Source organism: Xanthomonas sp. NCPPB 1325 (assembly GCF_041477645.2).
In the GTDB taxonomy this organism is placed as follows: Bacteria; Pseudomonadota; Gammaproteobacteria; order Xanthomonadales; family Xanthomonadaceae; genus Xanthomonas; species Xanthomonas cannabis.
This window is the reverse complement of the sequence record NZ_CM192985.1, coordinates 2,178,389-2,234,476: the sequence shown is the minus strand read 5'-3', so window position 1 is coordinate 2,234,476 and position 56,088 is coordinate 2,178,389. Positions and strand designations below refer to the sequence as shown.

The 56,088-nt window shown below is 63.0% G+C and carries 53 protein-coding genes, 1 tRNA gene and 2 pseudogenes (2 of these 56 only partly in view); 9 read left to right on the top strand and 47 right to left on the bottom strand.

What is annotated here, in order from left to right; genetic code table 11:
• On the bottom strand, window positions 1-81 hold the beginning of the coding sequence (locus ACCQ10_RS09550) for a hypothetical protein (RefSeq protein WP_372362924.1). 111 nt of this gene lie to the left of the window's left edge; the window shows 81 of its 192 coding nt (coding positions 1-81); its start codon is at window positions 79-81; its stop codon lies off the left edge, out of view.
• Between the two features lie 552 nt (window positions 82-633).
• Window positions 634-1,167, bottom strand: a pseudogene (locus tag ACCQ10_RS09545) (hemagglutinin repeat-containing protein); the annotation flags it as partial.
• 270 nt (window positions 1,168-1,437) lie between these two features.
• Here ACCQ10_RS09545 and ACCQ10_RS09540 point away from each other — a divergent pair.
• Window positions 1,438-1,788 carry a SymE family type I addiction module toxin gene (locus ACCQ10_RS09540; protein WP_372362923.1) on the top strand — a complete coding sequence of 117 codons (351 nt, stop codon included), beginning with the start codon at window positions 1,438-1,440 and terminating at the stop codon, window positions 1,786-1,788.
• A 494-nt stretch (window positions 1,789-2,282) separates the two neighbouring features.
• On the opposite strand, the gene ACCQ10_RS09535 is transcribed toward ACCQ10_RS09540, so the two are convergent.
• Entirely contained in the window at window positions 2,283-17,264 is a 14,982-nt protein-coding gene (locus tag ACCQ10_RS09535; RefSeq protein ID WP_372363089.1) for a hemagglutinin repeat-containing protein, read from the bottom strand.
• 70 nt (window positions 17,265-17,334) lie between these two features.
• Entirely contained in the window at window positions 17,335-19,035 is a 1,701-nt protein-coding gene (locus ACCQ10_RS09530; protein ID WP_372362922.1) for a ShlB/FhaC/HecB family hemolysin secretion/activation protein, read from the bottom strand.
• A 734-nt stretch (window positions 19,036-19,769) separates the two neighbouring features.
• On the opposite strand from ACCQ10_RS09530, the gene pgaA reads away from it, so the two are divergent.
• From pgaA to pgaD, 4 genes are read left to right on the top strand one after another with little or no spacing between them, the layout of a single operon-like run.
• Window positions 19,770-21,728 (top strand): poly-beta-1,6 N-acetyl-D-glucosamine export porin PgaA, encoded by a 1,959-nt coding sequence (gene pgaA / locus ACCQ10_RS09525; RefSeq protein ID WP_372363088.1) that lies wholly within the window; start codon window positions 19,770-19,772, stop codon window positions 21,726-21,728.
• Window positions 21,710-23,608 (top strand): poly-beta-1,6-N-acetyl-D-glucosamine N-deacetylase PgaB, encoded by a 1,899-nt coding sequence (pgaB, locus tag ACCQ10_RS09520; RefSeq protein ID WP_372362921.1) that lies wholly within the window; start codon window positions 21,710-21,712, stop codon window positions 23,606-23,608. The genes pgaA and pgaB overlap by 19 nt, the downstream gene beginning before the upstream one ends.
• 3 nt (window positions 23,609-23,611) lie before the next feature.
• Entirely contained in the window at window positions 23,612-24,865 is a 1,254-nt protein-coding gene (gene pgaC / locus ACCQ10_RS09515; RefSeq protein ID WP_047697858.1) for a poly-beta-1,6-N-acetyl-D-glucosamine synthase, read from the top strand.
• The gene (gene pgaD / locus ACCQ10_RS09510) at window positions 24,862-25,308 is read left to right on the top strand and encodes a poly-beta-1,6-N-acetyl-D-glucosamine biosynthesis protein PgaD (RefSeq protein ID WP_372362920.1); all 447 of its coding nucleotides are present in this window, start codon (window positions 24,862-24,864) and stop codon (window positions 25,306-25,308) included. Before pgaC ends, pgaD begins: the two co-directional genes overlap by 4 nt.
• A 210-nt stretch (window positions 25,309-25,518) precedes the next feature.
• Here pgaD and ACCQ10_RS09505 read toward each other — a convergent pair.
• A pseudogene (locus ACCQ10_RS09505) lies at window positions 25,519-26,385 on the bottom strand (LysR family transcriptional regulator); the annotation flags it as partial.
• Between the two features lie 230 nt (window positions 26,386-26,615).
• Between ACCQ10_RS09505 and ACCQ10_RS09500 the strand changes: the two are divergent.
• Complete coding sequence (locus tag ACCQ10_RS09500) at window positions 26,616-27,509, top strand: oxidoreductase (protein WP_372362919.1); 894 nt, start codon at window positions 26,616-26,618, stop codon at window positions 27,507-27,509.
• Window positions 27,510-27,525: 16 nt separating this feature from the next.
• Here the strand turns inward: ACCQ10_RS09500 and ACCQ10_RS09495 are convergent.
• Window positions 27,526-27,608 (bottom strand) — tRNA-Ser (locus ACCQ10_RS09495).
• A 160-nt stretch (window positions 27,609-27,768) separates the two neighbouring features.
• Between ACCQ10_RS09495 and ACCQ10_RS09490 the strand changes: the two genes are divergently transcribed.
• Both ACCQ10_RS09490 and ACCQ10_RS09485 read left to right on the top strand, forming a co-directional pair.
• Complete coding sequence (locus tag ACCQ10_RS09490) at window positions 27,769-28,050, top strand: hypothetical protein (RefSeq protein ID WP_372362918.1); 282 nt, start codon at window positions 27,769-27,771, stop codon at window positions 28,048-28,050.
• On the top strand, window positions 28,047-28,256 hold the full coding sequence (locus ACCQ10_RS09485) for a helix-turn-helix domain-containing protein (RefSeq protein ID WP_372362917.1): 210 nt from the start codon (window positions 28,047-28,049) through the stop codon (window positions 28,254-28,256). Before ACCQ10_RS09490 ends, ACCQ10_RS09485 begins: the two co-directional genes overlap by 4 nt.
• Window positions 28,257-28,384: 128 nt before the next feature.
• On the opposite strand, the gene ACCQ10_RS09480 is transcribed toward ACCQ10_RS09485, so the two are convergent.
• The 6 genes from ACCQ10_RS09480 to ACCQ10_RS09455 are packed head-to-tail and all read right to left on the bottom strand — an operon-like array spanning window position 28,385 to window position 32,515.
• Window positions 28,385-29,161, bottom strand: a complete 777-nt coding sequence (locus ACCQ10_RS09480; RefSeq protein ID WP_372362916.1) for a hypothetical protein — start codon at window positions 29,159-29,161, stop codon at window positions 28,385-28,387.
• Window positions 29,161-29,409, bottom strand: a complete 249-nt coding sequence (locus tag ACCQ10_RS09475) for a hypothetical protein (protein WP_372362915.1) — start codon at window positions 29,407-29,409, stop codon at window positions 29,161-29,163. Before ACCQ10_RS09475 ends, ACCQ10_RS09480 begins: the two co-directional genes overlap by 1 nt.
• A gap of 23 nt (window positions 29,410-29,432) precedes the next feature.
• Window positions 29,433-29,861 carry a hypothetical protein gene (locus tag ACCQ10_RS09470; protein WP_372362914.1) on the bottom strand — a complete coding sequence of 143 codons (429 nt, stop codon included), beginning with the start codon at window positions 29,859-29,861 and terminating at the stop codon, window positions 29,433-29,435.
• A 1-nt stretch (window position 29,862) separates the two neighbouring features.
• On the bottom strand, window positions 29,863-30,627 hold the full coding sequence (locus tag ACCQ10_RS09465) for a hypothetical protein (RefSeq protein ID WP_372362913.1): 765 nt from the start codon (window positions 30,625-30,627) through the stop codon (window positions 29,863-29,865).
• A gap of 2 nt (window positions 30,628-30,629) precedes the next feature.
• On the bottom strand, window positions 30,630-31,736 hold the full coding sequence (locus ACCQ10_RS09460) for a hypothetical protein (protein ID WP_372362912.1): 1,107 nt from the start codon (window positions 31,734-31,736) through the stop codon (window positions 30,630-30,632).
• A complete protein-coding gene (locus ACCQ10_RS09455; RefSeq protein ID WP_372362911.1) occupies window positions 31,736-32,515 on the bottom strand; it encodes a gp53-like domain-containing protein in 780 nt (259 codons plus the stop codon). Before ACCQ10_RS09455 ends, ACCQ10_RS09460 begins: the two co-directional genes overlap by 1 nt.
• Between ACCQ10_RS09455 and ACCQ10_RS09450 the strand changes: the two genes are divergently transcribed.
• A complete protein-coding gene (locus ACCQ10_RS09450; RefSeq protein WP_372362910.1) occupies window positions 32,514-32,822 on the top strand; it encodes a hypothetical protein in 309 nt (102 codons plus the stop codon). The genes ACCQ10_RS09455 and ACCQ10_RS09450 overlap by 2 nt on opposite strands.
• Here ACCQ10_RS09450 and ACCQ10_RS09445 read toward each other — a convergent pair.
• The 35 genes from ACCQ10_RS09445 to ACCQ10_RS09275 all read right to left on the bottom strand — a co-directional run.
• Window positions 32,782-34,872 carry a hypothetical protein gene (locus ACCQ10_RS09445; protein WP_372362909.1) on the bottom strand — a complete coding sequence of 697 codons (2,091 nt, stop codon included), beginning with the start codon at window positions 34,870-34,872 and terminating at the stop codon, window positions 32,782-32,784. The two genes, ACCQ10_RS09450 and ACCQ10_RS09445, sit on opposite strands and share 41 nt — an antisense overlap.
• Window positions 34,873-34,875: 3 nt before the next feature.
• Window positions 34,876-36,309: a hypothetical protein gene (locus tag ACCQ10_RS09440; RefSeq protein ID WP_372362908.1), complete on the bottom strand. Its 1,434-nt coding sequence runs from the start codon at window positions 36,307-36,309 to the stop codon at window positions 34,876-34,878.
• Complete coding sequence (locus tag ACCQ10_RS09435; protein ID WP_372362907.1) at window positions 36,309-36,950, bottom strand: hypothetical protein; 642 nt, start codon at window positions 36,948-36,950, stop codon at window positions 36,309-36,311. The genes ACCQ10_RS09440 and ACCQ10_RS09435 overlap by 1 nt, the downstream gene beginning before the upstream one ends.
• Complete coding sequence (locus tag ACCQ10_RS09430) at window positions 36,947-37,408, bottom strand: hypothetical protein (protein WP_372362906.1); 462 nt, start codon at window positions 37,406-37,408, stop codon at window positions 36,947-36,949. The genes ACCQ10_RS09435 and ACCQ10_RS09430 overlap by 4 nt, the downstream gene beginning before the upstream one ends.
• A gap of 2 nt (window positions 37,409-37,410) precedes the next feature.
• On the bottom strand, window positions 37,411-39,795 hold the full coding sequence (locus ACCQ10_RS09425) for a packaged DNA stabilization protein (RefSeq protein WP_372362905.1): 2,385 nt from the start codon (window positions 39,793-39,795) through the stop codon (window positions 37,411-37,413).
• Window positions 39,795-40,199 carry a packaged DNA stabilization gp4 family protein gene (locus ACCQ10_RS09420; protein WP_372362904.1) on the bottom strand — a complete coding sequence of 135 codons (405 nt, stop codon included), beginning with the start codon at window positions 40,197-40,199 and terminating at the stop codon, window positions 39,795-39,797. Before ACCQ10_RS09420 ends, ACCQ10_RS09425 begins: the two co-directional genes overlap by 1 nt.
• A 61-nt stretch (window positions 40,200-40,260) precedes the next feature.
• Window positions 40,261-40,572 carry a hypothetical protein gene (locus tag ACCQ10_RS09415; protein ID WP_372362903.1) on the bottom strand — a complete coding sequence of 104 codons (312 nt, stop codon included), beginning with the start codon at window positions 40,570-40,572 and terminating at the stop codon, window positions 40,261-40,263.
• 9 nt (window positions 40,573-40,581) lie between these two features.
• Window positions 40,582-40,794 (bottom strand): hypothetical protein, encoded by a 213-nt coding sequence (locus ACCQ10_RS09410; RefSeq protein WP_372362902.1) that lies wholly within the window; start codon window positions 40,792-40,794, stop codon window positions 40,582-40,584.
• Window positions 40,795-40,805: 11 nt separating this feature from the next.
• Window positions 40,806-42,014 (bottom strand): P22 phage major capsid protein family protein, encoded by a 1,209-nt coding sequence (locus ACCQ10_RS09405; RefSeq protein ID WP_372362901.1) that lies wholly within the window; start codon window positions 42,012-42,014, stop codon window positions 40,806-40,808.
• Window positions 42,015-42,029: 15 nt separating this feature from the next.
• Window positions 42,030-42,935 (bottom strand): hypothetical protein, encoded by a 906-nt coding sequence (locus ACCQ10_RS09400; protein WP_372362900.1) that lies wholly within the window; start codon window positions 42,933-42,935, stop codon window positions 42,030-42,032.
• Window positions 42,936-42,942: 7 nt separating this feature from the next.
• The gene (locus ACCQ10_RS09395; protein WP_372362899.1) at window positions 42,943-45,006 is read right to left on the bottom strand and encodes a portal protein; all 2,064 of its coding nucleotides are present in this window, start codon (window positions 45,004-45,006) and stop codon (window positions 42,943-42,945) included.
• Entirely contained in the window at window positions 45,006-46,331 is a 1,326-nt protein-coding gene (locus ACCQ10_RS09390) for a PBSX family phage terminase large subunit (RefSeq protein WP_372362898.1), read from the bottom strand. Before ACCQ10_RS09390 ends, ACCQ10_RS09395 begins: the two co-directional genes overlap by 1 nt.
• A complete protein-coding gene (locus tag ACCQ10_RS09385) occupies window positions 46,303-46,692 on the bottom strand; it encodes a terminase small subunit (protein ID WP_372362897.1) in 390 nt (129 codons plus the stop codon). Before ACCQ10_RS09385 ends, ACCQ10_RS09390 begins: the two co-directional genes overlap by 29 nt.
• Window positions 46,689-47,078, bottom strand: a complete 390-nt coding sequence (locus ACCQ10_RS09380; RefSeq protein ID WP_372362896.1) for a hypothetical protein — start codon at window positions 47,076-47,078, stop codon at window positions 46,689-46,691. Before ACCQ10_RS09380 ends, ACCQ10_RS09385 begins: the two co-directional genes overlap by 4 nt.
• Window positions 47,071-47,535 (bottom strand): hypothetical protein, encoded by a 465-nt coding sequence (locus ACCQ10_RS09375; RefSeq protein WP_372362895.1) that lies wholly within the window; start codon window positions 47,533-47,535, stop codon window positions 47,071-47,073. The genes ACCQ10_RS09380 and ACCQ10_RS09375 overlap by 8 nt, the downstream gene beginning before the upstream one ends.
• Before the next feature lie 3 nt (window positions 47,536-47,538).
• The gene (locus ACCQ10_RS09370) at window positions 47,539-47,868 is read right to left on the bottom strand and encodes a Gp49 family protein (protein ID WP_372362894.1); all 330 of its coding nucleotides are present in this window, start codon (window positions 47,866-47,868) and stop codon (window positions 47,539-47,541) included.
• Between the two features lie 14 nt (window positions 47,869-47,882).
• Entirely contained in the window at window positions 47,883-48,098 is a 216-nt protein-coding gene (locus tag ACCQ10_RS09365; protein WP_372362893.1) for a hypothetical protein, read from the bottom strand.
• Complete coding sequence (locus ACCQ10_RS09360; protein WP_372362892.1) at window positions 48,095-48,421, bottom strand: hypothetical protein; 327 nt, start codon at window positions 48,419-48,421, stop codon at window positions 48,095-48,097. The genes ACCQ10_RS09365 and ACCQ10_RS09360 overlap by 4 nt, the downstream gene beginning before the upstream one ends.
• Window positions 48,421-48,903, bottom strand: coding sequence for a glycoside hydrolase family 108 protein (locus ACCQ10_RS09355; protein WP_372362891.1), 483 nt, complete (start codon window positions 48,901-48,903; stop codon window positions 48,421-48,423). Before ACCQ10_RS09355 ends, ACCQ10_RS09360 begins: the two co-directional genes overlap by 1 nt.
• A gap of 401 nt (window positions 48,904-49,304) precedes the next feature.
• On the bottom strand, window positions 49,305-49,754 hold the full coding sequence (locus ACCQ10_RS09350) for a hypothetical protein (protein ID WP_372362890.1): 450 nt from the start codon (window positions 49,752-49,754) through the stop codon (window positions 49,305-49,307).
• A complete protein-coding gene (locus ACCQ10_RS09345) occupies window positions 49,751-49,984 on the bottom strand; it encodes a DUF3310 domain-containing protein (protein WP_372362889.1) in 234 nt (77 codons plus the stop codon). The genes ACCQ10_RS09350 and ACCQ10_RS09345 overlap by 4 nt, the downstream gene beginning before the upstream one ends.
• On the bottom strand, window positions 49,981-50,346 hold the full coding sequence (locus tag ACCQ10_RS09340; RefSeq protein ID WP_372362888.1) for a RusA family crossover junction endodeoxyribonuclease: 366 nt from the start codon (window positions 50,344-50,346) through the stop codon (window positions 49,981-49,983). The genes ACCQ10_RS09345 and ACCQ10_RS09340 overlap by 4 nt, the downstream gene beginning before the upstream one ends.
• A complete protein-coding gene (locus ACCQ10_RS09335) occupies window positions 50,343-50,582 on the bottom strand; it encodes a hypothetical protein (RefSeq protein ID WP_372362887.1) in 240 nt (79 codons plus the stop codon). Before ACCQ10_RS09335 ends, ACCQ10_RS09340 begins: the two co-directional genes overlap by 4 nt.
• Entirely contained in the window at window positions 50,579-50,743 is a 165-nt protein-coding gene (locus ACCQ10_RS09330) for a hypothetical protein (RefSeq protein WP_372362886.1), read from the bottom strand. Before ACCQ10_RS09330 ends, ACCQ10_RS09335 begins: the two co-directional genes overlap by 4 nt.
• A gap of 289 nt (window positions 50,744-51,032) precedes the next feature.
• A complete protein-coding gene (locus tag ACCQ10_RS09325; protein WP_372362885.1) occupies window positions 51,033-51,626 on the bottom strand; it encodes a hypothetical protein in 594 nt (197 codons plus the stop codon).
• Window positions 51,623-51,820, bottom strand: a complete 198-nt coding sequence (locus ACCQ10_RS09320) for a hypothetical protein (protein WP_372362884.1) — start codon at window positions 51,818-51,820, stop codon at window positions 51,623-51,625. The genes ACCQ10_RS09325 and ACCQ10_RS09320 overlap by 4 nt, the downstream gene beginning before the upstream one ends.
• Window positions 51,817-52,086: a nuclease domain-containing protein gene (locus tag ACCQ10_RS09315; protein WP_372362883.1), complete on the bottom strand. Its 270-nt coding sequence runs from the start codon at window positions 52,084-52,086 to the stop codon at window positions 51,817-51,819. Before ACCQ10_RS09315 ends, ACCQ10_RS09320 begins: the two co-directional genes overlap by 4 nt.
• 50 nt (window positions 52,087-52,136) lie before the next feature.
• Window positions 52,137-52,553 (bottom strand): HNH endonuclease, encoded by a 417-nt coding sequence (locus ACCQ10_RS09310; RefSeq protein WP_372362882.1) that lies wholly within the window; start codon window positions 52,551-52,553, stop codon window positions 52,137-52,139.
• 381 nt (window positions 52,554-52,934) lie between these two features.
• Window positions 52,935-53,330 carry a recombination protein NinB gene (locus tag ACCQ10_RS09305; RefSeq protein WP_372362881.1) on the bottom strand — a complete coding sequence of 132 codons (396 nt, stop codon included), beginning with the start codon at window positions 53,328-53,330 and terminating at the stop codon, window positions 52,935-52,937.
• A 44-nt stretch (window positions 53,331-53,374) separates the two neighbouring features.
• A complete protein-coding gene (locus ACCQ10_RS09300) occupies window positions 53,375-53,539 on the bottom strand; it encodes a hypothetical protein (RefSeq protein ID WP_372362880.1) in 165 nt (54 codons plus the stop codon).
• Window positions 53,536-54,546, bottom strand: coding sequence for a hypothetical protein (locus ACCQ10_RS09295; RefSeq protein ID WP_372362879.1), 1,011 nt, complete (start codon window positions 54,544-54,546; stop codon window positions 53,536-53,538). The genes ACCQ10_RS09300 and ACCQ10_RS09295 overlap by 4 nt, the downstream gene beginning before the upstream one ends.
• A 2-nt stretch (window positions 54,547-54,548) precedes the next feature.
• Window positions 54,549-54,671, bottom strand: a complete 123-nt coding sequence (locus ACCQ10_RS09290; RefSeq protein WP_372362878.1) for a helix-turn-helix domain-containing protein — start codon at window positions 54,669-54,671, stop codon at window positions 54,549-54,551.
• Window positions 54,668-55,018: a hypothetical protein gene (locus tag ACCQ10_RS09285; protein ID WP_372362877.1), complete on the bottom strand. Its 351-nt coding sequence runs from the start codon at window positions 55,016-55,018 to the stop codon at window positions 54,668-54,670. The genes ACCQ10_RS09290 and ACCQ10_RS09285 overlap by 4 nt, the downstream gene beginning before the upstream one ends.
• Window positions 54,981-55,958: an LvrA C-terminal domain-related protein gene (locus ACCQ10_RS09280; protein ID WP_372362876.1), complete on the bottom strand. Its 978-nt coding sequence runs from the start codon at window positions 55,956-55,958 to the stop codon at window positions 54,981-54,983. The genes ACCQ10_RS09285 and ACCQ10_RS09280 overlap by 38 nt, the downstream gene beginning before the upstream one ends.
• Window positions 55,958-56,088 carry the end of a winged helix-turn-helix domain-containing protein gene (locus tag ACCQ10_RS09275; RefSeq protein WP_372362875.1) on the bottom strand. The gene runs 157 nt beyond the window's last position, so the window shows 131 of its 288 coding nt (coding positions 158-288); its start codon lies off the right edge, out of view; it ends in the stop codon at window positions 55,958-55,960. Before ACCQ10_RS09275 ends, ACCQ10_RS09280 begins: the two co-directional genes overlap by 1 nt.

Genomic DNA, 56,088 nt, shown 5'->3' with positions numbered 1-56,088 from the left:
TTCTGGCGGCCCAGTCAAAGACATGACAACTTTATCACCTACAACAGGAACACTTGCGTAGCCTGCCAAAGAAAAGTCCACTTCATTCCCATGAGATCTAACGCTTGATGAATCGCTTCCAGCTCCATTAAATTAACTGTCGGATTTCTAAATAATCAATTATCTACGTGGCTAATTTCACCAAGCACGCACTTCCTATCATTCGATAAGTCCTGACTTAGCAAGTAATACCTCACATCAATCTCCCGTCAACCACTTATTGACTTGATTTTTTAATCTGAGCCCCCACTAATTCTCAAACGAACACAGGGTCAGCTTGACTTATTAATTACAGCCGACCCGTTTTACGGAACTGATGCGCTATTCAACCTTGGGGGAGATCGCTAGCTGCGGTGGGCTGCACATGTGCCTGATCGACGGTGCTGCGCACCTACCCACTATCGTTGGACATCATCGGTGCGACCGACATCTTGACGCCGCGGACGTGGCGAGTGTGGCGTCCTGCGCATTAGCTCCGTCCTGAGCGCCTACATCACCGGCAGTGCCGGTTGCAACACGGGTGCTGTCCGCGCCGCCATTGAAACGACCTGCAAACTTCAGGGTCAGATTGACCTACTAATTACACCTTACCCCCGTTCTTGAGAGATTGTTGCCTGCCTGCAAGGCCGCGCTACCGCCCGCATTGATGCTGACACCATGCAGTTGCAGGTCGTTGCCGGCCGAGACGATCAAATCCTTGCCGGTGACGACAGACATGGCATCGCCGCCGCGCAGCAGGCCATTGTCGTTGCGCAAAGCGCTGGGCGTGAGGCTGAGATTGTTGCCCGCGATCAGCGCCGCACCGCCGCCCGCCTGCATGCGGGTGCCGGTCAGGGTCATATCGTTGCCGGCAAACAGTTGCAATGAGTTGCTGGCACTGATGCCTGACAGGATGTCGACGCAATTGATGGCCTTGGCCGCCTCGCTGACCAGATTGTTACCGGCCGCCAGCCCACCATCGCGGCCCTGGATCTGGCCCTGGTTGAGCAGGTCGTTGCGCGCTTCCAATGCCACGGTGCCGGTGCCGCTGATACGGCCCTGGTTGAGCAGGTTACCGGCGGTGCTGACATCGGCACCGGCGATGACGCCCTGGCTGCTCATGGCGTTGGTGGCGTTGAGCTCGACGTTAAGAAGCCATTGACATGGCTCGTGCGCGGTAGCACTCTCTTGCTCCAAGGAGCGTAGAAACTCCTCTCATAGCGGTACCCATCTCCGTCAAACTGATGGGTTTTTTGTGCCTGCACTTCGCAGGTGCAACCGACGCGATGCCTGCGTCGGGAGGGCGGCTAATAAAACACCCTTCGGGGAAATACGCCCGCCGGCTATGAGCGGTTTCTAACCTCCCGACATCCCGTCGCTGATCGACGACGGCGCCTGCTCGCCACGGAGGACTCTGCTATGCGTCAACCGCCATCGCGCACTCCCACACGCAAGCGCGTAAAGCGTCAACTACCCCGCGACGCGGTCTGGCGTATCAAAGAGTCACCGCTTATCCCGATGCTCACACCCGAAGAGATTGAAGCCGCCAATGCCGCAGACCTCGTCAAACAACATCGCGCAGAGCGTCGTCCGCGCCCGCCGCGGCAGCTGACCGTCGGGTACGGCTACTACCCCGCCAGCGATCAACGCGTTCCTACACTGCGCCTGCGCGGTCGCTGGCTGGAACAACTGGGCTTTGCCATCGGCATCAAACTGAATGTCCGCATGCGCAATGGCGAACTGGTTGTGAGCGTGGCTGACTTTCATTGACTTAGCACTGTGGGGTGTTGCACTTGAAGGTTGAGTCCCCCCCGAAAATGACCTACTTCCAAGGCTCAACGCAGCTTCAAGCGCCTCAAGGCACCCATACGAATCCGCGACAAGTTTTATACAAATTATTTATATTAAAACTTTATCTAAAATGCTGGAATTGAAAAAAAACAGTATAAGAAGAATAACCAAGATCCTATGCACAAGTTTCGCTCAACTCTCGACAGGACTTTTGTTTTCCGCCATCGCACAAAGAAAATAATGGTGACGAGGCATAGCAGTGCTAGTGCAGAGATAATGAAAATTGTATTAGTAATGTAATTTAAAAAACCAGCTGGAAATTGGCATGGCTTTCCGGAACATGCATCAAGGCGCATGCCCAGAGTCATCCTTAGTGCAGCAAGCATCCAGTAAAAGAAACAACTAGAATAAAGTGTTAACCAGAAATTTCTCATCTATAGTTCTCGCCTAATCCTTTATGTAGATTTGACAATTTATCTCATCGGAAATTGTAATTTAGACCAATCAATCACAGGCGGATAGGTCTCCACCCCATAAATTTCGCGTATGACTTTGTTTGCTTTATTTCCTGAGCAGCGTTCATAGTTTTCACAGCCTGGCACAGGTGAATTTACAAGGCCTTTGTCAATACTGCCTGCAATATTAGCAGCACCTGCTAGAGCCTTTTTCTGATTGCTATCGAAAAAGCTTCCTGTGACGTCTTTTATGATTCCCGAAATTTCCAAATCGTTTGAGCGCGTCTGTTGGGAAGCTGTGGAAGCGACAGAGTACAAAGATTTTACATACCCACTATACTGGCCTGAATTAAAATAGGGGTCGTCTGGCATGGTTCCATCCCGAAGATGGCCAACTATGCCGTCATAACGTGTTCCGTCACCGCTTACGTGCGCGAAAGAATCTCCAAAAGCATGTAATATTTTTTGATTCTCCGGGTCAGAAAGAATAGCTGCTTTTACGCTGCTATTATCGATATTTTTATTTATCTCTCTAAGTATTATACCAACCTTCGCAGTCAATACCTTTTGTTCCTCGATTACTTCCTCCGGAGATTTTTTACCGTTTAGAAGATGAATTGATTGCTGATCTCCAGATGGCAAATTACCGTTATTGACGTTGTTAACCGTGATCGCATTTCGCTCGTCAGTATCCGGGGCCCAAGCCGCCAGTGCTACTGCCTTAGCATCCTGGCTAGAGAACCCGGCAAGATAAAGTATTGTGGCCATGGTTGAATAATGGCCAATTTCCCCCCAATTATTTTCCACCGAATTTCTTGCTATTGATCCCCCTAAAATAATAGAGTTAATATCTCCACTAAAAGACCCTAAAGTTGCCCCGCCCAATCCAATGATCGAGTTTATGGTGGACTTCTCTTCTGCATTTAGATTTTCGCTTTCAGTTCCATAAAGAAACTTTGCCAAAGCCGGAGCTGCAGCTTCAGCGCCAGCGGCAGTTATCGCTCCGATCAGCTCACTCTCTCCGCCAGCAGAAGCTATAGCTGCACCAAGTACTGAGTGTGCTAGGAGGTGACTAGCCCCCCCTTCCTCGCCGCGGCTTCCACCGTCCACGTCATTGCGAACAGCATTCTCTTTGAAGTATTGGCCGATCTGGTATGAGGCAACTGGCGCCAAGGTACCAGCCAAGATTTGGCCTGTACTTCCCGATGCCGCGGACAGGCCACCTGTAATTGAGCTGACGAGCACTCCGACTTTCTGAAGGCGCGCAGTCTCTTTGTCTGCTTCAACAGCAATCATCGCTAGCTGAACCTTTTGCTCGGGAGTCAATGATGCGCTCAGTACTGGATCCTCAAGAACAGCTTTTGCTTCCTTCTTCTGTCTTTGGGCCTCGTCAATGGATGCGTTGATGTCATTACGAATGCTAACGCCGGTTTGCACTACCGTCCCAATCGCGGCCGCCATTGCCTGCTGCTCGCCCAGGATCTTGCCCACGTCTGGCAAGGTCGCCGCCGCTTCGTGCGCGGCACTGGCATCGGTATTGATGCCGGTCGCCGCAGCCGCGGTGGTCTTGCCACCGATCTTAATGGTGCCCTCGGTCAGCGTGGCGCGTGTATACCTGGTGTCGCTGCCGCTTTCGCTCATCGGCACGCCCGGCATGAAGCTACCGGTGTTGGCCTTGCCGTAGTTGCCGTTGGCGATGTTGTTGCCGATATCGCGGGACTGCTCGCCAGCGGTGCGCTCGATCGGGTTGCCGTTGGCATCGGTTTGGTTGCCGGTACTCCCGAACCCGCCGCTGATGCTGCCCGACGAGGCGCTGTAGTCCATCTGGTTTTTCAGATCGGTGAACTTCAGCGAATCGGCGGTCAGTTCGCTGGCAGCGGCATTAGTGCTGGCGATTGCGCCGCCGATCAGGTTCACGTTGCCGGCGGTGACGTGATAGCCACCATTACCCGCAAACAATCCTGACTGCTCTACGACACCTAGGTAATTGCCATCTGCCTTCGCAGCACTGGCATTGCCACTGATGTTCCAAGCGGTGCCGGCCGAGATCTGCACCCGGCCACCGACGCTGCTTTCCTTGGATTGGATGTCCAGCTTGTCTTGCAGCGATTCGATGGTGAGGTCGCCACCAACCTGTGTATCGATCCGGTCGCCCTTGACCACCGCACCACGTAGTGTGGCGTCGCCTTCGGACATGAGGACGATGTTCTGGCCGGCCAGTTGTGTGTTCTGCCAGGTGCTGCCATCCACGTTCGACTTGTGGCTACCCGCACTGGCTTGCACATAGGCATAGACACCGGTCTGTGCGCCCACCGAGGCACCCACACCCACTTCGAAGCCGGCATTACTGCCCTTGCTCTGCTCGGTGTTGCTGGAGTTGCCGGCTTCCAGCACCAGATCGCGTGCCGAATCCAGACTCAGCGTGTGGCCTGCCTTGAGGTTGCCCTGGACGATGTGCAGGTCGCCTGCGGTGGTTTTCAGGCTAACGTTGCCATCGCCTGTGATGGTGGAGCCCTGCGAGATCTGACTGCTGCTGTTGAAGCTGCTTTCGCTGGTGGCAAAGCCGACGCCGGCTTCCACGCTGAGCAGCGAGCCACTTTGAACAGCCTTCGCCGTTTGATAGGCATTTGCCGCTGCCGCCATGCCCTGCATCGCACCCAAGCGCCCATCGGACTTGCGCGCATCGTCCACGTTGTTGATCAGATCGATCAGCGGGGACTTGATGCGCGCGAACGCGCCGATCTTCAGATCATCGTCCTGCTGCGAGGCCGAGCTGCTGGTGTTGGAGGTCAGCAGCTGGATCGAGGCAGCGGTGATGTCCACATCCTTGGCAGCGACCACATTGCTGGCCGACTGCGTATACGTGCCGCCGGCCGTTAGGCTGACATTGCCACCCAGGCTGCCCACATTGCTGGCCACCTGCGCCACCTGTGCGTTGTCGTCGGTGTGGTTTTTCTTGTTGTAGCCGGCAAAGCGCTCGGTATCGGAGATGACCACCGTGCCGATGCCCTTGCTGGTGGACTGGTTGGCATTGCCGAGGATGTCCTGACCACTCTGGATGGTCAGATCTCCCGCCGCGCGCATGCTGACATTGCCTTGGGCCGCGATGTTGCTTGCAGTCAGGGAGATGTCGCCCTGCGTGGTGGTCAGGCTGGCGTTGCCGCCCACCGACAATTGAGTGCCGGTGATGGTATCGGTCTGCCCGCTGCCGGTGCCCTGCTGGTTGTAGTTGCCGTATGGCAAGCCGGCGGCATTGTTGAAGCCCCAGCCTTTGCCGTTGCTGGCATTGCCGCTGGACTGGGTGCTGTGCGCAACGTCGAACACGATGTCCTTGCTGGCCAGCAACAAGGCGTTGCCTTCAGCCGACATCTGGGTGCCTTGGCTGGTGATCGAGCCGTCGCTGGCGAGCAGCGTGAGATTGCCGCCGGCCGCCAGTTGGCTGACGCGCGTATCGCTGGTGCTTTCGTTCTGCGACGCGTTGGAGCGATGGCTGCTGGCCTGGATGACCACCGGGGTGATCGCGGCCATCGTACCGGCCGCGGCGCCTTCGGCATCGCGGCTGATCTTGCTCATGGTCGAGCCGGTATCGACCATGTTCTTGGTGGTCGAATCGCGCGCGCTGCGGTAAGAGGCGCCCGGGTCGTAGGTCACGCCCACCGAGAAGCCATTCGACTTGCTTGACTGACTCGCTTCGTTATCGACCGTGTCCTGTCGTGCCAACAACGTGATGTCCTTGGCGGCCAGGGTCAGGTCCTTGCCTGCACCGATATCCGAGGCGGCGATGGTCAGCTGGTTGCCTGCGCTGACGACCAGATTGCCATCGGTTGAGCCAACCGACGAGGCGACCTGGGTGACCGAGTCGCTTGCGTTCTGGCTGTTGCTACGGGCATGGCTGTAGCCAATGCTCGCCACGCCGCCACCGATGCTGCCAGTCAGGCCCGAGCGTTTCTGGCTAAAGCTATGCGCTTCGCTGCTGGTGTCCTGCGCGGACTCGATGGTGACGTTGTTGCCTGCTGCCAGGCGCACATCGCCATCAGCGAGGATGGTCGAGCCGACCACTGCCACGTCGTTGCCAGCCGAGATGTTGACCGACTCACCGCTCAGCGCGGTACCGACGGCAAGCGTGTCGTGCCACTCATCATGCGTCGTAGTGGTCTTGCTCGAGAACGTGCCCTTCTTCTTCTTGGTCATGTCCTGCACGGCATCGTGCTGCTCGCTCGCGGCGAGCAGGTTGACGTCGTTGCCGGCAGCCAGGGTGATGCCACCTTCCTTGGTGGCGGCCGATGCGGCGGTCAGAGTGATGTCGTTGCCCGCCTGCATGGCGAGGTTGCCGCCGGCACTGAACTCGGTGCCGTGGACGGTTTCGTCGCGGGTGCTGGTGGTTTGCTTGAAGCGCTTGCGCGTCTCCAGGACATCACTGGTATCCACCGTGGTCAGCGTGCTGGCGTTGATGTCGTTGCCGGCGCTGATGCCGAGGCCCTTGCCTGCATCGAGCTTGGCCGCGACCAGGTTGACGTCGTTGCCGGCGCTGAGGATCAAGTTGCCGCCGGCAGTGAGCGCCTGTTGGTCGATGGTTTGCGTAGTGGTCGTGGTAATGACGCGGGTCTTGCCGTTGCGCGAGTTGTAGCTGTTGGTCTCACTGTCGTTGAGTACGGACTCGACATTGAGGTTGTTGCCGGCTGCAGCGATCAGATCGCCGCCTGCCTTCACTTCGGTCTGGCGAATGGTCAGGTCGTTGCCGGCAGTCAATTGCAGACTGTCGCCGGTGCTGATGTTGGTACGCGTGGCGACCTTGCCGTCCAGGCCGGTGGTGGGAGTCAGCGAAAGATTGTTGCCTGCCTGCAAAGCGGCGCTGCCGCCCGCGTTGATGCTGACGCCGTGCAGTTGCAGGTCGTTGCCTGCGGACACGATCAGGTCCTTACCGGTGGTGATCGTGACAGCATCGCCGCCGCGCAGCAGGCCATTGTCGTTGCGTAAGGCGCTGGGCGTTAGGCTGAGGTTGTTGCCTGCAATCAGTGCTGCACTACCACCGGCCTGCACGCGGGTGCCGGTCAGGGTCATGTCGTTGCCGGCCATCAGTTGCAAGTTATTGCTGGCAGTGATGCCCGATAGGATGCCGACGCCGTTGATGGCCTTGGCCGCTTCGCTGACCAGGTTGTTGCCGGCGACCAATGCGACATCGCGGCCCTGGATCTGCCCCTGGTTGAGCAGGTCGTTACGTGCTTCCAGCGCCACGCTACCGGTGCCGCTGATGCGGCCCTGGTTGAGCAGATTGCCGGCGGTGATGCTGACGTCGGCGCCGGCGATGACGCCCTGGTTGCTCATGGAATTGCTGGCGTTGAGCTCGACGTTGCCGCCGGCAATCAAGGCACCATTGCCACGCAACTGCAGCGAGTTGGAGGCCAGGTAGACCACCGGCACCAGCACCTTCTGGCCCTGGTAGTCCTGCTCCACCATCCACACGATGTCTTTCGTGAGTGCAGCCGCCTGGGCGGCAGTTAGGCCAACGCCCATGCTCAGCTGCAGCTGGCCTGCAGCAGCCACACCGGACTCGAGCAAGGCGCGGTACTGCGCCACGCCGTCGGCGTAGTTGCCCAAATAACGACGACCCGTGAGCTGGGTGATCTGGTCCAGCACCAGGCGCTGCTCATAGAAGCCATCGCCCAGGCGGGTCTGGGTCCACTCCGGGTCCACACCCAGCTTGTCCAGCAGGAAATCGCTGCTGATGAAGTTGTCGTAGTTGACGAAGCGCGGATCGGTCTCGATCAGGTAACGACGGCCCGGGCCATTGCTGCGCCAGGCGTTGATGCCGCCCAAGCCGGTGGCTGCGCGGCCCATCGCCGTGCGATCGGTTGCCGTGCCGTTGGACAGGCGATACAGCCCACCGATGGGCAGATCGATCTGCGTCAACGAGGTCTGCCCGCTACCAACGATGTTGGTCACGGGAATGGTGGCGGGATCGATGCGCGTGCGGGTTTCGTTTCCACCCGCTGCGACACCGGTGCCGGCGGCGGTGGTCTGCACATTCGTCTGATCGACGGTGCTACGCACCAGGCCGCTGTCATTGGACATCACCGGTGCGACCGACATCTTGACGATGCCGCTCGACGTGGCCAACGTGGCGTCCTGTGTGTTGGCGCCGACCTGCGTGCCTGTGCTGCCGCTAGTGCTGGTCGCGACACGGATGCTGCTCGCGCCGCTATTTGCGCGACCGACCACTGCCTGGCCGCCTACTCCACCAGCGCTTTGCGTTGTGCGACCGCTCAAGCCGCCTTGCGCGCCTACGCCATTCAGCGCAGCACCACTGATGCTGCGGCCATCGCTGCCGACAGCGCCGTTGCTGATATTTGCGCCATTGATGCTGACGCCTTGGCTGCCCGTCATGCTGGCGCCTAGGGCGATGTAGCTGCTACTCACCGTTGAAGAGCTCAGCCTCTGGTCTTCTTCTTCGTAATAGCAAACGACCTTCTGCCCGACCGGTTGCATGCAATCATTGGTGATCGCAGTAACAATATGTTCCACGTCGCTTTGTCGAACCGTCTGACTCAACGCCAGCGCTTGGTTGAGTAGCTGCTCGCCGCCCACGATCATCCCATCCGAGAGCCCGCCAAGACCTCGCTGATTGGCAGCAAACAAGCCTGCTGCAGCGATGGTCGAGGCGTTATTCGTAACGCTCCCTGACAGCAAGATGTTTCCGCCCGCCGCAATTCTTCCTTCTGCGCTTGCGGAAGACAGCTGCTCCTGCTGGATCACCTGATAATTGCGATAAATCCCCGGCGCGAGTCCTTTGTAGGGATAAGGCGCCCGGGCTCCTTGAAGGTTACGGATCGACTTGCCTTCAATCAGCTCACCACCCGAATAGACATCGTCGCTGCCGGGATCGGTGGAGACGCTGGTTGTATTGACCACGCGCCGCCGATTATTAAGCTGACTCGCCGCAATCAAAATACTCCCATCAGCCTCAATACTGCCCGACAGGTTATTCACCACCCCAGTCCGCGCTACCAGCGTGCCACCACCATCCTGCGCACCACCAATCGCGATGTTGCCCAGACTGAAAATACGCGCATCGCGGTTAAGTAGCTGATCGCGCACGATCAGGTTCATGTTACCGGTGGAGCCCAGCAGGGCCGAACCATAGGCCGCATTGTCAGTCGCACCGCCGAAATCGGCGCCATTGACCAGCGTGCCGGTATTTACCGAGACATTGCCGCCGACGATGCTGCCGGTGTTGTAAACGCTGTTAGCGACGAGCGACAACGCGCTATTGCCGGAAATGCTGCCGGCGTTGTCGATGACGTTGCCGCCGTTGAGACGGGTGTCGCTGGACAGGATGTTGGCACCGGCGCGATTGGTGATGCTGCCGGCGGTGATATCCAGCGTGCGTGCGGCCTTGAGCGTGGACTCATTGACCAGGTTGCCGCCCACGCGCAGGTTGAAGTTTCCGTTGCTGACCAGGTCCGCGCCAGCGCGATGCGTGTAGTCGCTGCGCAGGGTCAGGTCGAGCAGGTTCTGCGCCAGGATGCTGCCGCCGCCGTCGAAGCCCACGGTATCGATCACCACATCGCCAGCACCTCCCGTCGTGCTGCCGGCACCGATCTGGCCGCCGGCATTGCTGAGGCTTTGCAGATTCAGGCGGACCGCCTGTTCGGCCTTGATAATGCCGTTGCGGTTATCCAGCGAGGCACCCGCACGCTGCAGCAGGAAGTTGGCACCGGCATAGACCCTGCCGGCCTGATTGTTCAGTGCATTGGTGCCCGCAATCAGGTCGCCGCCGGCAACCAGTTGGCCGCCGGTGTTGGCGATGCTGGCCGCATCGATCACCACGCTGCCACGGCCACCCAGATTGCCGCCGGTATTGGTCAACGCACCACCGGTAGTGATACGGGTCAGGCCACCGCCATTGCTGACGATACTGCCTTGGGTGTTGTCGATCAGCCCGCCGGAGGCGGTCAGCGTGTTGCCGGCATCGAGCTGGCCGCCGCTGTTGAGCAACGCGCCGGCGACGGCAACGTTGAGATCGCGGCCCGCGCTGAGCTTGCCGCCTTGATGATTGTCCAGTTGGCCGCGCGCGGTAATGCCGAGATCGCGCCCTGCCTGCAGGCTACCGGTACTGCTGATGTTTTCTGCAGTGATCACCGCGTCGGTGCTGGCACCGATGATGCCGCTGCCGTTGTCCAGGCCACGGTTGAGCTCGACGCGCACGCTGCCGCCCGTGCCGCCGCTGGTCACTGCCTGCGCCGTGCCGCCGCTGTTGCTGAGGCTGTCGGCACGCACTGTCAACGCGCCGCCGCTGGCCTGCAGCAGGCCGCTACGGTTGTCGACAGCCCCCCCGCTCTGCACGCTCAATCCGCGTGCGGCGACCGAGCCACCGACGTTATTGAGGCTGGCCACGGTCAACGTTGCATCGCCAGCAGCGGCAACCGTGCCGTTCTGATTGTTCAAGCCACCGCTGGCGCCGATGTTGAGCACGCCCTGGGTGACGATGCGCCCGCCGACATTTCCCAACGCGCCGCGGCTGGTCACCGCCGCGGTGCCGGTGCCGGCGTGCTCGATCCGCCCCTGCGCATTCTCCAGGCTGGCGGCCGTGACCGTGAGGTCCTGACCGTTGCTGGCCAGGGTTCCGCCGGTGTTGTCGAACGCGCCGCCGATGCTGACGCGGGTCGCAGCGCTGCCGCTCTGCACCATGCGGCCGCCCGCATTGTTCAAGCTGCCGCCATCGACACTGAGTTGCGTGGCCTGCAATTGGCCGCCGACACCATTGAGGCGGCCGTTATCGATGGTCCCCCCGGCCTGCACGGTCAAGGTACCGCCTGCAAGCAGATCGCCGCCGCGATGATCGAGGCTTCCGGCAGTGGTGAGGGCCACGTTGCCGGTTGCGCGCGTGCTGGCACCTGCCAGCTGCAGCCCAGCGCCCTGGGCAACCAGATTGCCACCTGCCAACAGCCGGCCGGAGGCGCTCAACTGACGATCGGCGATCAGGCTCAAGGTGCTCCCGGCACCCAGATTGCCATCGCTGGCGATGCCCGCACCCACGGTGCCGGCGATGCTGATCTCGCCTGCGCGCAGGCTCAAGTTGCCTGCTGCCGTGGTCTGGCCCGCGTTTTCGATACGTGCGCCCTGCAGGCCCACTATTGCGCCGGTGACGACGCCTTGCTGACGCAGCACCGTCTCGCTTGCCAGCGTGATCTGTTGACCCGATAGCTGGCCTGCAACGGTGAGGTCGTTCTTCGCGCGCAGATCCAGGACGCTGCCCGCACTGAGTGTGCCGCTCTGCGCCAACGTCCCATCGGTCTGTGCGGAGAATGCGCCAGCCGCGGCAAGACTGCCGCCGAGCTGCAGGTTACCGCGGCTGATCAAGGCGACATCACCACGCTCGCTCCCCAGCTGGCCACTACTGCTCAGCTGGCCGGCTTCCACCCGCAGGCCGTTGCCGCCGATCAGATCGCCGCGGTTGTCCACCGCACCCGATGCAGTCAACCCCAGACGCTGCAGGCCGTAGGCCTGGCCGGTCTGGCGCAGCGCGCCGACGCCGAGCGTCAGTTGATTGCCTGCACGTAGTGCGCCGGCATTGTCGAGCAACCCTGCAATGGTCAGCGTGGTATCGCCTTGCGCGAGCAACACGCCGGTAGCTGTATTGCTTGCACTGGCAGCGGTGACGCTCAGGCTTTGGCCGGCGACCACCTGTGCCGCATTGGTCAGTGCGCCTGCCGCGCTCAGCAGCACCGCACGATCGGCCTGGGCCACTCCGGCAACTGCCAGGTTGCCGGTACTGCGCAGAGCGATATTTGTCGCCGCATCCAGTGCGCCGCGGCTGTCGATCGCCGCGCCGTCCAGGCTGATCGCGCCACCACTCTGCAGCACGGCGCCCTGTCCGGTAGTGACGGTGGCGCCGCGCAGCGTTGTGTCGCCGCCGGTGGCGGCCTGTGCGTTGAATGCCAGGGTGCGCTGCGCCTGCAGATCGAGTTGCGCGGCCGACTGCAGCGTTCCCGCTGCGACGAGGTCGCGGCCGGCGTGCAACGTGACCGATTGCGCATTGAGCGAACCGCCCTGCTGCAGATCGCCTGCTGCGGTTGCCTGCAGCGTGGTTGCCGCGGCCACCACACCTTGCAAGCCGATGTCGCCGCGGCTGGTCAGGGTGACGGTGGAGGTTTCGCTGCCAAGCTGGCCACTGCTTCGCAGACCACCCGCGTCGATCAGCAAGGCGTTCTTGGCGACCAGGCTGCCGCGGTTGTCGACAAGCCCGGTGACGGTTGCGTTCAACGCCTTGCCCGCCACTGCAGAACCGCTCTGATCGATGCTGGCGGCAGTGATGCGAAGGTCGTCACCGCTCTGCACGCTCCCCGCATTCTGCAATGCGCCAGTGACCAGTGTGACGCTGCCCGTGCCAGCCAGCGCACCCGCCGCCGCGTTGCTGATCGCGCCAGCCTGTACCGAAAGATCGCGGCCTGCAACGACCTGGCTGGCGTTACTCAACACGCCATCGGCGCTGAGCACGACATCGCGATTGGCTTGCGCCACACCCGCCAGGGCAAGCCCGCCGGTGCTGCGCATGCGCAGGTCACTGCCCGCATCGAGCGTGCCGCGGCTATCGATGGCAGCACCGTCCAGGGTGATCAGCCCAGCGCTTTTCACGATGGCGGCGTTGCCGGTGGCGATGCTGGCGCCGCGCAACGCGGCATCGCTGCCCGCCTGCGCCTGGCCGTTCAACACCAGGGCGCGCTGCGCTTGCAGATCCAGCGTGGATGTCGACTGCAGGGTGCCGCCAGCGGTAAGGTCGCGACCAGCCTGCAGGCCGATGGTTTGCGCGCTAAGCGAACCGGATTGCACCAGGTCACCGCCCGCCGTGGCCTGCAGCGCGGTCGCTGCCGACACCACGCCTTGCAGATCGATGCCGTTCTGGCTGGTGAGCGTCAGTGCGCCATTCACCGATCCGAGCTGGCCAGTACTGATGATGCTGCCAGCGGCGATGGTCAGACCCTCGCCCGAAACCAGCTGACCGCGATTGTCGAAGGCGCCGGTCGATGCAATGGACACCGCGTCACCGCTGTACAGGCGACCGCGCTGCAAGAGCGAGCCTGCCGACAGCGCAAGCCCGCGTTCCCCATGCAGGCTGCCGCCGTTGTCCAGCACGCCGGCGACATCAACGCGCAAATCGCGCAACGCGCCAAGCGTGGCATCGGCCATGTTTTCAGCGCTGGCGGCCTGCACGCTGAGATCGCGGGCTGCCACCACTTGCGCGCCATTGCGCAACGCGCCGTTGGCGGTCAGCGTGACATCGCGCCCGGCCTGGGCAACGCCGGCCAGGGTCAGATCGCCTGCACTGCGCACGCTCAGATCGGTGGCGGCATCGAGCGCGCCACGGCTGTCGATGGCACCGCCATCCAGGGTGATGCCGGCCCCGCTCTTGAGGATGGAGGCGTTTCCAGTCGTCACGGTAGTACCGGCCAGCTCGGCAGGTCCCGCAGCCGAGGCCTGCCCATGCAACGCGAGTGCACGCTGTGCCTGAAGATCCAGCACGGAGGCCGACGTCAAGGTGCCATCGACAGTGAGATCGCGACCAGCCTGCACCGACACGGACTGCCCATTGAGCGAGCCGGCCTGCTGGAAATCGCTGCCGGCAGCAGCACGCAATGCCGTTGCTGCCGAAACGACGCCCTCGAGCTGCATGAGGCCCTGGCTGGTCAACGCAACATCGGCACGCTCGCTGCCCAGCTGACCGCTGCTGCGCAAGATGGCTGCGTCGACCTGCATCGCGTCCTTGGCGATCAACGTCCCGCGATTGTCCAGCGTGCCGGCGACCCCGACATGCATGCCCTTGCCGGCAGACACGCTGCCGCTCTGGTCCAGCGCCGCAGCGGTGAGCTGCACATCACCACCCGCCTGTATGCGCCCGGCGGTGCTGAGCTGGCCAGCTGTGGTCACGGCTACATCGCCCTCGCCCGCCAGCACGCCAGCGGACAGGTTGTCCAGACGCTGCGCCTGCAACGCCAGGTTGCGACCGGCAACGATGCGTGCGGCATTGCTGACCGTAGCGCCAGCGGCCAGACCGACATCGCGGCCGCCCTGCACCACGCCGGCCAACTGCAGATCGCCATCGCTACGCATCTGCAGATCGCCGCCGGCGTCCAGCGTGCCGCGGCTGTCGATTGCCGCCGCTTGTAACGTGATGGCACCACCGCCCTGCAGCACTGCGTCCTGGCTCGTGCTCAAGGTGCCGGCGCGCAAGGACGCGTCGCTCCCTGCACGGCCTTGTCCGGCAAACGCCAATGCACCCTGGGCCTGCACGTCCAGGGTGGACGCCGATTGCAGCGAGCCGGTGGCGCTGAGGTCACGCCCGGCCGTCAGGACGACCGCCTGTGCCGTCGTCGATCCGGCCTGCTGCAGGTCTCCACCAGCAGTGGCCTGCAACGTGGTTCCCGCAGCCGTCACACCTTGCAAGGCCATGTCACCTTGGCTCGCCAGGCGCACATGGGCCGCCTGGCTGCCAAGCTGCCCAGTGCTGCGCAGGCTGCCCGCATCGATCTGCAAGGCGTTGGCGGCCACGACATTCCCGGTGTTGACGAGCGCCCCGTCAACCGACGCCGACAGCGTATTACCGGCACCGAGACGGCCGCTCTGGGTCACTGTGTCGGCAGTGATCTGCAGGGCGTTGCCCGCGTACAGGCTGCCCGCGTTGTCCAACGCGCCGATGGTGGCAACACGCATATCGGCGTCGGACGAGAACACCGCACCCTGGGCATTACGCAAGACGCCCGCGTCTACCTGCAGTCCGCCAGTGGCGACCACGTTGGCACGATTGTCCAGCGAAGCGCCGGCCCGCAGCGCTGCGTTACCTGCGCTCTGTACGGTGCCACCCAGCGACAGGTCGCCGTTGCTTGCGATGCGCAGATCGCTGCCCGCGTCGATCACTCCGTCGTGATCGATAGCCGCGCCACGCATCTGCAGCGCGCCGGCACTGCGCAATTGCCCGCGCTGGCGCAGTGCGCCGCCTGCCTCGAGATCCAAGGCGCCCGTCGACTGCATGATGGCATCGCTGGCCAGCACCCCGCCGGAGGTCACGCTCAGCGCGCCACGCGTGGCCTGCAGGGTGCCGGACACACTGGCATCGCCGCCGCTGCGCAGGCTCACGCTTGCGGCATTGAGGGTCCCTGACACCTGCGCATCGGCACCGGCGTCCACTGCCAATGCCCCTGCCGCCACGGTATTGCCGGCCAGCCGCATGGCGCCGCGGCTGCGTAACGTGGCATCACCGCGTTGGCTGCCCAGGTCTCCGCGGCTCTCCAGCTGCGCCGCATCCACGGTCAGCGCATTGCCCGCGACCAGCGTGCCGCTGTTGAGCAGGCTGCCTGTCACGGTCGCCTGCACATCGCGCGCGGCGGACAGACTGCCGGCCGCGGTCACCGTGCCGGCCTGAAGACGCAGATCGCGCCCTGCATGGCCGCTACCGTTGGTATTCACCGCGCCGGCCCGCAGATCCAGGTCGCCGCCCGCAGAGACCGCGCCACGTTGCGCGATGTCGATCACGCCAGCGTTCAGTGCTACCGTCTCCGCAGCGATCAACTGCCCCTGCACCTCCAGGCGACCACCGGCCTGCACGTCCGCGCCCTGCCCGGCTTGTGCGAGCCCGCCCAGGCGCACGGCGTCGCTACCGACAACGCGCAATGCGGTTGCCGCATCCAGCGTACCGAGTGCATCGATCGCGCCGGCATTCAACGCAATCGCGCCACCACTCTGCAGGATGCCCGACAGTCCGATTCGGTTCGCACGTGCGGTAACGCCCGCGCCGCCGTAAGCCACGCCGGCGCTGCGCAACACGCCGTCGGCGCCCAGCTCCAGCGTGCCGGTGGCATGCAGGCTGCCATCGGCGGCCAGTTCAGAACCGAACAGACGGATCGCTCCTGCGCTGCTACGGCCAACATGACTCAGGGCACCGCTGGCCTGCGCATCCAGTGCGCCAGCGGCCACCAGGTCTCCCGCAAGATTCATGCGCGCAGCCCGCAGGGTCACATCGCCCTGCTGTGAGCCGAGCACACCGCGTTGATCCAGACCGCCGGACGCACGCACGTTCACGCCATCGCGCGCCACGCTGGTGCCGCTCAGGCTCACCTGGCCGGCACTATCGATCTGTAGATCGCCGCTCTGTGCTGCCAGGGTGCCGCGACTGACCACGCCAACGCCAGCTTCGGTGGCGATCAGGCGGATGCGGTCGGCATACATGCCGCCCAGCTGCGCCACGTCGATGCCGATCGACGGTGCTGCGCCATCGGTGCCAGGCAACACATCCAGCAGCATGCCGTCGACATTGATGCGCCCGGCACCTGCGCTGGCCACCAGTTCCTTGGTCCAGATCGAGCCGTCGACACCGAGTTGCCGCGAGAGCAGATCCAGACGATCCACATTGAATGCGTCCAGGCCGTTGCTACCGATGCTGAGCACGCCACCGGTGACGGTGAAACCATTCAAGCCGCCATCGCTTCCAAGGTTCGGCGTACCGGTGGTGAGCGTGACGCGCGAGGTATTGACGAACCCGCAGCCATCGCAGGAAATGCCGTTAGGGTTGGCGATCACCAACTGCGCCTTGGCGCCGGCGATTTCGGTGTACCCCTGCAGCCGGCTGCTCGCCGATGTGACCTCGTTGAGGATCAGCGAAGCAGCACCACTGCGCTGCAGATTGTTGTTGCCGGCAACGTAACCGCCCAGCTCGGTCTTTGAGATCTGCGCGCTGTTGTTGAGGATCAGCCCGTTCGGGCCGACATTGAAATTGCTGTAGCGATTGTGCGAAATGCCGCGCGCGTTGGGTGCGACGATGTCCACCACCGGCACGCCGTTGGCTGCCACCTGCTGGCCAGGCGTCTGCCCGCCGGGATTGGGGGTGGGAGCGACCTGCGCCCACGCCGGAAACGATGTCCAGGTCACGGTGACGCACAGCATCAGCGCCAGAGCGCGCTTGCTGTATTCGGCCATGTAACCACGCACGCTCATCGCTTCGCTGTCCATCATTTCTCTCTCGCCGCCTGTCGACGGCATCAATCAACTCGCGCACTGCCGGCTGGCAGCACGATCCATGTCAGAACTGGTAGATCACCCGCGCGCCGTAGGCCGGCTGCGCGCTTCCAAAGCCGTCGGGGCGATGGATCGCCCAGCCGGCAAATGCATCGATACTGGCGCCGAACCAGCCGCCACGCAGACCCAATGCCCCGCCCACCAGACTGCGACCGCGCAGCCCGCTGGCACTGGTGCCATCGATGCGGCCCGCATCCAGCCCCAAGTAAGGCGTGAGGCCGATCCGTTGCACCGGAAAACTCAGGGTATTGCGCCAGTACGCGCCTTTTTCCGCACCCAGCGTCGCTTCACCATCGAATCCGCGCACGCTGTAACGGCCGCCGATGGTGACGAACTCGGAGCCAAGCAACAGTTCGCCGGCGGTCTGCGCGCGCAGGCTGCTTTCCCATGCCATCGGCACCGGGCCCAGCTTGAACGGCAACGCGGTGCTGACATCCAGCGTGGTGACGCCGTAGCGAAACGTGGGGAAGCCGATCTGCGGGTCGTACCCGGTCCACTGGCTGTTGAACCACGGCGTGCCGCGCCGATGCGCGAGGCGTACGTCCAGCTGCATCGCGCCCAGGTAGCGCCGATGCGTGACATAGAATTCCGCGCTGCTGGTATCGCGCCGCTGGATGCCGATTTCCACGCCATCCAGATAGCTGCGCGCGCGCCGGCGGCCGATGGTGACCCCGGCCGAGGTCTTGCTGGTGCCATCGCGGTGCAGCACGCGCTGGATATCCAGTTGCGCGTTACTCGATTCGCCGCTGGACTGGAAGGTCTGCAAGAAGCCATCGACGCGCTGGTGATAGCGATAGGACGATGCCGACAACGCCAGCGTCCACCATCCCCACGGCAGGTTGTAGCTCAGGCTGTTGCCACGCGTGCCGCGCTCTTCGTCGCGGGTGGCCAGATCGTGGCTGTAGCCGATGCTCAGCAGGTCGTTGAGACCCAGCGGATTGTCCAGCGACACATCCAGCCCGCCCTGCACGCGCCCGGTGGCGTCCACGCCCGAATCCTCGGCGTTGACCACAGCGCGCCAGCGTCGCCCATGTTGCAAGGTGATCACCAGATCCGATTCGCCCGGGGCGTCGCCCGGGGCGATGTCGATCTTGGCATCCTGTGATGGGAGGCGCTTGAACTGTTCTACCGCCTGTTCGATCGCGCGCAGGTCCAGCAGGTCACCACTGCGCAACGGCAAGGCCGTTTTCCAGTGCGCGCCACCGGTATCGGAGACCACGCGCACCGCACGCAGACGCCCGGGCATCAGTTCGAGGCGCAATTCTCCGCGCGACAGGTCCTGCTCGGGGATGCCGATGCGGGTGGTGACAAGGCCGCGCGCGACCAGTTGGTCCAGTGCGCGGCGGCGAATGATGTCGACCCCGGCGCGGCCGATGCAACGTCCCTCATAACGGCGCAGCGATTTCCACAGCCACGCGAAGCGCGCAGCGTCGTCGCCAGCACCCGACAAACGCACGCGGGTGATCGAAAAGCACAGCTCTTCCGCCGGCAGCAGCGTGCTGCGCGCATCGACACGCTCTGCATCGTCACGCGGCCCGGCGAAGGGCGCCTGGCGCTCCTGCTCCTGCCGACGCTGGATCTCTTCAGCCTGGCGCAGCTGCTCCTGCCGGTCCAGGCTGGTCGGTGCCGATTGTTGTGCAGCCGCCGGCGCGGCGATCGCCCATAGGCAAGCCGCCAGCGCCAACGCCGCCGATCGCGTCCACATCTGTCTTGCCCCCGTGCAACGGCCACGCCTCGACACGCCGTTGCTCGCACCACCGTCCTGGCCGCCAAAACGGCGGCACAACCCGTCGGACCAGTGAGTGCGGCGCAACTGTGATGCAGTGTTAAGAACAGGTCAACGCGCCATGTAGGGGCCACCCTGTAAGGAAATCCCGACAAATCTCGTTATGTGATCAAAGTCACTTAAAAAGTGCAGTTCAACTGCGCGGTGCAGGTGCGCCCGCGCGTCAACGGACACTCTCTTGAGTCTAACTTCCGGCAACGCGCCGTTATAAAGCAAATTCGAGGAATGCCTTTCAGCGCATAGAGCGAGAACGCCGCCCTCAGTGCGCGGCTCCAATGCACATCCGCAGCGCTGACGACACCCAACGGACCCCGATCACATCGTCGCTGCATCCAAATTTCCGGACGCGCCGTAAGTGTGCTGACTTGCGCACTTAGGCCAAGCGAGCTCATGCGATGAACATCGCGTAAACATCGTGATGACATTCGCTTTACATGGGCATACGCAGTATCGCCGCTCTTCATAGCCAGGACTGCTTGTGAATCTCCCCCTTTCCCTGTTTGCACCGACACGTGCAGCGCGGTCGTCCTGACCGCACAGGCGCACTCACTCCCCTGCTCAGCCTCGCTCTGTTTGCCGCATGTGTGCCCCTGGCGCACAGCGGAGAAGTGCGGCCGGCAGCTGTGACTGACGCCTCCATCGCCCCGACACCCATGCAGCAGGCCGAGCAACTGCGCGGCCAGCAGCGCTATGCGGACGCGTTGGCCATCTACGAACGCGTGCTGCGCAACGACCCGCGCGACAAGGGGGCGTACACGATGCGTGCGCTCACCCTCGCCGATCTGGGCAGCGCGCAGCTGGCCGCCGAAGCGGTGTGGCGTCATCCGGACTGGTTTTCGCCGCAAGAGCGCGAGCGCCTCGACAATGATCGCGTGGCGCGCATGATTGGTTGGGCCAGTGCCGAGCCGGTCGATGCCGCGCACCGCTACGCGGAGACCGACCAGGCGCTGACCAATGTGGCGCGTCTCCAACGCGATGCGCCGCCGCAGGTCGCCTGGGAAGCCACGCGCCTGCGCGTGGACAGCCTGGTCGCCCTCAACCAGCGTCAGCGCCATCGCGATGTGGTTGCGAACTACCAGGCGCTGCGCGCAAATGGCGTCGATGTCCCGAGCTACGTGCTGCCTACCGTGGGCGACTCGCTGATGGGCTTGCGCCGCCCCGCCGAGGCAGAGGGCGTACTGCGCGAAGCACTCAAGCACACGCCCGACGACTTCGGCACGCAGGTATTGCTGGGGTATGCATTGCTGGAGCAGGAACGCTTCGATCAGGCGATGCCGCTGTTCGAACGATTGGCGGCCAGCCAGGCGCCGTGGCCACGGCGTGCCGGTGCGTCCAGCGGCTATGAAAACTGGGACCGCTTCAGCGCCGACGTTGCGCTGGCGACCGCGCGCTCGGCAGCCAACGACAACCGCGGCGCGGAGCAGCTGCTGCGCGAACGCGTGGCCATCGGGCCGGACAACGCCGAACTGCAGGCCGCGCTGGCATCCATCGAATCGCGCCGCGGCCATACCACGCAGGCGCTGCAGCGCAATCAGATGGCGTTGACGCTGGACCCGCATCAAAAGCAGGCACGCGGCGGCATTGTCGAAAACCAGCGCGACCTCGATCGCCTGGACCTGGCCGATGCCCAGTTCACCGCCTTGCGCGCCGAGTATCCCGACGATGTCGGCCTGCAGCGGCTGGGGGCATCGCTGGAACGTCAGCGCGGGTGGCAGGTTCATCTGAGCCATGCCTGGGGACGCAGCGATAACGACAACAGCGCCACGGCAATCTCGCCGCTCGGCAACCATTTCGGCAGTTCGCTGCTGGAAGCCGAATCGCCCCTGCTCGGCGAGCGCTGGCGAGTGGGCCTGCGCGCGCGCGACGACTGGGCCGACTTTCAGGACACCCGTGTGCGCTACCGCAGTTTCTGGCTGGGCACGCATTACCGCTACGACCGCCTGGACCTCAGCGCGTACGGCGGCCGGGCGCTGGACGATTTCGATCGCGATGGCACCGCCTGGACGCTGGATGCGGGTTGGCGCTTTTCCGATGCCTGGTACGGCAGCGTGGCCTGGCGCACACGCGATCCGGACGCCTCGTTGCAGGCCCGTCGCCTGGGTATCACCGGCGACAGCATCGGCGCCACGTTGCGCTGGACGCCAAGCGATGAAACACGCTGGGAGCTGCAGGCGCGCCAGCTGCGCTACAGCGACGGCAACCGGCGCGATCAGCTCGATCTTTCGGGCAGCCAACGCCTGTGGGCCAGCCCGCATGTGCTGGTCGACGGGCTGTTTGCCGCCTCGGCCGGGCGTGCGCACGACGACCGCGTGGTCGACTACTTCAACCCACGTCGCAGCACGAGCGTGGCCGCAGGGGTGCGCGTCGAACAGATCGGCTGGCGCCGCTACGACGCTGCCTTCCGGCAACGCCTGGACGTGACCGCCGGCCCGACCTACCAGTCCGGCTTCGGCAGCCAATGGGTTCCTGCCCTGGCGTACCGGCATCTGTGGTCGCTGGGCGATGGCAGCGCACTGACCTATGGCGTGAGCTGGTCGCGCCCAGTCTACGACGGCCGGCGCGAACACCAACTTGGATTGGACCTGGATTTCCGATGGGGAGGTACGCCTTGATCCGCCTGCCGCTATTGCTGCTCGCGTTGATGCTGATGACGTTTGCGTCGTCTGCACACGCGGGTCTGCTGGTGCTCAGCTACCACGACATTCGCGACGACGTCGCGGCCAAGGGCGACCCGGATCGCTACGCGGTATCCACCAGCAACTTTGCCGCGCATCTGGACTGGCTGCGCTCGCACGCTTATCACCCGGTGAGCGTGCAGCAGGTGCTGGACGCACGTGCCGGCCGTCGCGCATTGCCGTCGCGGCCGGTGTTGCTCACCTTCGACGATGGCTTGCGCAGCGTCTACACCCGCGTGTTTCCGTTGTTGCAGGCCTATGGCTACCCCGCGCTCGTTGCGCCGGTGACCAGCTGGGTCGAACTGCCTGCAGGCAAGGTCGTGCCCTACGGCCCGCGCGATTTCACCGGCGACGATTTCGTGACCTGGGCGCAACTGCGCGAAATGCAGGACAGCGGCCTGGTCGAAATCGGCTCGCACAGCGATGACCTGCACAAGGGCATCGCCGGCAACCCGTTCGGCAATCAGACGCCTGCTGCGGTGACGCGCGAGTGGCATGCAGACAGCGGCTATGAAAACGAAGCCGACTATCGCCGGCGCATCGAGACCGACCTGCGCCATAGCCGCGATGCCATCGTGACACATCTGGGCAAGCCGCCGCGGGCGATGGTGTGGCCGTATGCCGCCTACAACCGCGCCAGCAACGCCATTGCCGCGCAGTTGGGCATGACGCTCAGTTTTGACCTGGAAGGCCGCTCGCACGAAGCCGATATCGGCCAGCAGGGGCGTGACCGCGTGGATGGCCAGTCGCTGGCCAGCCTCGGGCGCTTGTTGCTGTTCAACAACCCCGATGTGCGCGACCTGGCCGGCGAATTGCGCCGCGACCTGTCGCGCGATGGCCTGCGCGCCATGCAGATCGATCTGGACTACGTCTACGACCCGGATCCCGCACAGCTGGCGCGCAACCTCGACATCCTGGTCCAGCGCGTCAAGGACATCGGGCCGAGTCATGTGTTCCTGCAGGCCTTCGCGGACCCGGATGGCGATGGCGCCGCCGATGCGCTGTATTTCCCCAACCGGCATCTGCCGATGCGCGCGGACCTGTTCGGGCGCGTCGCCTGGCAGCTGCGCACCCGCGCCGGCGTGCGTGTGTTCGCCTGGTTGCCGGTGCTTGGCTTCCACCTGCCCGATGCGCAGCAACAGGCCGCATTGCAGGTCCGCGGCAACGACCCCAAGGACGTGCCGCGGCTGGATCCGAGCAACCCGCGCACGCGCGCACTGGTGGCCGACATCTACGAAGACCTCGCCGCCAATGCCTACTTCGAAGGCCTGCTGTTCCACGACGATGCCTACCTGCGCGATGACGAGCTGCCGGCCTATGGCGGCGGCGATCCGGCACGACGCACCCAGGCGCTGATCGGCTTCACCCAGCAGCTGAAGACAGCCGCAGAACGTTGGCGCCCGAAGCTGGTGACGGTGCGCAACCTGTTTGCGCAGCCGGTGCTGGAGCCGCACAGCGAGGCCTGGTTTGCGCAGCGCCTGGATGCCTTTGCAGCCGCCTACGACTACACCGCGCTGATGGCGATGCCATACATGGAAAATGCCGACGACCCGCAGCAGTGGCTGAGCGAGCTGGCCAGGCGTGTCGGGCAACAGCCACGCGGCTTCGACAAGACCATGTTCGAACTGCAGACCGTCGATTGGCGCACCGGCAAACCGTTGCCCGAGGGCGTGCTGCTGGCGCAGACCAGACTGCTGCTGGCGGCAGGCGTGCGTCACCTGGCGTATTACCCGGACGATTTCATTGGCGGCCATCCGTCTCTGCCCGAAGCGCGCGAAGCCATGTCGGCCCGCCAATTCCCCTATCTCGAGCGATGACCGATGACGACCAGCCTCTTACTGGCCGCCCTGTTCAACTTTGCGTTCTTCTACCCGATCATCATGGCGTTCTTCTGGATGATCGGCGGGATCTACTACTACCTGCGGCGCGAACGCGGCACGCCGGGCCCGTCCAAGCCGCCGCCGATGGCCAGCGAACCGTTCGTATCGCTGCTGATGCCTTGCTACAACGAGGCCAAGCACGTGGCCGAAACCATCGCGGCGATGAGCGCGCAGCAGTATGCGGACTTCGAGATCATCGCCATCAACGACGGCAGCACCGATCGCACCGCCGAAGTGCTCGACGACCTCACTCACCAGTATCCGCGCCTGCGGGTGGTGCACCTGGAACAGAACCACGGCAAGGCCAACGCACTGCGCGTGGGCACGCTGGCAGCGCGCTCGGACTATCTGGTGTGCGTGGATGCCGATGCGATCCTGGACCCGAATGCCACGCGCTGGATGGTGGGCCACCTGGTGTCCGGCCCACGCGTGGGCGGGGTCACCGGCAACCCGCGCGTGCGTAACCGCACCACCTTGATGGGCCGCATGCAGGTGGGCGAGTTCTCCGCGATCGTCGGGCTGATCAAGCGCGCGCAACGCGTGTATGGCCGCCTGTTCACCGTCTCCGGCGTGATTTGCGCGTTCCGTCGCTCGGCCCTGCACCACGTCGGCTTCTGGTCCGACAACATGGTCACCGAAGACATCGACATCTCCTGGCGCCTGCAGCTGGACGGCTGGGATATCCGCTACGAACCCAACGCACTGTGCTGGATCCTGATGCCGGAAACCTTCCGCGGCCTGTGGATGCAGCGCCTGCGCTGGGCACGCGGCGGCGTCGAAGTGCTGCTCAGCCATGGCCGTCGCGCGCTGGCCTGGCGCAGCCGTCGCATGTGGGCGGTCCTGCTGGAGTACGCGCTGAGCCTGATCTGGGCCTACGTGATGCTCTTCATCATCGTGCTGTGGGCCTTGGGCAAATTCATCGCGATGCCGCCTGCGCTGTATGTCGACACCATCCTGCCGCGCTGGCATGGCCTGGTGCTGGCGGTGGTCTGCCTGCTGCAGTTCGGCACCAGCCTGATGATCGAACGCCGTTACGAAAAAGGACTGGCACGCCAGTTCTTCTGGGTCATCTGGTACCCGGCTGCGTTCTGGATGATCGGCATGATGACTGCGGTCATCGCCTTCCCCCGCGCCCTCATCGCACGCCGCAACACGCGTGCCCGCTGGAAAAGCCCCGACCGAGGAATTCAATGACACCGCCCATCATCAACCTGCCGCAACGCCTGGGCCGCTCGCGCCGTCTCGCCTACGGTGCCGCCACCGCCGGCGCGTGGATGGTCTATTTCTACCTGTGGGCACCGCTGGCAACGCTGCTTGCGTGGTTCTTTGGCCTGCGCAGTGCCTATACCGAGCTGTATCTGCGCCACAACGCCATCGACCCGTTCGCGCTGGGCGCGCTGCCGGTGATCGCGCTGATGGCCGCCGTCACCACGGTCGGCTGGGCCGAGTACAACCGCCTGCGCTTTGCCAACTCCGACAAGCGCAAGCGCCCGCGCACCGTGGCCGAACCGGAAGTCGACCAGCGCCTGGGCGCCACCGAACAGTTGGGCAGCCTGCTTCGGCACAGCCGCATCTCCAGCGTCTCGATGGACAAGTCCGCCAAGCCGGTCGGTGTCCGCGTGCTACGGCATCGCTGACGCCAGCCACGCTGCATGCTGGCCATTGCAGCCCTGGCGACGTGCCCGATGGCCACCGCCGCCGATGCGAACGATGCGACGCCGCCTTGTTCAGGACGGCGGCCTGTCGCGCGCCTTGCGCTGCGCAGCTTGCGCGCTCCGCTTCGTTGCACTGGCTGTAGGTAGCGGAGCAGCATGCACTGCCCCAACCGCCGGGTCGTTTTCGAACGTCCTGACAAAATCGATGAATGCCCTCAGTGCCGGCGGCGACAGGTTGCGATTCGGGTAATACAGGTAAGGGCCCTGGAACGGCTGCCACCAGGGCCGCAATACCGGTTCCAGGGCGCCGGCATCGAAGTGGGGCTGCAGCCATTCCTCGAACAAATGGACGATTCCCTGCCCCGCCACCGCTGATTGCACGGCCAGATCGCTGCCGCCGCCGATCTCCACCAGCAACTGCCCCTGCGGGATGATGGTGACCACCTCACCGTCCCGCTCGAATTCCCAGTCCGCCATGGCGCCGCTGGGGAAGCGGCCACGGATGCAATCGTGGTCGAGCAACTCACGCGGATGGTGTGGCCGTCCGTGGCGCGCCAGATACTGCGGCGACGCCCCGGTTGCGATGCGTTGCACGCGCGGGCCGATCGGCATGGCCACCATGTCCTGCTGCAGACGCTCGCCATAACGGATGCCCGCATCGCAACCTGCGGCGATGACGTCGACGAAATTTTCTTCGGTCAGGATTTCCACGCTGATATCCGGATAGGCCGCCATGAAAGCCGGCAGAATCCGCGGCAGGACCAGGCGCGCAGCACTGACCGGCACGTTGAGCCGCAAGGTGCCGGCCGGCGTGTCCCGGAAAGCGCTGATGACCTCCTTGGCGCTATCGAGTTCGATCAGCGCAGGCTCGATGCGCGCCAACAGTGCCTTCCCCGCATCGGTCAAGACCACGCTGCGCGTGGTGCGGTTGAACAGCCGTACGCCCAGCCACGCCTCCATCCGCTTCACCGCATCGCTCAGGTTGGACGCGCTCACGTCGGCGCTTTTCGCCGCCTCGCGGAACCCGCCTGCCCGCGCAACCCGGACAAAGCTCTCCATATCGCTCAGCCGACCGCTCATTGTTCGAATTTCCGTACAAGCCGTTCGCTTTGTACCGGATTGTCGCACAGTAGCGACCGCCCTAAATTGCACACACGGTCAGACGGCAGTCCCCAGCGCACCGCTTCCGGGCTGTCAGATCAAGTCACCTGCACTACCGCCGCGCGCAGGCCGCGCCATCTCCACGTTTCACCGCAGCGACCCGTCACTCATCCCCTCTAGGAACAGCAATGAACAACGACACACGTCTTGGCGGCACCTTTACCCTGCCCGGCACCGGCATCTCCATCAAGCGGATGGGCTACGGCACGATGCAGCTGCCCGGAGCGCATGTGTGGGGGCCACCCCGCGACAAGGCCGCAGCGCTGGCCGTATTGAAGGAAGCGGTTACGCTGGGCGTCGACCACATCGACACCGCCGAATTTTACGGCCCGCATGTGTCCAACCAGCTGATTCGCGAAGCACTTTACCCATACGCCGACGGGCTGCGGATCGTCACCAAGATCGGCATCGGCCGTGGCAGCGACGCCTCCTGGAATGCCGATCGGTCTCCTGCAAGCCTCAGACGCCAGGTGCAGGACAACCTGGTCAGTCTTGGCCTGGAAACGCTGGACGTGGTGAACCTGCGCCTGGGCGCGATGATGGACACCGACACCAGCGCGATCGCCGAACCGGTGGCCTGCCTGGCCGAGCTGCAACGCGAAGGACTGGTGCGCCACATCGGCCTGAGCAATATCACGCCCGCCCAGTATCAGGAAGCCGAAAAGCTGGCCAAGATCGTTTGCGTCCAGAATCACTACAACCTGGTCAAACGCGACGACGACGCCTTTATCGACGCACTCAACGACCAGGGCGTGGCCTACGTCCCGTTCTTCCCGCTGGGGGGGTTCTCACCTGTGCAATCGGACGCGCTGTCGCAGGTTGCCAAGGACGCAGGCGCCACGCCCAAGCAGGTCGCCCTCGCCTGGCTGCTGCAGCGCTCGCCCAATATTCTCGTCATCGCAGGGACTTCGTCGGTGCCCCACCTGCGCGAAAATCTTGCCGCCTCCGGGCTGCACCTGTCCGCACAACAGCTTGCGGTGCTCAACAGCATTGCGGACGAAGCGAGCGTCACCGGCCACTAGAATCGCAATGCCGTCCTGGTGACCCCGGCCCGATTCGAACGGGCGACCTTCCCCTTAGGAGGGGGACTATCAGTCCAGTCGTGGCAATGCTTTCGGGTCTAACTGTGCCAATTGTGTGACCAAATGTCAGCCCGCCCCGCATTGCCGCGGCCTGGCCGCCTAGATCGCATTCCCGACGAACGGTAGTTGACGGTTAGGAACATATTTCCTAATCTATCTCCATGCCAGCCACCCCGGTGCGGCGATAAAGGAGATCGACATGAGCAAGATCGCACAGCAGATTGCCCAGCAGTACGACAACACCACGGCCGCCGGTGAGACCGCGGAATCCCAAGCCATCGCGAAAGACCAGATATGGAGCGGAGAGGGCTACACAATCTACCTTTTCGACGACAACAGCCTGCTCGCCCAGTCCGGCTCCGCACAGATCGCGGTCGATGCAGATGACCAGGGCAGCGTGGACAATTACATCAAGTGGTTGGGCGAAGATGCGGCACACGACCAGCAGCGCATCGACGACATGCTCGCGGCGCTCGCGTGAAGCCAGACGCATCCAAGCATGACCCGCGCCCAGAATATCTCCGGGCGCTGATCGAAACTGCCGGACTGTCTCAGCGTCAGGCTGCGGATCGCATTGGCGTCGGCGAGCGCCTGCTGCGCTATTACCTTGTCGCTTCCGATCATCAGAGCTACCGAGCCGCCCCATATCCGGTGCAATTTGCACTGGAGCAGCTGGCAGAAGATTGAGCCGGCCCGGCGCTGCTCAGGCGCCACGCGGGTGAGCGGCCTGTGGCCCCGCGTCCGGCAAAGATAGATTCGCACCGATATGGGATTTCACATATCGTCTTGTGCCGCAACTTTGCGTAGGGGAAAGCCTACCGGTCGAACAGGTAGCCCATGACGTCGATCTGCACGCTGCCCACCGCCAGGCTGACGACGTTGCCCAGCAGGCCCGTGGTGGACGCCAGCACGACGATGCTCAGGTCTGCGTCCAGCGGCATGATGAAGCGCAGGTTGTTGTTCGGAAGGATAGCGCAGTAGCGGTTGGTGGCGGACAGCAATGGGTTGGCCTGGGTGATCATGCCCGGCCGGCCGACGTAGGTGGTCAACGGCGACAGGTTGCTGATCTGCAGGTCAACGTGCGTGGCAGTCGGCGGGATGAAGCTGGTGAGCGGGTAGGTAGTCTGGGGCGGGGCCTGCAGCAGCGTTACACCGAGCGTGCCGAGGATGGGCGGCTGGATGAACCCGCTACTGCCCACGTCCAGCTGGATGAGGTTGCCCTTCGACAGGGCCTGCGCATGCCGTCCGGCGCGCAGCCTGCCGACCGCTTCGACCCGGCCTGAGCCGAGATAGCGGGCTCCATCATTGGCTGCTGTGACACCTGCCCCCTTGCTGCGCGCCGTGCCGCGGTAGAGCACCGGAGCATCGGGGGACAGCAGCAGGCCGGCCACGTTGTTCGAAGACTCCACGCCGTAGGCATGCAGCCAGCCAACCGCCGCCGTGCCCGATACCGTCGCCGTCGCATCGCCGTCGCTACGCATCCGACGCCCGGCCTTGTTGAAAAAGTAGCCCTCGGTCAGGCGCACCGAGTTGTTCGGACCGGCCACCAGCTGGCAGCCGACAATCTCCGTGATTCGGGTCAGGTCAGGCATCAGATCACCACCGGGCTTTGATCGGACTGGCGCAGGTAGGTCGTGCCATCGCTGTAGATGATCGCCTCGCCACCAGGCGCGTCGATGCAGCGGAACTGCCGGTTGATGTCGGCGGCAGCGTCGGTGAGCTGGGACACGGTGCGCACCGGTAGGACAGAGCCTCCAGGCAGGGCCGAGACGACCGCGCCCCAGCCATTGCCGTCGTACACCCAAGTCCGGCCGTATTCGGTCCAAACCTTGCCGGCCATTGGATTCTCTGGAAACGCCATGCTCAGGCGCTCGGGTTAGCTGGCGGCAACTGCGCCAACGCAATAGGGTCAGCTGCCCACCCGTAATCAGCCGGCTTCGGCAACAGAGCGATCACTTGCACCAGCGTTGTGACACCGGCTGGCGGCGCAGCCAGTAGCGCGTAGGCAGCCGCCCAAACAGCATCCCGCCAAGCCACCATGGCCATTGCCTCACGCTTGTGCTTCGCCATGCTGCTCGAAACGTAGGACGCACACGAGACTGCATTGTCATAGCCATTGCCGCGCGCAACATCATCGATCCACCTGCCAATCCCCATCCGGATCTCTTCGTTGCGCTCCGAGCTCGTTGGAATCAACAATTCGGAAGGGATGGTGTCATGCAAAACTTCACCCGAAAGAAGCTGCGCCCCAGGATTGACGCTTCTGTAACTACGCCCTTTCACTGCGTACATGTCACCTCTCCAAGATGTAGCCAAGAACATCGAGCGTCGCAACACCGCCACTGTCCGCCTGATAATCGATCTGCTGCACGGTGTCCGTGGGGAGCGGACCAACCACCGTTGTGCCTGCAAGTAGGCCGTACATACGCCCCGTGTTGGTGGCACTCCAACCCGCACCAGTAGGGCGATACCTGACGGCTGCAGTCCCCGTGTTATTCATGGACGCGATTGCTACGAAAGAAGTTGGCGGGAGCAATGCCGCCAGGGAGACCGTCGTTGCACTCGCATTCGTTCCGCCAGAAAGTGGGCGAACCACTTCCTCCATATAGAGGACTTGCCCGTTCCGTGCATCGAAGCGGTAAATAGCCCCGCTTGAATTGGTCCGGACACTTCCGAGGTAGCGGCGCGTTGCATCACCACTTTTTGTGCGAGCCCTACCGCTGTAGGGTGCTGCAGGCGCCGCGGAAACCACCTCAACATCAGGCGAGCCCCCGTTGAGATAGGCGTACACATGCCCCCAGGCGCTGTTGCCAAGTGCCAGACCCGTCTTCGTGATCGACGCTGCCAAAGTTAGTGTCGCCACCCCGGGCACATTGCATACCCCAGCCGTTACGCGAATGCTCGATGCGCTAACCCATTCAAGGTTCAGGCCATCAATGTAGCCAGGCGGCATTGCCAGCCACTGATTAGCAAGCTGATTGCCCGGTGCAACCTCCTTCAGCCCTACCGGCGAACCGCCCGTGGTCTTGTCGTAGGCAAGGGGGATTTCTTCTGCCATGTTTACGCCTGTGTGGGTATGTTGCTGACGGTGCCGTTCGACAGCCGGGCCGGGATTGATCCGTCAGAATTGAGGGGGATGGGCGATGCCGTGCCGTTGCTCAGCCGCGCCGGCACGTACCGCGACAGGGACGCCGCGTTGTCGTAGAGCCATGCGCCGTCCTGCTGGGTGTAAAGCACGCCATTGTTGGTATTGCGCCACCGGTCGCCGTTGATGAGCGCGCGGCCGTAGTCGGCAGCTGTCGGCGCGGTCGCCTTGGACACAAAATCGGGCACCGCGACGGCGCCGGTGCGGGCATTGACGCTGAGCACCGAGCCGCCGCTGGGTGAAAGCAGCTCGGTCCAGTCGGCCATCGTGCCGGCGGTGCCGCTGTTCTTGATGTAGCTCTTGGACAGGTCTGTGCGGACCGCGACATCGCCTTCCTGCGCGGTCAGTGCCAGCTGCGCGGCCTGGCTTCCCACCACAAACGTCTCAGTGATCGCGATCGCCGGGAGCTGCGCGCTGGGAATCTTCGAATCGGAACCCAGCGTGGCAATGCCATTCGGCTGCCCCTTCTGCAGAGTGATGCGCGCATCGGCCCTGGCGTCGGTGAAATAGCGGTTCGTGCCCTCGGGAAGATCCGACGTCGTCGCTGCCTGCGTGCCAGACAGCCTGCCCTTCGCGTCGCGGGTGATCTTGCGCAGCGCGGCACCGGTGCCGCTGTCTGGCAGGTCGGCTAGGCCGAAGGTGGATACGCCGGTGCTGGCCACCGCCTTGGTCAGGTCAGTGGTGACGGCCAGGGCATCGGCGATCGAATACCAGCCCTTCGCCCCGTCCGGGCCGGTGCCGTAGTACCAGCTGGCGCCGGGCGCGTCGTTGTCTCCGACAAGGTAGATCTGCATGATCTCCATGCCGACCACCTCGATAGAGCCGACACCTTGGATGGCGCCCCGGCCGCCGCCCTGCTGCTGGAGCGCATCCACGGCGGCGACCAGCTGCTCAAACCGCTGCAGCTGATCCGGCGTCATGCCGGCGCTGTTGGCCAGATCAAGCAGGTAGGTGTACCACTCGCGCGTAGGCAAGCCGGCGCGGTCGGCGATCGCCGCTTGCGGGCGAGGAATGGCGACCATCAGGCAGTCGTCGGCCCGAACGCCACCCAGTCGAACGGCTCGGCGGCGATGAAGTTGGCGTTTGTCTGACCAAAGTCATCAGTGTCGAACTGCGCTGAGAAACCACTGGCCGACTTGGCCGTCACCGCCGGAACGCCGATCTGTCCGCCAGCCGCATGCGTCACGTTGCGGGGCATGATGGACACCATATAGGGATCACCGCTGAAGGCGTTGGCGAAGGTGACGCTTGCGGCCGTCTGGCGGGAGCCGGATGCCGGCGCAGATGCGCTGCCCCACTGGATAAGCAGCGTGCCGATCTTCACCCGGTTGCTGAAGTTCTGCACCGGCAGCACTGGCGCTGCAGGCTTCTCTTCCCAGATGAGGTTGGAACCATCGGTGCCCAGCACCTTGCCAGACGAGCCAGTGGGGTCAGGCACTTGCAGCACCTCGCCCCACAGAAGGTTGCTACCGTCGTTGGTCAGGAACTGGCCGTTCTGCAGAGTCGGGATCGTCGCGCCGCCAGCGGCACCATCGTCCAGGTCTCGCGTCCAGACCGACGTGCCATCTGCCGCGCGCAGCACGACGGTATACGCACCATCCAGCCAGATGTTCGTGTTGGCCCGCCCCGACGAATCCAGCGGCACCGGGTTCTGGTTGGCGACGGTCAGATCAGAGTCCGACCAGGTGCCCTTGGGCGTGGTCGTGCCCTTGTCGTAGAACTGCAGGCTGCCGCCAGCCAGCGGCTCAAGGCCGAGCAGATCGGCGAACACCGGCGCGGGGTTGTAAAAGCGTTGAGACATGGCAGCTCCGGGCAAACAAAACCCCGCATGTGCGGGGCTTATTGGGTGGTACGATCCGCCGATCAATCAGACCGGTGCGGCATCAATGGGCAATTTCTGGGTGTACTTCTTGGTGGCCGTGATCAGCGCGTTGGCGCTGCCGGCAATCTATTTCTGCATCTTCATGCTGTGGAACAAGCTGCCGGATGGCCGACTGAAGAAGATCCTGTTCCGGTCCTACTTCGGGCAGGACAACGGCCCGTGGGCGACCGCCGAGTGGCAGCGCCCTACTGTGCGTCGTAAAGCTGCAGAGCGCCTGCAGCGCTGAGTTGCCCGGCGCGCGGGGCGATTTGCGGAGGCGCGCTGGCGTTGGGCTTTGTCCCGCCGCCGCCAGCACTGCCTGCGGTGCCAGGGAAAAAGCGCGCCATATCTGCCAAGGCCTGTTGCACCGATGTCCGCTGCGCCGGGCTGAGCGCAGCCAGCACACGTCGCGCCTCTTGCGGGTTGGCTAGCAAGTAACCCAGCCGGTCCTGCACACGCTGCGCGCCCAGTTCCTGTGCCCGCTTAACGAATCCGCCAATCCAGGGCGCCTCTGCCAGGTAGGAGGACAAGCCGGTCTGAATCTGCCGGTCAAGCATCCCAGACTCGGCGGTCTGCGAGCCGCCGGGGCTGCCAGCTGTGGCTGTGAACGCGCGTCGCTCCAAATCGCGCTGGATGTTAGCAATCGTCTGCAGATCCTCGGGCTCCAGGATGTCGGCGGCACGCGCCTTATTGAAGCCAGTAGCCTGTTCCGCAATGCTGTCCAGATCACGCGCCGCGCGGGAGAACGCTGCCGGCGTGAAAACCTGCTCTCCGGTCACGGGATCGAGGATTGCGCTGCCAGTGCGTGGCTCAAGTAGCGACTGCCCCAGCTCCATGCGGTTGATCGGCGCGGACATGGCGCGATAGCTGCCCAGATACGCGTTGTACTCCGGGCCCATCACAGCATCGAGCGCCTGGCGCGCCTGGATCAGTTCCCGCGAGCCTGCCAAGGCTGCCGCGTTGTCGCCGCCGTATTTGCCGCCAAGCATGTCGCCGATGGTCTTGCGTGCGTTGTCCAGCACCGCAATGCGGTCTTCGGGCACGAAGGCGCCCGGCGTAGCTTCGCGCTCAAGCAAAGAGCGCACCTGCTGCAGGCCAGCCTGCACGGCCGGCCGTCCCTGCTGTTGAGCGATCAGGTCATCAATCGCCATGAGCGCAGGAGCCGAATCGACGGGACCAGATTGCATAGCGGCATTGCGCATGCTGCTGGTCACAGAGTCGCGCGAAGCCTGGGCTGCATGCATTGCCGCATCGTCGCCTGCGAACTGTCGCACCGCCTGTGCGCGAGCGGCGTTGTTCTGGCGGTCCACGTCATCGAAGAGTGCGCGTGCGCCGCCGCGGCGCGCGTTGCGCTCCAGGCCGGCCAGACCAGGGTCCAGGGTTTCCTCAGCCAGCGTGCGCCGGACGCCAGGCACAGCGGAAGGCTGAGGTGTCGCCAGATCGGCTGGCCGCGCAGCTTCGCGCTGGATGATTTGCCCGGCAGCACGATCTGCGCCGTTAAGCGTGGCCGGGCGCAGCAGCCGAGCCAGTGCATTCACGCCGGAGCCGATGACCTTGCCTGCGACGGCGCCGCCCGCGCCTGCCGTGCCGCCTACGGCGATGTTAGCCAGGCGATTCTCACCGGTGGCCACGGGCTGCAAGGCGCCCAGGCCCGCACCCTGCAGTGCGTTGCCAGCTACGGTGCGGGGCAGTGCGGCGCCGGCCAAGGAGGTGCCGCGCAGCGCGATTCCGCCGGCCGCTAGCTGGCCAAGATAGCCCAGCGCGTTGCCGGCGATGCCCGCCTTGGTGTCCATCAGCGGCGCGTCGAGGCGCTTGGACTCGTCGATGGTTGCCTGCTGCCCGGTCAGGCTCGCCAGAAGGTTGCGGCCGGCGCCGGTGTCCACCAGTTCAGCCAGCTGATTCAAACCAGCCTTGCGCGCAAGCGTGGAGCCTGCTGCAGCTTGGCCCAGCAGCCCCTGCGTGGCGAACTGCTTGGCACCGCGGTACGTGTCAACCACCGACTTGCCCGCGCCTGCGCCGATCTTCTGCAGCGTGCTCATACCCTCGGTGGGGTCTGGCGCTTTCTCCGGCTCAAGCTGCCCACCCGTGATGGCAATCTCCATCGACCCGCCGCCCGGCCAGTTCACGGCCGGACTGGTGTCGACGTCGAACTGCTGCCGCACAGTGTCCCGCTCCTGCTCGGGGACCTGTGGCGCGATGACCTCATTCCAGTACTGGCTTCGGGCGGCCTCCTGCTGCTCCGGCGCCAATGCCTGATAGGCCGGGCTGGCCGCAACCTCTACCCACTTCTTCGCCATGATTTACTTCCAGAGGTCGCTGTAGGAGCCGCCAGAGTTTGCAGGCGCGCGGTTGCCGGCAGGGGATGGCTGCTGGTTGGCATACTTCTGATTCAGGGCGCGGATCGTGCGCAGCGCGGCCAGGCGCGTTTCAGTCGGGATGCTTGGGTTCGCCAAGTCGCCGGCCATCTGCTGGTACAGCTGCACATCACGGTCAGACTGCGGACCCTGCATGCGCGGCATCTTCGACGTGAGCTGGCCGGCGATCGTTTGCAGCTGCGCCGTTGCCTGAGCGCCCGGCGTCGAAGTGCCAACCAGGCCGGCAGCGGCATCAACCAGCTGGCCTCCGCGGCTACCGGTAGCGCCGGGCAGGATCTGCTCGGCTCGCGCAAGCAGCGACAGGGTGTCGCGCGCATCACGTGTGCGCTCCTCTCGCTGCCCCTGCTGCTCTGCCTGGCGCTTGGCCCCGGCCTCCACCGCGGTGGTCGCACCGGCGCGCTGTACGGCGTCTTGGGTGCGCATGCCCAGCTCTTGCGGTAGGTACTGGAGCTGGACGGCTTGCTTGGCCGCCTCGGTTGCAGCCGCCTGCTGCTCTTGAGGACGACCCGCAAAGGGATTTGCGGCTACGTTCTGAGCGCCCTGCGATGCAGCCATGCTGATGACGGAATTGATTGCTTCCTCGGGGACGTTAGCTGCTTTCATCGCAGATACAGTGCTTGCCAACCGCTGCTGCATTTCGGGAGACAGCCCTGCAATATCTACGCTTACTGCAGACTGCCCCTGCCCCGCCATCGCAGGATTTGCAAACGTGCCGTAACTCGTCCCCGAGCCCACAATCTGTGCGCCGATGCCTCGTGGATCGGTTGCTACCAGAACGTCCTGTCCGTTGATGTTGACCTTCTGATAGCCGATTGCAGCGGAAGACTGGCGCGCCTCCTGCCCCAGCGCGATCTTGGCTGCGTTCTGGTACTCCGGCGTGCCGGGTTGCAGGCCGGCCGCAGCCGCCTTCATCTGGAACTCGCGGAAGCCGGTGGGCGCGCCGTTCTTCACCTCGGGATCGAGGTAGCTGGTCCGCGCAAGGAAGCCCTGCAGTCCGGCCGCCTCCTGCGTCGGGTCCATGTCCAGCGGATAGGAGCTATCCGGCTTCAGCGTGTCCATGAAGGGTTTGATCGTCTGGCGCGCAGCCATGATCTGCTGCTGGTTGCCTGACTGCAGTGCCGATTGCAGGTACTTGGCGGCGCCGCGCGCCTTCATGGCGATCTGGTCGCCGCTCTGCTGGTACTGCTGCGCGGCCCGCGGGTTGATCGCAGCTGCTTGCGCGTATGCCTGCGGGTCGCCGGTCACGACCTGTGGTGCAAGGCGCGCAAGCTGGTTGGTCTGGCGCTGTTCGCGCTGGCGACTGGTGATCTCGTCGCCGGCTTGGAAGCCGCCAAGGAAGTCAGAAAGGGCATTCGCCATTACAGGCCTCCGTTGGTCAAAAGCCTGTTGTTATTGGCCATTGTGATCGAGTTGATCTGATTGGCAGCGTTGCTGTATCCGCTCTGCCGGCCGCCGCCGTAGTTGATGTTGGAGGCCAGATTGGAGCCGACACCAGTCAAAAACCCAGTGAGTGCGTTGCTGTTGGCAGCGCTTTGGTAGGCATTGTTGGCGGTCGCATTGGCGTACGTGTTGCCGACGCCGGCCAGCGCGCTTGCGGCGCTCTGACCCATGCCTGCAAGGCTCGCCAGCTTGTTGTAGTAGTTGTTGTACTCCTGGGATGCCAAGCCTTGCCCGTACTTCAAGACGTCAGCCTGCTGTCCACCGGAATATAGGGAGCCGCGTGCCGCTGCACTGCGGTCCAGGCCCTGCAGACCCTGCTGCAATGTGAATTGGTAGTCCGGCGACTCCTGAAAGCTGGAGTAGTTGCCCGAGTTCAGCTGCGCCAGCTGGTTGAGCGCGCCTGTACCTGCGTTGAGATACGGCTGCATGTTCTGCGTGTTGGCGTAGTAGTTGGCGTCCGCAGCACTCTGCGCCTGCCCGTTCGCCTTCTTGTTGTTCTTGTTGGCGATGACGCCACCGACAACACTGACCGCTGCACCTGCTACTGCGCCCCAGCTCATGGCGCTTCTCCTTCGATGAGTGCCGGTGCTTCCGGCAGGATGAATTTGGATTCGATCGACGCGATGTCGCGAAGTTTCGTGGGATGGACGTTGAGCCACACCACGTCGGTGTGTGCGAAGCCAGCCTTTTTGCAGCCAGGCTCGGAAGTGAAGATCGCGGGCGCCTTGAGCCGCTGCATGCCGTGCGGCGTGGTCACGGTGATTTCGCCCTGCACCAGCACGTTGAGCGTCGAGAAGCGGTGCACCTTGCCGGTGAGGACGGTGCCCGCAGGGATGCGCATCGCACGGCCGTAAACGCCGTCTGCGAAGTGGTGCTCCACCGGGCAATCTTGCTCGGGGAGCTGGCGGATCGCGTCCTCAAGCTCGTGCAGTTCATCCATGGTTGGCTGCCGGCCACCCAGGCACGCGACCGCCTGCCCAGGCTCCGTGAGAGCGGGCAGCATTTCGTCAAGTTCCATGATTAGCCCCCCGTGGGCTCGATGTAGGCGACTGCGCCGTAGAGGTCGCGCTTGACCGGGCTGGACACGCGTATCTTGAAGACCCACTGTCGGCCACGGCCCAAGCGGTTCATGCGGATGCGGCGCTGGTATTCGCCCAGCTCACCCAGCGAGTACTCGCGCCAGTTCGACCAGTTGTAGCCGCCGTCTTTGGAGTAGCAGACGCTTACATGCCTATTACTGGCTTCATAATCTAAATTTCCAGAACTTTCATCATTAACTAATCTGGGACTTCTGTATGCCCAACCATCTAATGACGCATAGCCATAAGCAAGCGCGACTCCTGAAACAGCTATGACCCCAGCGCTCACGCAATTTACAGGCGCAAGATTTGAATCGAAAACTACAATTTCCTTAAATCCAGACTTACCATCATCAGATGAGAACATCTTTGGCGGGTTATTCGTTCCCTTTTGCAAGTGCACCCAAATTCCGTTTATATATTTTGAAGGCCCGCCATTAAAATCAATTGAGTTGTCTATAGGAATTGATGAGCAAGTCCAGCCTTGCCCATTGTTCATTGATTCATAAACAAATAGTTTTATTCCATTTGACTTATATGCTTTTATTGAATTGCCATCTGTGGCTGATCCAGTAAATGGAGAATTTGGCAGAGGATCTTCATATATTGAACATGGCACCCATGACTCACCGCCGTCTAACGTTCTACTGATAGAACCATCCCCATAGAATGCAACAACTAGGCCCCCGTTACCTGCGCTAGACTGAATAGTCTCTCCAATCTCTATTGGAGATATTAGGCCCGTGAATGAGTTGTTCCAATTTACTGCGTCCAAAGACCATTCACACGAACCTCTTTCTCCTAGCCTTAAAAATCTCTGGCCATTGAAAATGGTAACTCTATAAGCATCAGTATTTGTGGTGCTATAGCTTGAAAAGCTAAATGCTCCATCCGAACTAACCGATACATTGTTAAAATCTCGGCTAAATACAAATTTCCCTTTCCCGTAAGCGGCAGATCTTGAGCGCCAGGGCATATTGACAGTACGCCAATTTACCCCTTTATCGTCGCTCACAATAACGATCTCTTGCGACTGAACTCCTAAAACTAATACACCATCCCCCACTGCTGCGGTATCGAAGGGAAGGCTCGGAATTTGAGATACAAGCTCCCATTCTTTGCCTGCAAGCGGCGAGCGAGGCGAAGTTGTAAACTCCCCCCCCATACTAATCAGTAACTCGGCGTAATTTACGTTGAGCGCCATCTGATTGTTGTGACCCACAGGGCCGATTCGCTCAGACACCAGCGGCTGATCGCCCTCCAGCATGTAGTCCCAGTCCAGTACCCAGAGCCGGCCGTCCTGGAAGTCGCTGCCGATCCACATGCCATTCCAGCGCACCATGTGGTTCAAGCGCCAGCGATCTAGGCCGAAGGAGGCGCGCCGGTGCCAGACGCCGGTCACAACGTCGTAGCCCCACGTTTTGCCGTCGGGGAAGGTGAGGTAGTAGACCTTGTGCTTTCCATCCTCCCAGGTGAAAGCGAACGCCTGCTTCCAATTGTTGTCGCGAATCGCGGCCTGCACTGGGCCTGTGGATATCGGCACGGCCTGGTAGCCGTTGAGGCGATACACCACGCCGTCATTGCCGAGCCAAAAGACGCTGTTGTCCAGCTTCTGCACCGTGTCGCCACTCGCGCAGCCGCGGTCAATCAGGACCCGTTTGTTCTGGAATGTGCCGGTATTGCCGCCAGCGTTGTAGAAGAATTCGGTGGTGGTCTCGTTGAACACGACCACTTCAAATTGGCTGACGATCAACGTCACGATCTTGTCGGGCGACGCCTCGGACTGGTACTGATCGAGAGTGCTGTAGCTGAGCGCATCGGCCAGGTCGCTGTTGAACCAATAACGGCCGAACGGCTCAACCTGCAGCAGATAGCTATCGGAGTAGTCCACCGCGCGCGCGCCTGGGTAGCCGTCGTCCGTGATGCGCAGATACGTGTTCTTGGCCGTGTTCCAGACGTAGCCAGTGCTCTGTCCGTTGACGATCAGCAGCTCATTGCCGCCGGTGATTTGGTTGTGCGCCATTTGCACCCGGCCAACGCCTGGGATCTGGCCGCGCACCGTGCTGGTGGCCTTGGTGCTGATCTGGTGCAGGTCGTTGCCGCACACCGCAAACAGCGTGCCCTCAACGTTGCGCAGGCCACGGATCGGCCGATCGCCAAGTCGCATGTACTCGCGCAGCCCCGGTGGCGATGCCAGCTTGTACTCGGTGCGAGTGCCGCGAACCTCAGCGACCTCAGGCAGCCAGTTCACCGTGTCCTGCACCGACCACGGCTTGCTGTCGTCGGCGTAAAACCCGCCGAGCAGGTCGATTGGGCGAAGGTCCATCAGCCGTCGTACTCGTCGGTGTAGATGTTGTAGCGGCCGCAGCCCGGCAGGCGCTGGCGCAGTACAAGCGGATTGGCCACCAACATGTCGCGGCGCAGCTCGGCCAGTCCGTCATTGGCCGTCTGAACTACATCAGGCTCAAGGTTTGCGCCGTACTCAGGGCGGAGCATCATTGCGAGGTTGTAGGCAATAGCCTGCTCAGCCTCTGGCGGTGCTGGCAATGTCTCTGCGGGATTCTCGACGGACTGCCACCCCAGTGCCAGCCCGTTTGCTTCCCAGCGCCGCATCATGCCGTTTAGGGCGATGCGCGCCGTCTCAAAATCTTCGGCCTCGGGGGCCTCGTTCGAATCCACGACGCGGAGCAATCGAAGCGATCGCGCAACGATTTGGGCAACTGTGGTCATGTGGATCCTCAAAAAGAAGGGGCGCCACTTGGGCGCCCCTGTTCACTGACGAACTGCTGGATTACTTCTTCGCCGGCGCCGCTTCGGCTTTCTTCGCCGCTGCTTCGGCCTTTGCCTTCTCGGCATCGGCCTCCTTCTGCTTTTGCTCGGCGCGCTTGGCATCGGCTTCGGCGGTCTGCTTAGCGATATCGGCGGCGATGCCCTGGCCCGGCAAGTCATCCTCGCGGTTCCATTCCTCGCCGTTGGCCTTCATGCCCTCCGGCTCTTTCCAGCCATTGGCCTTGCGGTCTTCGACATCATCGGCATGCACCAGTTCGATGCGATCTTCATCGGGGTGCTTCAGATACAGCGCGTGCTTTTTTTCGGTAGCCATGGCCCCTCCTTACGGGATCTGACGGGCCAGGCCCAACGCGACCAGCACGGCACCTGCGGTGCCGGCGGCCGAATTGGCGGCGGTGATGGTGGGCTGGGCAATCGGTGTGGTGCCGAAGAATCCGACCTTCTCGGTCGAGTCCTTGCCGAGCACGGAGCCATCGTTGGTGCCCGGAGCTGCGGCCCACAGGCTGTTCTGGGTTTCAACTGCGAGTTGTGCCATTTCGGTTCTCCTTAGATACCAGTGGTGGTTGCAGGGATACGAACGGCCAGCTCGGGACGCAGAATCCCGCCGCCCCAGACCAAATCAAAGCGCGACATCCACATGTCATTGATCATGTCGTAGCCCTGGATGAATCGCAGCGTGATGCCCTGGTGCGTGGCAGATGCAGCGTCAACGCCATGGTTTGCCGGCGGGTTCGGAAGATCGGCGGTGACGAAGTAGAAAGCATCCTTGGTGAATGCCAGATTCTGCGCATAGCTTGTGCCAGCCACGCCGCCGATGGTGATTGCTGCGTTGTCAGCCGGTGCGTTGGAGACGTTCTGCTCGGAACCAGCCGGGATGATTTCCGGCGTGATCTGCAAGGCGGTCGCACCACTTGCGGCGGCGAGGGTGACGGTGAACTTCTTCAGCTGACCAGACAGCACCTTCTTGGTCTGCGGATGCACATCAAACACACCGGCGATGGTGAAGGTGTCACCAGGGTTGATGGTGCCGGTGCCGGTATCCACGACCAGCGTGGTTCCTGACTGGCCTGCGCCATTGACCAGGTAACCCGCGCCAGTACCGCGCGTGGTGGTGGCCGTGAGGTTGGACGAGTACCAGTCGAAACCGAGCGTATTGCTCGCCATTTCGCCCTCACGATACTGCCGGCTAACCTTCTCCTGCGCGTTGTACAGCCCCTTCAGACTATCGACGATATCGATTTGGGAGAAGGTGTTGATCAGCAGGTTGCGCCCCGTAGATGGTGCGAGCTGGCTGTCCAAGTAAGCCTTGGCCGCAAGCGCGGTGCGCGCGTCATCGAACGCGCCGTAGTCGCCGACAGAGCCCGGCACCAGCGGGGTCACTTTGTTGATGAAGTCGGCTTCGACGTTCGCCAGCAGGTCGCCGATCTTCGGGTCGATGAACTGCTCTTGGAAGTCATCGATCTGCAACGCCATTTCAGCCGACGTGGCGCCGGTGTCCATGCCGTAGTACTGGTCAACCTTGACCGGGATGGTCTTGTCGATCTGCGGCTGGATGTCCATGATGCGGCCCTTACGGACCACGCCGCGCTGCGGGACACGCACCGAAACAATGTCGCCCTCTTTCGCGCCACCCTTGTAGCCAAACTGGGTGTCGTACTGTCGGTTGACCATGCCCAGCACCTTGAGCTTTTCGCTCAAAACTGCCAGGCCACGCTTGACGATGATGGAACTGGTGAGTAGCTGGTTGCCAGCCATTTGGTGAATCTCCGGTTATCGGTTTCGTTTGGCCCGAACCGCTTCGAGGTGATCGGCGACATCCATCGACGCAAGGTCTTTGCGCACGACAGAGCCACCGCTAACCGTCGGAGGCGGTGCAGGTGCTTTCGTGACGGTCTTGGGCGGAGGCGGGATATGTGCGGGCTTGGGCGCGCTCATCGACGCTTCGATGCGACCAAGCGCTGCGGCTTGGGCATAGGGCGTCATACGCGAGATTTCGTCGGCGCGGTCCAGGTTTTCGGCGAGGTAGACCGCGATGCGCGGGCCAACCTCACTGGAGGCGATCACCTCCAGCATCGGCTCAGTGAAATTGATCGGCGCCTTGGTGGCCGCCTCCCACTTGCCAGGGTTTTCGGCTTCAAACGAAGCCAGGCGCCCCTGGAATTCACGTTGCCGTTCCTGCTCCTGGTGCTGCTTCTGCTGGACCTGCTGCTGCGAATCACGCTCACTCAGCCGCTGGTTGACCCGCCAATCGGTGAGGGCCTCCAGATATGCGTCCTGGTCGTAATTGAATTGGTCCAACGTCGGCCTGCTGTCCGACTGCGCAGAGTCTTTGCCGGCGGCTTGCGGCTGGCGCTGTTGCTCTAGCTCCTGCGCGCGTCGCTCGGCGGCTTCTGCCCTGCGAATTGCCTCGTACTTCTCTCGCGTCAGCTCGTTGATGCGCTTACCAACGCCCTTGTTCTGGCGTTGTGCGGGAGCATCATTCCCGTCCGAAGCTGCCGAATCTCCGGAATCGTCCGCTTCGTCGATCTGCTGATCGTCCTCAACGGTTGCGGCGGGGTTGCCCTGCTCATCAGCAGGTTGTGCGGTTTCCACTACTGGTGCAGCCGACGCATCGGCCTGCGGTGTGGGGTTGGAGGCTTCCACGGCCGCGATGGCCGCCTGCAGTCGTTCGTTCATAGCGATCTCAGATCGGATAGCCCGGCTGGCCGGCCGGTGCGGTGGGGTCTAGCCCCGGATCGACGCCGATAAAAAAACCGCCTTGCGGCGGCTGTTCTGGTGCGGCTTGTTCTTGCGGTGGTGGCGGCATGGGCGGTTGCATGCCCATTAGCATTTTTCCTGCCTGCAACTGCTGCTGAAGCTGCATGTTCTCCAGCTGCTGCCCTTGCGCCTGCGCGCCGTAGAGCTGCGCCTGCGCGTCGTTCTTCTTGGCGTCTGTCATGTCTTTCGGGTTCGGTTGCTGCGGCTCCGGCGGCTGGTCTCCCTCACCCGGCTGCAACAAGCCTTGCTTCACCAGCAGTGACCGGTAGGCGTCGCGGACCTCGTCCATGCCCGGCGTGTCCATCGCCTTGAGCACGCCATAGCGCGCCAGCATGCCGTCTGGTCCGTTGGACTGGGCCAGCTGCATCATCGCGTCTAGCGTCTCCATGCGCTGCGTGGTGTAGCTCGGGCCGGTGGTGATGGACACGTCATACTTGCCCTGGCGCAGGTCGTTGACCGTCAGATAGCTCTGCGTTTCCTCATCCCACACGGGCTTGTTGACCGCCAAGAACTCTTCCGACCCGTCCTCGCCCAGGATGCGGATTTGCCGCTCACTGTCGTAGATGTGCGGGATCAGGTCATTAACGATGATGCCGGTGTACAGGATTGCCCGGCTGATGTTGTCCTGGTAGTCGAAGTTGGCTACATCTCCTTCGCGCTGCCGGGCAAGGATTGCCTTACCGCTTGTTTCATTGCTGCGCTTGCCCAGACCGGCATTCTGGATGCCACTGGTGTCCTGCAAATCTTGGCCAGATAGCTGTAGGGCAGCCATATATCCTGGTGACAGCTGCGGCGGCGGCTCGCGCATCGGTCGCCCGCCAGCCACCAGCGGATCAGGGTTGTACGGCAAGCCAGGCGCGTTATCGACGGCCAGATCGCGCCACTCACGCTCGAAGCCCTCGATATTCTTGGGCGTGTACATGAAGGGGGACTTCGGCTGATTGGCGATCACCTCGGCGAAGTTGGAGCGCTCGAAGTTGTAGAGCACTTGCGCATCGCGCGACATGCGAGCCATGCCATACCACTCGTCCTTGCCGTCAACGTGGACGATATCGCCCCACACCGGCACGAGCGGGATATAACGGCCGGGCCAGTCGAACGGCCCTTCAAGCGTCTCTTCTCCGCTCACGATCTCCATCGTGATCTTGTGCGATTCGATCGAACGCCGATCCTCGACGGTGATGGGCTCGCTTTGGGCCTGGCCCATCTGGCCCATCGGCGGATTGGCTGCCGCCTCTTCGTCGAAGTCGGCGGCATCAACCACACGCCCATCCGACAGCCGCAGAATCTCCTTGGTCACCGGCACGCGCTGCCAGTACTCGGCAATGCGCACCTCCTTGTCGCGATACCAGTCCCGCCGGTCGCCGCTCAGGCTGGAATCGAATGCGACGATCTCAGCGCTCGGCCAGCGCCGGCCGAACTCCGCACGTGACACCGAGTCTTCGACGAAAGCGAACTGCGCGTCAGAGCGATCCAGTTCAGTTGCCGATGGGTCAAACCGCACCGAAAACGGGTTGTGGATCCGCTTGATCCTGATGTCTTGGTCAAAGCTGTCGTCGTTGGAGTACTCGGTGGTGACGCGCCACACGCCGAAGCCGCAACTGACCGCATACATGCCGCCCCAGTCGTAGGCCTCATCGGCGCGCGACTGTGACTCGATATTGCGGATCAGCCCCTGCCGAATCTCGGCCAGCTTCACATCGCCATCTTCGCTCGCACGAATCTTGATCGACGGCGTGTTCATGCGCATGTCGTTGATGACCTGCTTCACCGACTGCCGCAGCTTGTTGAACTCGTACTTGGGGCGCGACCCGCGCAGTCGGCCGAAGTTGTTGTCCCACTGGCTACCGGCGACCCAAATGAAGCGGAAGTCGTCAATCGCCTGGTTTCGCAGCGTGGACTCGGCCGACTCGCAATCGGCGAACCGCTGGCGCATCACACGGTACTTGTCTTCCGCAGTCTTCGGCGGTTTCAAGTCGTCATCGCGCATTAGGCCCATCCACTGTTGAATTTGATCGCCTTGGCAGGTGCCTTGACGCCGTTCGTTTCGAAATCGACTGCCATCAAGCCGAACGCATCCGCGCCATGACTTGACCAATCGTGATTGGGGCCAAGGCCGATGCTTCGCTTCTCGTCCTGCTTCTCGTGATACCAGCCCAGCGCGTCGCGCCCTGCCTCTGTTGCGTCCCGAACGTCGCCGATCGAACCACTGTTGAACCAGATGGCAGGGAACAGCCGACGCACCGACTCGATGCGCGTCATCGCCGCACCGGCGCCCATGTTTGGGATCACCCGCACATCGAACCCTGCGGCCCTCAGTGCGCTCTCATAGCTCACCGCATACACCTTGTCGTGCGAGGCGCCGTCGTGCGGCAGAGCACACTGGCAGCCCTCATATCCCGATCGACGCAGCCACTCAACGTGCGTCGCAAGAGGCTGACCAACTGTCTCGTAGTAGTTCAGAACTCGCACTTCGCGACCGACGAACTGCACGATCCAAATAGCGCAGGCGTCGGCCTTGGCGCCGGTGCCGCCAATGTCCCAGTAAGCCCGGGTGGTCATCAGCGGGTCAGCGGCAAGCCGCCCTATCCGGCCCTGATCCTTCGCGTCAGCCAGCGACTTCGCGAAGTAGGCGCCCGACACCGCAGTGATGTACCCGCCACCCCAGATGTGGTCGTATTGGTCCGCCTGCATGCGCAGGCAGTCTTGCCGTTCCTGCTCCAGCTCAGCAGTGAACCAGGGGTTGTCTTGCCAGTTGGCCCGCACCACCGTGGCGCCGGTCGGAATCTCTGTGCCGCGCAGCATCAGATCCACCGGATCAGACTTCCGGCGCGGGTTCCAGCTGAACCACAGCTCGGACCCTGGCGCGCGGATCGTTGGCCGCAAGAGGCTGAGCGAATGCGATGTCGCAGCCTGCGCCTCTTCCCACCATGCCCGCTTGAAACCTTCCAGCGATTTGATCGACTCGGCGGTGTGGTCCTGCATGCCCTGGAAGGCAATCACACCGTCTCCCGGGGTCTTGATCACCTCGTTGTAGACCTTGAAGCCATCCTTCTCGCCAAGGCCCAGTTCCCGCAGCTTCGACTCGATCAGGCGCTTGCTGGACTGCTTGAGCGATTTCTGCACCTGGCGGATGCACACAGACAGCAGACCAGCCCCACCAGATTCGCCTGGCTCTCGGACCGCATCCTCAATCAACAGCTCTGCGAAGAAGTGCGACTTGCCTGAACCTCGTCCACCGTGAGCGCCCTTATATCGGGCAGGCTCAAGCAGAGGAACGAAGACCTCAGCTGTCGGAAGATCCAGGACGAACAATGCGCCGCTCCACTCGTGTCACGGTCTGAACTGGGCCGCCACCTGCACCAGTGAGCTCGACGCCCTTGCGCTCCTGGTAGTCCTCAGGGAAGCGAGCGGCCATCGAGCGCGACCACAGCTGGGCGTTGAACTTGTCGGCGGTCAGTCCGCATTGAGCCTGCGTCTCCCACCAGTCCTGGCTCAGCTGCTTTGCTCGCGTAAAGGCGTCCGAAAACTCCGGGTGATCCTTGCACCACTCGTACAGCGTGCTGCGGACAACGTCGATTGCGCAGGCCATTTGCACAACAGACTTGCCCTGCCTGCCCAGCTCGATGACTAGGTCGCAGTACTCCGGCTTGTAATCGCTCGGCCGCCCAGTCATGCCGCCACCGCCGTGAGCCTGCTAGGCCCATTCACCCAGCCAGGGCTGTTGAAGTACGGCGCCGGCTGGACGCGGATCACGTGCCAGGCGCTGTAGACCTCGCCATTGTCCAGCGTGGCATCCACACGGATGCGGCACTCTCCGGAATATTGAGCAGCGATCTGCACCTGGACCTGCCGGCCGTTGATCGCAGGCAGCGACATCACGCACTGACTGGTGTCGTCTGTCTGCCAGGTCGCAGAAACGATGCCCCTCCCCTTGGGGATGGCCCCATTGAAGTCGGTCACGAGCGCGCGCTTCTCGTTGGCGTACAAGTTGGCCCGGTGCACTCGGTCGCGCTGGTGCGCGGACACGTAGTTGTGCGTAACGCGGCCGATGTCACTCACGGTCTGCACTCACCACGGCTTGGCAGGCGCGGAGCTGGTCGTCGGCGTCACGCCCGATTCGAACAATTCGGCCCGCAAACTCTTCTCGGCGCTGGGTTCCCGCATCACGTTCGCGGGTGCCGGCGGCAGTTTCGGCAAGGCGCTGGGTTTCACAGCTGGCCCAGCCGTCCCGCAGCTTGAGAGCACCACTGCGCAGGTCAGCCACAACAGCATTAGGGACGGCCTGGGCCGCCTGCCGGTCGTTTTCATGCTTGTCTCCAATGTTCGCCAGCACCTCGGCCTGTTTGTGTTCGATGGCACGCGCGCCCTGCTCGCCGGCAAGCGCGCCGAGGGCATCGCCCGCCTTCTGCTCGCTGGTGGCACCTTCGGCGCGGTCGCCGCGCCAGGCCCAGCCGGCACCGAACATGGCGGCCGACCACACAAGCGCGGCGATGATGGCGATCGCTATGCGGGTCATCGCTCAACCAGCCAGCTTGTCGCGCAGCCGGAAGCCCAGCAGCGGCCAGATTTTCGCGACCGCATTCTGGCGCGCGATCTTGCGGCCGATGTCGGCGTCGAAGTTCTCCCGGCTGGCGCAGGCCGACTCACCGGTGACGGTGAAGCCGTTGCGCAGCACGATCACGCAGATCGTCAAAAGCTTCACCGATTCGACGATCGGAGCTTGGTTGAGCACATCCCCAACCACAAACGTGTACTCCGCGCTGATCTCTGCTTCGATGTCCTCCGGCGTCACGCGCGACGCTGTCAGGCCCTTGGCCTGGATTTCCTGCTCAATGGCCTGGTCGGTCATGCCGTGCTCCTGTGTCAGCCGCCGGCCTGGCGACGGGAAATGTTGAAGAAGTAGCCCACCACCCCGCCGAGCGCGGTGTTCAGGCCGCCCAGGAGAAGTGCAAACGCATCGCGGTTGGTCTGCGGGATCGAAACGCCCACCAGCGCAGCCATGGCCATGCCGTAGAGGAACAGGATCAAGATGGCGATGCCGATGCGGCCGGCGCCAGCGTTGCGGCTGGCGAACGTCATGCCGCTTCCCTGCCCGGTTGCGCCAGTTGGTGAACCTGCTTCATCGCCCATTCGTAAAGCGGCCTGTCACGGATCAGGATGCGTTCGTGCTCTTTGCCACGGAGCGCCACCACATGGATCTCGGTGGACTCCTGCAGCGCCAGCACGATGAAGGCCACACGCTTCTTGAGCGGGTCCGCCTCCTGTATCAGGTCCAGTGCATCCTGCACCATGCTTTTCACAAGAGTCAGCGCACTCGATGGCGTCATGCCTGGTGTACTCATGGTGCTCAGCGCCATCTGCAGCTTGGCCACGGCGCTGTCGCGGGATTTCTTGCCGGGCATCAGTTGTCCAGCGCAGCTAGACGCAGGTTCCCGGCGACACGCCGTGTCCAGCCCTTGCCGAAGGCATCAAAGGTGCTCAGCTTGGCGTAGAACTCGAGGCGCTCGGCATTAAACAGCAGCACCAAGTCTGCAGCCGGCGCAGCGACCGCCGCCGCCAGGGTGCGCGGCCCGATCACTCCGTCATCTGCCACGCCCACGGCCCGCTGCAGCCAACGGATGGCTGTACCAACGCCGTGGTTGACCGCAGCATCCATTACCTGAAATGCAACCGCGGCCGGCAGCTTGTCACCCTGAACGTGCGCCCAATAGTCCCGGCGGTAGATCTCAATGGCTTGATCGCGGGTCAGTGCTCGGATATTGAGCGCCGGATAAGCCCGCTTGCTGATCCCCCACTGTGTTTCGCCGCCGGGGTCGCGCGGATCGTTGACGTAGCCGCCCTCGTGACTCAGCACGCGGCCAATCAGGCTATCGAATTGGCTCAAGGGAAACTCCGAAAATAGGCGCCCGCGCCGCGATCCGGCTGGATTCGAAGGGTGGTCCGGCTAGGGAGCGGGCAAAGAAAAAGCCCCGCCGGATGGCAGGGCCTGGGTTGCGGTGGCCGGAGCTGATCCCGGCATCCATGTGGCGTGCATTGGTAGCTGCGGACCTCTACCCACGGTGACGCGGGGCAGGATTCGAACCTGCGCATACCGGGCCGCCACTCCCGGTCATCTAACCACTGATCGGTCCATCTCTGCTGCACGTCAGCCCGTGCATTCACCGCGACCCTAGTTTGGGGCGACCGGGCTCTCCCAGTCCATACCCCACAAAAGCAAAACCCCCGGCTTTCGCCAGGGGCTTCTGTGTCACAGTGCCTGAATTAACTCATCTCAGGTGTCACCTGTCAAGCGGCGCGTTGCGCCTGGCCGATTGCCATGCCGGACAGCATGCCGTAGACGCGGTCCTCCCCCCTCTTGGCGATCTCCAGGTAGGCGCGAACCGGCATCATTGGCGCCCCGGCGTTCGCCAGCAGAAGCAGGGCCGTCTCATACCGCTCGACCTTGCGCCGGCCCATACCACAGAAGTATGCGCGCAGCACGCAGGCCATCGACCCGTTGGAGCGAGCGATCTCAGCCACAAGATCTTCAATGCGTTGGGCACGGGAATCGGTCTCAAGCGGCTTGTATCCGACGTTGGGCGGCGGCATCTCGCCGCGGTGCTCGATCAGCACCTGCAGCATATTCTTGCTCTGGTGGCCCAAGTAGTCGAAGTCCCGGTGCAGGGCGAACTCCCTCCCCCAGTGCTCCAGCTCTGCGCGCACGTAGGCGCCAAAGGTGTCGATTTGCCCGCTCATAGCTGCTTGCCCCCTGTGAGTTCTGCCAATCCCTGCAGGGTGTGCAGGGCCTTGTGGATGTCGATGTCGCCGCCCTTGTCCCGCTCACGGGCGAGGTAGGCGATTGCGGTGCCTTTCATGTAGCCGCGGAACTCCTCCTCGGTGAGCCAGTGCCTTAGCACTTCCCAAGGCTGGTAGTCGCCTAGCTTGCTGTAGTGGTCGCCGCCAACCTGGTGCTCAAGGGCGCTCATGGAGTCGGCCCTCCAGTCAGTCGGATCACTACCTGCCCACCCTTGCGCGGCTGCTCGCGCACATAGGGGTGCGACACAAACCGCTTGTCATCGATCCCCAGCGCATCAGCCAGTCCGTCGCGGTACGGCTTGAACCGAGCCACCATGTTGTCGTCGTCGGGCAGGCGGCGCGTCGGCGGATAGAAATCGACCCAGAGGTGTAGGCGCCCCTCTGGCAGAACGACCGATTGCCAGCCGGCAGCGATTGCCATCAACTTGCCTTCGGCCCGAGCCACCCCGGCTGCTTTTGCCTTGCGGGTCCAATGCACGCGCGCGTTCGGGGACAGTTCTTTGCTGGGCCACGGCAGAGTCAGTTCAATCATGCCGCAATTTCCCGCATGCGTGCGCGCAGGTCGTCTTCGATGTCCACGACAGGCGCCTGACGGGTGTAGCTGCCAACCAGATCGGCGCCAGCGCGGCACATGGCGCGCTCGTCCGTCACCGGATAGAGGTTGGTCGTGCCGTTGCGTTTCACGAACACGGCATGCGGGCCCTTGGCGATCACGCGCAGCTTGATCCGCTCAGCGATGTCTTCGATGTCTTCGCGCAGTAGATTCATGCCGCTCTCCTCCACTCGTTGAACCCGGCCTGCCACTGCTTGCGCAGCTCGGCGGCGTCTTCGGTGATCCCGTACATGGGGCAGGCACTGATCGGCCGGCCGGCCTCTCGTGCGTAGCGGCCTGACTCGCGAGCCTGGGCTAACTCCTGATCGCGGGTCATTGGCGGCGCTCCCAGCGATATTTAGGCCGCCAAGTGCCATTTAGTAGGTGCTGCCAAGTCATTCTGTCTGCGGCCTGACGAATCAATCTCCACCGATACGTCGGCGTTGTCTCTCGGTCCTGTCCAATGATCTGCCGAAGACGGCGCTTGGCAATCGACGCCGAAGGCGCGTAGCGAGTTTTCGCGTCAATCCAAGCTTGCTGAACTAGCAAGTGCGCATGTAAAACACCCATCGTTGAAACGGCAGTGGCTACCGCCATTGCGGCTGCTTGATCTTTCCTGATAGTGCTCATGCCTGCGGCTCCGGCTTGGCGACGAGCATGGCTGCGTCGATCAAGCGACGCACGCCGTTCAACTCGTCCTCTGCGCTTGGCTCGTCTCGTCCGGCCTCTTTTGCGCAGTCCATGGCGTATTCGTAACGGTCCTTTGCCACGCCGACGAAGCCGTCAGCTTCGAAACAGAACATCAGACGCTCGGCATCGCGCAGCACATCCACCGGAACCTGCGGCGCTGCATAGAGCGAGCGCAACTCGGCATTCCACCCGTGTGGATCAAGGCGCAGATCTCCGCGGGTGGTGTCGCCGGCTATTTTCTTCGGCCCATGGCCGCCCATGACGGCCCTCCGTGCCTCGTACTCATCCCGCGAGATATCCTCCCAGTCAGACGATGCGAACCCGTCACGCACTACGTCCACGCGGTACTGGTAAGCGGCCGGCTCCACTCCCTGTGGCGCGGCCGACAGCGCCATACGCAGAAGTTCATGAGTCATTTGCGGCATCATCACTTTTCCGCAAAGGCAGTCATCAATGATCCTCTGCGTAGCGCCCTGCTTCCGGTGGCAATCTGCCCACAGTTCGTGCGCCCGCTTCTCGATGTCGTTCATGCCTTTTGCTCCAATGCGGCCAGCAGCGCGTCTGTGTCTTCAAGCGCATCGAGCGCTACGTTCTTGCTTGATGCTTCCGGGTTAGCGCCACGCATTGCAGCCATCATCTGGATGGCAAACTCCTCGCGGATCGTCAGCGTGGCCGTGTCCATGTTGCCGCGCGGGATCTTCTTTGCCGATTGGTTGATGCTCATGCTGCTCCCTTGATGTTTAGGAATCCGTGTTGATGCCACCAGCGCAGCGTGCGCGCCATGCCGCGTAGGGCGTAGAACAGCCAGTCTTCGCTGCCCCGCTTGAGGCCATGCGTGGTGCCGTTTGAGTCGAATGCGCGATGGCATGCACCGCAGCCGAACGTGGCGCACATGTCGTCAGGCTTCTGCGCGCCGCCCACTTCGCCAGCGATGCGGATGTGGCAGAGCATGCAGCCCTGCCCGTCACACACTCCGGCGATGTTGAGCATGCAGTGCGCGTCGTGGTGGCCCGCGCTCTTACGTAGTGCGTTGGAGATGATCACGCCGCCACCGCCTTGACCTTGTGCAGTTTTTTGTGGCCCCAGCTGCGCCCCTTGGCAATCTGCTTGACGTATCCGGCGGTGATGCCGAACTTGGCGGCTATGCGATCCGCGTCCAGGCCGTTGTCGTAGTCCTTGCGAAGCTGGGCGACATCCTCAGCTAGCAGTACCGTGCCATTACCCGCCCTGTTGGCGTCGGCCATGAAGCCGCAGCGCAAGTGGTGCGGGTTGCAACAGGTGCGATCGCCGCAGGTCGAATACACAACGAATCCAGGCTTGATCGGCCCGAACAACTGCATCCACATCCACCGCTGGGCGGGGATCGACTTGCCGTTGAACTGTTTGACTGCCCGTCCATCGCTATCTATGTGAGCCACCCAGCTCCAGCACTTCTCGGGCGACTTCCCAAGTTTCACAAGCGGCTTCAATGTTGACCCAGATGCACGCCCCATTACGCTGCGCTCCTGATCTGGTTGCACTGGGCTTCGTAGTACTCGGCCTGTGATTCGTAGTAGCGCAAGCGTCGCGCGTCGCCCGGAAACTGCTGCCGGCATGCTTCGGCAGCTGCGCGCCACTGCGCGGCCTTCGTTGCTGGTGAGTCGCGGAACACGTCAGTCTGATTGGTGTTTGAGCGCATCAGGCCTTCCTCGGCGCACAGTACGAATATTGCTTGGGTCGCATTGCCTCTCGATAAAGCTGCCACATGTCTTCGTAAGCAGCCTCCATAGATTCGCCACAGCCCGTTACTCCCATGCGGCGGCACCACCACTTACCATTACAGAAACGCATGCGCGCTTTCATGCTGCTTTCCTCTGCTCGGTGAAATGCGGATCGCTCCACCGCACGCCATGCTCGGCGCCAAACGCACCCATCAGCTCCTGCAGGTCGCACATCTCGGCCACGGTCATGCGGCTGGTGCGCGTGCCGAGCATCACGAAGCCGCCATCGATGCCCTGGGCGACGCGCTGACTCTTCGTCAGCCCTGCGGTAAAGATGTCCTTCCACTCCTCGGGCGAAAGGCGCTGCAGCTTGCCGTCAACCGGCCACTGCACCTGCAGCGACACGTCGGTGAGCATCGCCCAGAGGCGTGCGTTCTGCTCGATCGACCGCTTCGGCAGCAGCTCCTTCACTTCCAGTCGCACGTTTTTGCCGGCGGCGATCAGCGTCTTGGCAAACTGCCAGGCGTCGGTCATGCGGCCGTGCGCGGTGCCGTCTGTTCGCAATATGAAGTGCGACATTACTGCACCTTCGGCTTGGGCTGCTGGTCGGCCTCTACGTAGTGCGGCATGTTGTCGTAGCCGCACTCGGTGCATTCCCAGCCGGTGTCCAAAGTAGGATAGCCGCACCGCAGGCAGCGCTGGTCGTCATCATCTACGCCGCCGATATGAAGTTTGTCGTTCACCCTTTCGCGCCTTCATCCGTGGGGCTGGGTTTGTGCTGGTATCCAACACTCCCTCTGTCCCGCATGTCGTGCCTGGTCGGTGCCCTGTCTTCTTCAGCGATGAACCGGAACGATGCAGGCTCCTTCGCCGCCGCCGGCTGGGGGTGGGTGGCGAGCAAAGTGTTAGCTCGGGAAATTTCCTCGGTCATTCGATCCTCCCACCCAGGAGTCATGTCGTTCTCGCACTCATCCACCAATCGGCGAAGCGCTGTTTCTGCTGCGGCTGCTCGCTCCAGAGCAGCAAGTAGTCGGTCACGCCCATCCACCGGCACAGCAGCAACCTGTTCGGCGCGGCGCTTCCCCTCCTCGATCCAGCCAAGTACCTCGTCACGCTGGACATAGCTCATCATCTGCCCGCTCATTGGCTCGTGGCGCACCGGCATACCCCCGATCACCCCGCGCAGCCAATCCCAGCCCACCGGCACAGCAGCAGGCGCGGGCGGGGGCGGAAATGCATACTCAAATCTGGCGCCTGCAACACCCTTAACCTTGGGCCAGTGCCCTTTTCCGCTGTCCCACTTCGAAGGGCGCGAACCATCCGGATAGATCACTCGATGCGCAACCGGCTCCACCCCCACCGGCTGGCGGGCGGCGAGGGCGCGATCACGACGCTTCTCAAACTCATAGATTGCAGAGCGGAGGCCAGTGCTAGTCTCGTCCACGGAATCCTGCGCGGCGTGCATGTCCCAGTCCCCCACGTCATCCTCTTCGTCGCGGCGCATCAAAAGGACGTCAAGCTCGCCGCGTGCGTCGAGCAGGCGTTTGGCTGCGGTCGCAAGATAGCCAGCGTGCTCGATGGCGTAATCGGCCGGGGTACGATCCCGAAGCGCATCCCCACCGCTCCCCGCATCGGGCCGGGCACTCAACCCATCAAGCACCGCGCGTAGATCGTCTCGGTACTCTTCATCCATGCCTGCGATGCAAGCGCGCTCTAGCCGCTTCACTGCTTCTTTCAGTTCGATATTCATGGTCAGTCGATCCAAGTGCGGATGAAATGGGAGACATTGCTGCGCAGCCAGCCCACAGCTGCGGCAATCTCGTCAACGCTGCAGCGCTCGGCGTGCAACAGGCGGATGGTGTCGGCCTTGGTCACGCCGCACGCTCCTGCGCGACTTCCAGCGCGCACGTTCCGCAGATGCCCGGACCGCCGCAGCGAGCCTTCAACCCGTCCTTGCGCGGCCGAACGTGGCCATGCCCGGTTTCTGCCTTCTGCCGCTTCGGCGTGCCCAGTACCTTCGCGAGCTCTGCGCACGCCTTGTCCACCGCCGCCTGACTGGCCTTGATCGGCTGCTTGGTGATCGCCAGCTGCTTGCGCGGCGGCATGGCGTCGATCAGATCCTGCGGCACCGGCCAAGATTTGCGTTCCAAGCACAGGGTCGCGAATGCGGCTTGGAAGCGCGGGCTATCCAGCGCTTGATCCCACACGCGGCCGGTGGTCAAGCACTCGAACCACACCGTCGCCGTCAGCGTGATGATGTCCGCTGCGGGAGTGCGGTCCAGGCTCAAGCACTGCAGCCTCTGCAGCCCTCGGCCAATTTCCTTCTTCAACCAATCCAGTTCCACCATTTGCCCAGTCCTCCAGTGCCATCAAGCCCTTCGCGGTCTTTCCCATTTGCTGCGGTGCCGCCTGCGGCCCAGCTCTTGCCGCCTGCTGCGGGATGTCCTCCCAGCGGGCTTGGTTGATGTAGGTCGATCCCATCGGGATGTAGCCGCGCTGCCAGCCGTCATCAGCGGCCTGCATCAGCTGCACGTGGGTGATCAGCTCGTCGCAGATCGGATCGAGCTTCTTGCGCTTCCACGCCTTCTCGGCCTCCTGCCGGGATTTCTTGTTCGGGTACACCGCCCAGAACTCAGCGAAGCGGCAGCGTGCGGCCATCGGCTGCACATGCTGTTGCTTCTGCTTTTCTTCTAGTGATGGTGTTGGTGTTGGTGTTGGTGGGGTCGGACTGTCGGTTTTCGTCGGGCCGCTGTCGGACTGTGTCGGACTGTTGTCGGACTGACCGCCGCGCTTGTGTCCACTGGGTCGGTTTTCCCGGTCCCAATCGCGTTTGTAGGCGCGGCGCTCGTCCTCGTTACGGATCGCCCCGTACTTGGCGTGATTGATCAGCCGCCAGCCGCCGTCCATCTCTTCGATGCGGCGCCCGTCGTTCTCCTTGGTGCGGCTGTACGGGTCCGGCGCCATGAACGACTGCAGCGCCTGCTCGACCTCCGGCAGCGTCACATTGGCGCGGCGTGCCAGGCCCGGGATTGCGCCGTAAACGTGCCCCGACGCATCAGCCATCGCCAGCATCGTCACCCACACGATGCGCGTGGCATAGGACTCGCCCCACACGGTGGATTCGGTGATCGAAGAGAACAGCTTGGTGTAGGTGTCAGACATCAGCGCACCGGAAACCAGGTCGCGGCCTTGTAGCCGGTGGACGCGCACACGCGCACATCGCCGCGAAGCACACGCGCTTGGCGCTCCACTTCCGGCAGCCGGCGCGCGAGCATGTAGCGGCACAGGCCGG

What these genes read in the sequence shown, in the direction of transcription:
- ACCQ10_RS09540 (WP_372362923.1), top strand. Translation starts at nt 1,438, where the DNA reads ATGCGTCAACCGCCATCGCGCACTCCCACACGCAAGCGCGTAAAGCGT.
- ACCQ10_RS09535 (WP_372363089.1), bottom strand. Translation starts at nt 17,264, where the DNA reads ATGGACAGCGAAGCGATGAGCGTGCGTGGTTACATGGCCGAATACAGC.
- ACCQ10_RS09530 (WP_372362922.1), bottom strand. Translation starts at nt 19,035, where the DNA reads ATGTGGACGCGATCGGCGGCGTTGGCGCTGGCGGCTTGCCTATGGGCG.
- pgaA (WP_372363088.1), top strand. Translation starts at nt 19,770, where the DNA reads ATGCAGCAGGCCGAGCAACTGCGCGGCCAGCAGCGCTATGCGGACGCG.
- pgaB (WP_372362921.1), top strand. Translation starts at nt 21,710, where the DNA reads ATGGGGAGGTACGCCTTGATCCGCCTGCCGCTATTGCTGCTCGCGTTG.
- pgaC (WP_047697858.1), top strand. Translation starts at nt 23,612, where the DNA reads ATGACGACCAGCCTCTTACTGGCCGCCCTGTTCAACTTTGCGTTCTTC.
- pgaD (WP_372362920.1), top strand. Translation starts at nt 24,862, where the DNA reads ATGACACCGCCCATCATCAACCTGCCGCAACGCCTGGGCCGCTCGCGC.
- ACCQ10_RS09500 (WP_372362919.1), top strand. Translation starts at nt 26,616, where the DNA reads ATGAACAACGACACACGTCTTGGCGGCACCTTTACCCTGCCCGGCACC.
- ACCQ10_RS09490 (WP_372362918.1), top strand. Translation starts at nt 27,769, where the DNA reads ATGAGCAAGATCGCACAGCAGATTGCCCAGCAGTACGACAACACCACG.
- ACCQ10_RS09480 (WP_372362916.1), bottom strand. Translation starts at nt 29,161, where the DNA reads ATGCCTGACCTGACCCGAATCACGGAGATTGTCGGCTGCCAGCTGGTG.
- ACCQ10_RS09475 (WP_372362915.1), bottom strand. Translation starts at nt 29,409, where the DNA reads ATGGCCGGCAAGGTTTGGACCGAATACGGCCGGACTTGGGTGTACGAC.
- ACCQ10_RS09470 (WP_372362914.1), bottom strand. Translation starts at nt 29,861, where the DNA reads ATGTACGCAGTGAAAGGGCGTAGTTACAGAAGCGTCAATCCTGGGGCG.
- ACCQ10_RS09465 (WP_372362913.1), bottom strand. Translation starts at nt 30,627, where the DNA reads ATGGCAGAAGAAATCCCCCTTGCCTACGACAAGACCACGGGCGGTTCG.
- ACCQ10_RS09460 (WP_372362912.1), bottom strand. Translation starts at nt 31,736, where the DNA reads ATGGTCGCCATTCCTCGCCCGCAAGCGGCGATCGCCGACCGCGCCGGC.
- ACCQ10_RS09450 (WP_372362910.1), top strand. Translation starts at nt 32,514, where the DNA reads ATGGCAGCTCCGGGCAAACAAAACCCCGCATGTGCGGGGCTTATTGGG.
- ACCQ10_RS09455 (WP_372362911.1), bottom strand. Translation starts at nt 32,515, where the DNA reads ATGTCTCAACGCTTTTACAACCCCGCGCCGGTGTTCGCCGATCTGCTC.
- ACCQ10_RS09445 (WP_372362909.1), bottom strand. Translation starts at nt 34,872, where the DNA reads ATGGCGAAGAAGTGGGTAGAGGTTGCGGCCAGCCCGGCCTATCAGGCA.
- ACCQ10_RS09440 (WP_372362908.1), bottom strand. Translation starts at nt 36,309, where the DNA reads ATGGCGAATGCCCTTTCTGACTTCCTTGGCGGCTTCCAAGCCGGCGAC.
- ACCQ10_RS09435 (WP_372362907.1), bottom strand. Translation starts at nt 36,950, where the DNA reads ATGAGCTGGGGCGCAGTAGCAGGTGCAGCGGTCAGTGTTGTCGGTGGC.
- ACCQ10_RS09430 (WP_372362906.1), bottom strand. Translation starts at nt 37,408, where the DNA reads ATGGAACTTGACGAAATGCTGCCCGCTCTCACGGAGCCTGGGCAGGCG.
- ACCQ10_RS09425 (WP_372362905.1), bottom strand. Translation starts at nt 39,795, where the DNA reads ATGGACCTTCGCCCAATCGACCTGCTCGGCGGGTTTTACGCCGACGAC.
- ACCQ10_RS09420 (WP_372362904.1), bottom strand. Translation starts at nt 40,199, where the DNA reads ATGACCACAGTTGCCCAAATCGTTGCGCGATCGCTTCGATTGCTCCGC.
- ACCQ10_RS09415 (WP_372362903.1), bottom strand. Translation starts at nt 40,572, where the DNA reads ATGGCTACCGAAAAAAAGCACGCGCTGTATCTGAAGCACCCCGATGAA.
- ACCQ10_RS09410 (WP_372362902.1), bottom strand. Translation starts at nt 40,794, where the DNA reads ATGGCACAACTCGCAGTTGAAACCCAGAACAGCCTGTGGGCCGCAGCT.
- ACCQ10_RS09405 (WP_372362901.1), bottom strand. Translation starts at nt 42,014, where the DNA reads ATGGCTGGCAACCAGCTACTCACCAGTTCCATCATCGTCAAGCGTGGC.
- ACCQ10_RS09400 (WP_372362900.1), bottom strand. Translation starts at nt 42,935, where the DNA reads ATGAACGAACGACTGCAGGCGGCCATCGCGGCCGTGGAAGCCTCCAAC.
- ACCQ10_RS09395 (WP_372362899.1), bottom strand. Translation starts at nt 45,006, where the DNA reads ATGCGCGATGACGACTTGAAACCGCCGAAGACTGCGGAAGACAAGTAC.
- ACCQ10_RS09385 (WP_372362897.1), bottom strand. Translation starts at nt 46,692, where the DNA reads ATGACTGGGCGGCCGAGCGATTACAAGCCGGAGTACTGCGACCTAGTC.
- ACCQ10_RS09375 (WP_372362895.1), bottom strand. Translation starts at nt 47,535, where the DNA reads ATGACCCGCATAGCGATCGCCATCATCGCCGCGCTTGTGTGGTCGGCC.
- ACCQ10_RS09370 (WP_372362894.1), bottom strand. Translation starts at nt 47,868, where the DNA reads ATGACCGACCAGGCCATTGAGCAGGAAATCCAGGCCAAGGGCCTGACA.
- ACCQ10_RS09365 (WP_372362893.1), bottom strand. Translation starts at nt 48,098, where the DNA reads ATGACGTTCGCCAGCCGCAACGCTGGCGCCGGCCGCATCGGCATCGCC.
- ACCQ10_RS09360 (WP_372362892.1), bottom strand. Translation starts at nt 48,421, where the DNA reads ATGCCCGGCAAGAAATCCCGCGACAGCGCCGTGGCCAAGCTGCAGATG.
- ACCQ10_RS09350 (WP_372362890.1), bottom strand. Translation starts at nt 49,754, where the DNA reads ATGAGCGGGCAAATCGACACCTTTGGCGCCTACGTGCGCGCAGAGCTG.
- ACCQ10_RS09345 (WP_372362889.1), bottom strand. Translation starts at nt 49,984, where the DNA reads ATGAGCGCCCTTGAGCACCAGGTTGGCGGCGACCACTACAGCAAGCTA.
- ACCQ10_RS09340 (WP_372362888.1), bottom strand. Translation starts at nt 50,346, where the DNA reads ATGATTGAACTGACTCTGCCGTGGCCCAGCAAAGAACTGTCCCCGAAC.
- ACCQ10_RS09335 (WP_372362887.1), bottom strand. Translation starts at nt 50,582, where the DNA reads ATGAATCTACTGCGCGAAGACATCGAAGACATCGCTGAGCGGATCAAG.
- ACCQ10_RS09330 (WP_372362886.1), bottom strand. Translation starts at nt 50,743, where the DNA reads ATGACCCGCGATCAGGAGTTAGCCCAGGCTCGCGAGTCAGGCCGCTAC.
- ACCQ10_RS09325 (WP_372362885.1), bottom strand. Translation starts at nt 51,626, where the DNA reads ATGAACGACATCGAGAAGCGGGCGCACGAACTGTGGGCAGATTGCCAC.
- ACCQ10_RS09320 (WP_372362884.1), bottom strand. Translation starts at nt 51,820, where the DNA reads ATGAGCATCAACCAATCGGCAAAGAAGATCCCGCGCGGCAACATGGAC.
- ACCQ10_RS09315 (WP_372362883.1), bottom strand. Translation starts at nt 52,086, where the DNA reads ATGCTCAACATCGCCGGAGTGTGTGACGGGCAGGGCTGCATGCTCTGC.
- ACCQ10_RS09305 (WP_372362881.1), bottom strand. Translation starts at nt 53,330, where the DNA reads ATGACCGACGCCTGGCAGTTTGCCAAGACGCTGATCGCCGCCGGCAAA.
- ACCQ10_RS09295 (WP_372362879.1), bottom strand. Translation starts at nt 54,546, where the DNA reads ATGAATATCGAACTGAAAGAAGCAGTGAAGCGGCTAGAGCGCGCTTGC.
- ACCQ10_RS09280 (WP_372362876.1), bottom strand. Translation starts at nt 55,958, where the DNA reads ATGTCTGACACCTACACCAAGCTGTTCTCTTCGATCACCGAATCCACC.